Raw genomic sequence first — 57,671 nt, 5'->3', positions numbered from 1 at the left:
AGCTTTCTTGGACGTATGCGCGGTGCATTTCCAGCTCGACGTCGAAGGCAAATGCCTGCCCGTCCGCAGTCTGGATGACTCCTTCTGCGCGGAAACGGGTCGATTCCATTTCGGCCACGCGCTCGTAGGTGGCCAATTCCATATCGACGGAAGAGGATTGCATCGACTGGCGTATCGACACCCGGGCATCCTCGCGGGACGCCGCGTGTGCCTGGAAGACGCGCACGGGCTGGCCCGTGAGGGCTTCGATCATGTTCGCCAGAAGGCGCATCTTCGGTTCCAGGGGCGAAGAATCCGAAGAAGAGACGCCTTTGGCGTTCTCTGAGGCTGAGGATGCCATCGACCGGGCAAGCGCATCCTGGGCAGCCCGCGATAGGGAGAACGTCACCCCCGCAGGGTTCGCTCTAGTTGCGGGCTGTTCGTTGCCTGACGATATCCGCAAGGAGGTTTGCTGGGTGCGATGGGAAGCCTGAGTGTGCTCTCCGTACAAGCTGATGTTGGATTGCATGATCTTCATTGCCGATCCCCTTGTGGATGAAACCCGTCAGCGTGCATGCTGGAAATAGGGTTACATGATTCATCGGCGAAATGGAACGGGACTTCAGGGTTTTTTTCGCTTTATCGGAGTGGGCAATGTGCCGAAAAAGATGCCCCTGCTTGTACGCCGGGGGTATGCGGGGGCCAGCGTCGACAAAGGTACGATCCAAAACTTTTGGACTTACGCTACATCGCCCCAGCGTCGTTCCACCCACTTGCCGTACTGCTTGGTACTGTCTGCGAGGGTATGCATCGCTGGGACGATTTTGCGTACGTCCTGGCTTTGTTGATAGGGGGAGCCATGAAGAATGCGACGCTATGGGCTGCTATCGATTTGGGGTCTAACAGCTTTCGGTTGGAGATCGGCACGGCGGACAACGGCCGCTATGTGCGAACCGAGTACCGCAAGGAGACGATCCGCCTGGGTGGGGGGTTGGATGCAGCGCGGAACCTCCAACCGGAAGCGCTGCAAAAAGCCTGGGATTGCGTCGCAGCCTTTGGCAAGCGAATCCAGGGCTTTCCCAAAGAGAACGTGCGTGCCGTGGCCACGCAAACCGTGCGGGAGGCGAAGAATCGCGATGAATTCTTGGTTCGCGCCACCGAGCTGCTGGGATACCCGATCGACTTGATCTCCGGCAGGGAAGAGGCAAGGCTGATCTACGCCGGAGTGGCGCAGGCCATTCCTCCCACGCCAGAGGAGCGAAGGCTGGTCATCGACATCGGTGGAAGATCGACCGAAGTCATCCTGGGGCAGGGGTTGCGGCCGGGGTTCATGGAGTCGTACCGGCTAGGGAGCATTTCCTGGTCGCAGCGGTTTTTTGGGCAAGGGGTGTGGTCGGCCCAGGCCTTCGATGTCGCGCAGATTGCTGCCAAAGCCGTGATCGACGAAGCGCTGGTGCATTGCGGCAGTGGTTTGTGGGATAAGGCGTATGGTTCGGCGGGGACAGTCAATGCCGTTGGGGATGCGCTGGTTGCAGCGGGCTATGCGCCGGGGGAAGTGTGCATGGAGGGTTTGGCATGGTTGCAGGCGCAGCTTATTGCTGCCGGGAACGCAGAAAACTTGGCCATGGAGGGCATCAAGGAAGACCGCAAGGCCATCATCGGCGGGGGCGTGAGCATCCTGCGGGCGCTTTTCGATCTGCTGGGCATACAGACCCTGCGCCAGGCATCGGGCGGGTTGCGCCATGGCCTTTTGGCGGATCTGATGAACCGGGATAGCCAGCACACCGATGTGCAAGCGCACACCGTCGATCGGCTGGTCGAGAAATTTTGCGCCGACCCTGTTCACGGGGAGCGGGTGGCCCGGGTGGCTGCATTGCTCTACGGCCAACTTTGCGCTCCGGGGGCGCCAGAGCGGGACGATACGCCGGGAGCGCGCGAACTGCGCTGGGCGTGCAGGCTGCACGAGATCGGCTGCCATATCTCGCATACGGATGCCCACAAGCACGGCGCGTACATCTTGGAAAACGCGGACGCCATGGGCTTTACCCAGGCACAGCAGCACCGCCTGGGGTTGCTGGTGTTGGGACACCGGGGCAAGCTGCGCAAGCTGAATATCGACTTCGAGGACGAGCCACTCGTGCGGGAATTGTTAGCCTTGCGGCTTGCCGTGGCCCTGTGCCACGCACGGCACGACCCCGATGTGCAGGGCGTTTGCCTGGTTCGTGACCCCCAACGGCGCAATGGCCACCTGCTGCATGTCCATAGCGACTGGGCACGCCGTTTCCCACAATCCGCACACTTGCTGCGGGAAGAAACCCTGGCGTGGCAAAAAACACCCTGCGCTTTCCAAGTCGTGGAAAGCAAACTGGGGGATTGAACCGGCCGCCGAACCCAGGAACCTGGCGTCTCAGTAACCCGGGGTCAGAACAACCAAGGTTCTTCTTGGGGCGCGGTATCGAGACTGTTACTGGTCCTATACCGCAATAGCTACGCCGCGTTGTTGCACCGGATGTATTGGGTTAGAAGGTTTCCCAATCCTCGCTGGCGGCGGCTTCGGGTTGCGGTTCTGGTTTTGCGGCGGCGGGCACCCTTGCGGCGGCTTGGGGTTTGGTTGCGCCAGAGGTGGGAGCGGCCGAAGCAGGTTCGGCGCGACGCTCGTTGCCAGCGAAAGAGTGGGACTGGCTCGAACGCAGCGGTGGCGTGTTAGCACGCTGACGATGACGGGGAGGGGGCATCCAGTCGTGCATGGCGTTGCGGTCGGAAACCCCAAGCTTGAACATGGCAACGGCCTGTACCAACTCTTGGGCTTGGCTGTTGAGGCTGCTGGCCGCTGCGGCCATTTCCTCGACGAGTGCGGCGTTTTGCTGGGTCACTTCATCCATGTGCGAGATGGCTTGGCTTACTTGGAGAACGCCGTGGCTTTGTTCAGAACTCGCGGAGCTGATTTCGCCCATGATGTCGGTGACGCGCTTGATAGCCGATACCACTTCTTCCATCGTCGCGCCAGCTTGATCGACAAGATCGGAGCCTCGTTCCACCTGCTCGACGCTGGCATTGATGAGCGATTTGATTTCCTTGGCTGCTTCCGCGCTGCGCCCTGCAAGCGAACGCACTTCGGAGGCCACTACGGCGAAACCTCGCCCTTGTTCCCCGGCACGTGCTGCTTCCACAGCAGCGTTGAGCGCGAGGATGTTGGTTTGGAAAGCAATGCCGTCGATGACGCTGATGATGTCGTTGATCTTGCGGGAAGAGTCGTTGATGCCTCGCATCGTGTCGACGACCTGGGAGACGACCATGCCCCCTTGCGCGGCGATTGCGCTGGCGTTCATCGCCAGTTGGTTGGCTTGTCGAGCGTTGTCTGCGTTGTGCTGCACGGCGGAATTCAGCTCGTCCATGCTTGACGCAGTCTCTTGCAGCGCAGAAGCCTGGCTTTCCGTGCGGTTGGAAAGATCCAGGTTCCCTTGTGCGATTTCCGCGCTGGCGGTAGCGACGTTTTCCGCACTGCCACGAACTCCGGTGACCACCTGCACCCAACTGTGGCGCAACCCTTCCAGGCACACCAGGATGCGACCAAGCTCATCATTCGAATTGGTAGTGACGGGAACAGTCAGATTCCCCGCAGCCATGTCGTGCATCGAGACTTCTGCGCGTTGGATGGGAATGAAGATGGCACGCCCAGTCATAAACGCTGCAAAAACCAGCGCAGTCAGGCAGACCAGGCCGCATGCCATGCCAATCAGCAGCCACTTCCGACTTTTGGCATCGGCCTCCAAATATGCTTGTTTGGCCTGTTCCTGTACGAGGGGGATGGCAGTTTCCAAGGGCTGCACCACCCCCTTGTGGAGCGTAGGCCATACCTCTTCCAAGACGACGACCAGCGGCTCTTTGGCATCTGTGCCGTATGCCTGCTCTATTTGCGTGAGCACGGAGCTGACTTTGGACCAATTCGACTGCAATGATTTGATGGGTTCCGCTAGTTCTTCAATGTCGTGCAAGGATTGGAAAGCGGGTTGCAATTCGTCCCACAGAGTATTGATGCGGATACGGGAACTCTTGAGGTGCAAGAGTGACCCATGCATGGGAAGCTGATCAAGCAACACTCCCGCAGTACGAAAACGAATTTCCTGTAACAAACCATCGAGCTGCTGCATGCGCACCAACGTCACGGTGCGAGCCTCATATACGTGGGCGAGGGCCGAATGGGCGATACGGTTGGAAACGACGACTACCCCGAGCAGAAAGATCACCCCGAGAACGCTGAGGGCAGATAGCAGCCCCAGGCGGCTGCGTATGGACATATCGCTGGACATGGCGGAGAACTCCGGGATGGGGAACGAGCATTCACGGGGGATGCACCAACCCCGGCGTCTAGCAAAACCTCCTCACGCAATCCCGCCGTACTGCGAGACTGCGCGAGGCAATGGGCGAAGGTGCGATCGTGGAAAACTTATTGGGTGGGCAACCCGGCTTTGATCCAAGCCGGTAAGCCATCACGGAACCAGTAGACCTTGGTGTGCCCAGCCTTGAGCGCGAGGACGGCAGCCTTGTAGCTCTTCCAGCATTCCGCTCCGTTGCAGAAGAAGACGACTGGCACAGACTTGTCGGCGGGGAGTTTGCCGAGGTCGAAGGAATCGATGCTGGCATCGAAGTTCACGTCCTTGGGGCTTTTCTCGCGGTAAAACACCCCTTTGGCGCCCTTGATGGTTTTTTCGGTGAACTCGACCGTCACGCGGGTATCGATGATCGCGCCACCAGCATCTTGAATCTTCTTCACTTCCGCAGGGCCTACGACCGTCACACCTTTGAGGGTAGGGGGAGTCGTCGCTGCCACGGACGGTGCAACGGCAGCGAACCACAACCCTGCCCCCAGCATTGCGACGGATACCACTTTGATGAAACCACGCTTATCCATGAGTTGCTCCCAAGAAAAGTACAAGAAAAATATACCGAAAATGCAAAGAAAAACCCCCCAAAACGAGGGTATCGAGGGGGGGCGAAAACCAGTATAGCCCACGATTTGGGGTTGGCACTGGGGTGCGATACTTGCCGTGAAAGCAGCATGAAAGTGGGTGATTGGCAGGTTTTACGGGGTGGAGTATTGGCGGTGAATGGGTTTCGATTAGTAGGATTTTGCTAGGTAGTGATTCTGACGACGGCGTTGCATACGATGTTCGAGATCTTTCCCTGGACGGCCCATCTGGAAACGTCGATTGCCGAAATCGACGAGCAGCACAAGAACCTGGTGGGATTGCTCAATCGTCTTGCGCAGCAGCACATGCTGGGGGTGCGTGCCTCGGATTTGCTCACCATCCTCGCTGAGCTTGCCGACTATGCGGCGTACCACTTTCGTACCGAAGAACGCATTTGGAAAACAGTACTCGATGGTGACGAGTGGTTCCGGGAACATGTCGAGATCCATCAGAGCTTCGCTGCCCGCATCGATGACCTTCGGTCGCGCAATCGCCCGCTGCAAGCGGTGCTTGACGAGCTGTTCTCCTATTTGACCCGCTGGCTCGCGTTCCACATCCTCGACAGCGATAAGCGCATGGCGTTGGCCATGCAAGCCGTGCGGGCGGGGTTGAGCGTGCAGCTGGCTCATGCGCTGGCCGACGAGCAAATGCGTGGCGCCACGGGCCTGTTGATCCAGACTGTGCTGCACATGTACCAGACGGTGTGCTCGCAGGCCATCGATCTGATGAATGAAAAGCTCGCCCGCCAGCGTGCGGAATCGGCACTGCAGAACAGCGAAGACCGTTGGCGGTTGTTGGTCGGGAGTGATGGAACGGGAGAGGAACCCTCGGTCGAAGAAGTGCTGCGAACGGTGGTTGACAACATCCCCACCGGGCTGGTGGCAGCGGATGCGGCAACGAACTGTTTTCTGTTTGCCAACCGCTGGTTTTGCCAGATGTTGGGGTACCCGCTGGAAGAGTTGCTGGAGCTTGGCCCGCTGGACATCCACCCCAACGAACTCTGGCCGCAGGTTGTCGGTGAATTCGAGCGCATGCGCACGGTGGAACACCGCACAGCGCTCGACATCCCCGTATTACGCAAGGACGGCAGCACCTTTCTGGCCAGGATTGATCGCGTTCCCGTCACCTTGGGGAACAAGGCCAGCATGTTGGCGATCTTCACCGACGTCACCGAACGCCATCGGGCCGAGGAGGCGCTGCGGCACAGCGAATCACATCTGCGGACCTTGCTCGACACCATCCCGGATCTGATCTGGCTCAAAGATCCTCAAGGGGTTTATCTTTCTTGCAACCGCGCCTACGCATCGTTTTTGCATACAGATGAAGCAGGCGTCATCGGAAAAACGGACGCAGACTTTTACCCCGCGCACCAAGTGGCATGGTTTCGCAACCATGACGAAGCGGCCTTGGGAAGCAGCGAGCCGCTCCGGAATGAGGAATGGGTCGATGGCGTGGAGCCAAAAAGGGTACTGTTTGATACGACCAAGGTGCGCCTGCTGGGTGCAGGGAGCAAACTGGTTGGGGTGCTGGGGATTGGCAGGGACGTGACGGAGCGTCACGAGGCTGCCCAAACTTTGGATGCCGAGCGCCTGCGTCTGCAAAACGCCATCGACGCGGCGCAGGCCGGAACCTGGGAATGGGATTTGGTACAAGGTAGGGTGCGTTTCGATGGCCGATCCGCAGCCATTCTCGGGTACCCGGCAGAGCCACCCGGCGATGTCTCCCACGACGAATACCTGGCGCTGATCCACCCGGAGGATCGCGACAAGGAGCGGGAACAGATGGCCCGGCAACTGCGCGGAGAGACGCAGCGGTTCGAGCTGGAAATGCGCTTGCGCCACTGCCAAGGCCACTGGGTGTGGTGCCGCAGCATAGGCCGCGTGATGCAACGCGACGCAATGGGCGCGCCTGTGCTGGTTGTGGGGATCAGCATCGACATCAGCGAGCGCAAGACCCATGACGAGCGTATTGCGTACCTCACGCACCATGACGCACTCACTGGGCTACCCAACCGCAAAGTGTTCGTTGAACTGCTTGATGAAACCATCGCGCTTTGTCCGCGCCGCTTTCCCATCGCCGTGGCCTATATCGATCTCGATGGCTTTGCTGCGCACAACCGCAACTTTGGCGAGGAAGCGGCCAACCGGCTCATCGTCGAGATTGCCCGCCGTCTGGGCAAGGCAGTGGGGGAGGAAGGCTTCCTGGCACATATCGGCGGCGACGAATTTGCGGTGATGCTCCCGCGTCTGGCGCATGTGGGGGCGTATACCGCGCCGGTGGAACGTGTGCTCGCGGCAGTTGCGCAGCCCTTGGACGTGGAAGGAGTGACCCTGACGATCACTGCGAGCGTCGGCCTGGCGGTGCTTGCGCATACCGAGCGCAACGATGCGGAGCAATTGCTGCGCCGGGCAGACCAGGCTATGTATTTGGCCAAACAGGCAGGAAAAAACCGCCACTATGTCTTCGACACCCTCAAGGACGAAAGCAAGCGCGAACGCCTGTTGCGCATCGACGAGGTTCGTCAGGCATTGGCGGCGAACCAATTCGTTCTGTATTACCAGCCCAAGGTGCATTTCACGAGCGGCAGGCTCGTGGGGTTCGAGGCGCTGATCCGTTGGCAGCACCCGGAACGCGGCTTGCTGGCCCCGGCGGCGTTCATCCCTCTACTGGACAAGCACCCCTTGGCGATCAAGCTGGGGGACTGGGTCATCGAAGCCGCTTTGGAGCAAACAGCCAGATGGAATGCGCAGGGGATGCATACCATCGTCAGCGTCAACATCGACGCGCAGCAGTTGTTGGACCCCGACTTTCCCCAAAGGCTGGAACGCCAGCTTGGAGCGTCCCCGACCGTGCAGTCGCACCAGCTTCAGCTCGAAATCCTGGAAACGGGAGCCCTCGAAAACATTGCCCTGGTCTCGGCGCTGATCACGCGGCTGCACGATATGGGCGTGGAATGCGCGCTGGACGACTTTGGCACGGGGTATTCGTCATTGACCTTCCTCAAACAATTGCAGGCCCGCACGCTGAAGATCGACCAAAGCTTTGTACGCGGGATGCTCGACGATGCCGAGCACGCCACGATCGTCAATATCGTGCTGGGGCTGGCGCGCAACTTTGACCGCCGCGTGCTGGCCGAGGGGGTGGAAACCCTGTTGCATGGGCGTGCGCTCATCGAATTTGGCTGCGAATTCGGGCAGGGGTACGCGATTGCCCGGCCCATGCCGGCTTCCGGTGTGCAGCCATGGATCACGTCATGGAGGGCGCCGGAAATGTGGACGCACAGCCGTGCCGTCGGCCCGCAGGACGTGCCTAGTCTGTTGGCTGAAGTAGAGCACCGCGCATGGTGCAAGCAGTTGCGCACGGCGGTGCAGCAACGTACCCAATCTCCCCCGCAGCTTGACCCCAACGGTTGTCGCTTCGGGCAGTGGCTGAACCGGCCCGCGACGCGGCAGCGCTTCGACCACCACCCCGGGTTTGGTTCTTTGCAGAACCTCCACCAGACTTTGCACCAGCGAGCGCAAAAATTGCTGGAGATTGCTTCGGCGCAGCAGGGCGGCCAGGTGACTGCAGAACTGGCTGCCGTCGAAACCTTGAGCCAACGCTTGCTCGACGAATTGCGCAGCCTGCGCAGCGCAGTGCCTTCGACGGGGGAAATCCCGGCACGGCCTCAGTAGCCGCAGTAGCTCTCAGTAGTTCCCACTATGGGAATCTGCTAGGTTCACTCCAGCACCAGGCTGGCCTGGAACTTCCAGGCGCTGGCGCACATGTCTTGCAGGGTTCGCTGGGCTTTCCATCCCAGTGCTGCTTCGGCACGGGCAGCTTGGGCGTAACACGTGGCTATGTCGCCGGCGCGGCGGGGGGCAATGTGGTAAGGAATCGTCTTGCCACTGGCTTGTTCGAATGCGCGAACGACTTCGAGCACGCTGTAGCCTTGTCCGGTTCCCAGGTTATAGACGTGCAGGGACTGGTTCGTGCGCGCCAATGCTTGCAGCGCGGCCATGTGGCCTTCGGCCAGATCGACGACGTGGATGTAATCGCGCACTCCCGTGCCATCCGGGGTGGGGTAGTCGTTGCCGAAGACGCGCAAACATTCGAGCTTGCCAGCGGCGACGCGCGCGATGTAGGGAACGAGGTTGTTTGGGATGTCGTTGGGGTCTTCGCCGATCAGGCCACTGTCGTGCGCGCCGATCGGATTGAAGTAGCGCAGCAGGGCGATGCGCCAATGCGGGTCTGCGGCAGCCAGGTCAGCCAGCATTTCCTCGACGTGCAGTTTGCTGCGTCCATACGGGTTGGTACACCGCGTGGGGTGATCCTCGTCAATGGGCAGGTATTGCGGGTTGCCGTAGACAGTCGAGCTACTGCTGAAAACTAGCGTAAACACACGCGCATGGCGCATGGCTTTGAGCAGTGACAACGTTCCACCCACGTTGATGTCGTAGTACCGCAATGGCTGTTCGACAGATTCCCCCACTGCCTTGACACCGGCAAAGTGGATGACCGCGTCGATGTGGTGATCCATCAGTACCTTGTGGACTAGCTCTTGGTTGCGTACGTCGCCGTGGACGAACGCGATGTGGCTTCGTGTTAGCGCCTTGACGCGAGCCAAAACGCTGATGTCGCTATTGCTAAGGTTGTCCAGCAGCACGATCTGGTGCCCCGCCTGGGCCAATACCACCGCCGTGTGCGAGCCGATGTAGCCGGTTCCCCCGGTGAGCAGGATATTCATCACACGCTTTCCTCCAATGCATGCAGTGGGCAGGGATTGTGCTCCCCGGTATTACGGAGGAAATGGGCGCAGAGTGCAGCGCTCTGCGCTTGGCTATTGGGGCTATTGCGGGAATAGGGCCAGGTCGATAGACTGCCTAGGCTAAACGCATCATTTTTTTTACGAATACCGATGAGGGAGGTGTGCGATGACAGGCAGCAGAGGCCAATACTGGCAGGGCGCGTGGAGGGGCGTTGTGGTGGCATTCCTATGGATGCTCGCTGGGTGCGGCGGGGGGGATACGACCACCTTGGCCCCGGAGGATGACCCGTCACAGCACGGCGATGTCGTTGCCGCGCAAAACCCCTGGAGTCTGCGCCAAGCCACGGGCGATACCTTTACCACCCAGCTTCGCACGGCGCTGGGGCAGGATTCCGTGCAGTACCAGAACAAATACCTGGCGCTGGATGCCGTGGCCGAGGCCGCTCCCACCACCGCAGGGGCCGCAGCCTTTTCCGAGACGACGGTGCAGGAAATCGGCGTCGACGAGCTAGACGTCGTCAAGTCTGATGGAGTCGATGTCTACAGTCTGGATCCGGATTCCAGCGCGGGTACCACGCGCTCCCTATTGCGGCGCCATCGCTTCGATGCTGCGGCAGCAGATGCATCGTTGTTGAAGATCGACACGCTGACGTTGCCGTTCTCGAAGGATGTACGCGGGCTGGGCATCTACCTCGATACCGAGCGCAAGCAGCTCATTGCGCTTGCTGCGGGCGATGGGGGTGGGTACGACAGGTGGTTCACCCCGGCTGCATGGACGCAGGGCGGGACGGAACTGGCTTTCATCGATGTCAGCGACCCCACCACGATGCGCCTGCTTGGCGTGCAGCACATCTCCGCGCAGTGGGTGGGTTCACGGCGCGTCGGTTCCACGCTCTACCTCGTGCTTCGCAACACGGCGACGGTTCCGGGGCTGGATGCTTCCTGGCAGGAGTCGGTCAAGGCCGAGAACGAGGACGTGCTGCAAGCACTCGACCCCAAAGATGTGCTTCCGACGATCGCCATGGATGGCGGAACCCCCACCGCGCTCGTCGATCCCGAATCCTGCCTGGTACAGCCGGACAACGGCACCCCCAGCGCAGACATCGTCACCATCGCTGCCATCGATGTGGCGAATGCAGGTTCCCGGCACGCTGCACGCTGCTTTCTGGGTGGAACGGAAGCCTTCTATCTCTCCACACAAAGCATCTATTTGGCGACGACGCGAACCCCTTACGCTTTCAGCGGGCGCTTCATTGCGTATGCAGGAAAGACCAGTACGGACATCCACAAATTCGCGCTCGACGGCCTGCAAATCGCGTACCGGGGGTCGGGCAATGTTCCGGGGCACCTCGGTTTTGACCCCAACCGCAAGTCGTTCCGGTTAGGGGAGCATGAGGGTTCGCTGCGCGTCGTAACGCAGACCGAGCAAGTTTTCCGTGGCTGGGTAGGGTTGGCGATGGCGGATGCCACCACTGCTTCCGATGCTTCAACTACTGCCGATGCAGCCGATGCTGCCGAGGAGGAATCCCCTGGGCATCTGTCGATCCTGCAAGAGCGTTCCGGCAGCCTTGTCGTGGTCGGGGAACTACCCAACGCAGCGCGCCCCGCGCCATTGGGCAAGTCGGGCGAGCAGCTTTATGCCTCGCGTTTTCTGGGAATGCGCGGGTACCTCGTCACCTATAGGCTGACCGACCCCCTGTACGTGCTCGACCTCAGCGACCCCACCGATCCGTATATCGCTGGGGAATTGCATGTCGAGGGCTATTCGGACTACCTCTTCCCGCTGACCGACACCCTGCTCTTGGGTGTGGGCAAGGATGCCGTGGTGACGGAAAACCAAGATACCAGCGACGGCCGCTTTGCGTGGTACCAGGGGGTCAAGCTGTCACTCATCGACTTGCGTGACCCGGCCAACCCCAAGGAGGCCGCGCGCCACATCATTGGTCAGCGCGGAACCAATGCGACGGTGCTGCACGACCACCACGGCATTGCCCTGCTGCGCGTGGGGCAAACCGTTCGTGTGGCACTGCCCGTGCAAGTCCACGAGACTCCTTCGACGTGGGCCACAGGTGCGCCCAACGACTACTACGACTTCACCCGCAATGAGCTACATCGCTATGACATTGATCTGGCCAAGCCCGATTTGCAACCCAGGGTGCCCATGCAATCGGTCGTCGAGGGAATGCGGGATACCAGTTCGGATCGCGCCCAGCTCTGGAACGAACAAGTACATTACTACCAGAACGGGGATTGGTCTTCCCAACCCTGGTAGTCGTTCTGCTTCCATTGTTCTTGCCGGGCCCCGGGGGCCTGCGCCGCCTTGGCGACGCACCCGGTTTTGCCCGGCTTTTCTTTTTGCATCGTTATGTCGTCATCAGTGGCCCAAGGATGCGCGTATGCCGAATCGGCGCGTATTCGCGAGATTCCCTACAACTACACCTCGTTCTCTGACCACGAAATCGTCGTGCGTCTACTGGGGGCAAATGCATGGCACTGGCTCAACCGCTTGCGTACGGAGCGCCGCACCGGGCGCTCCGCACGCATGTTGTACGAGGTGCTCGGCGACATTTGGGTCGTCCAGCGCAACCCCTATTTGCAGGATGACCTGCTCGACAGCCCGAAGCGCCTGCAATGGCTGGTGCATGCGATGTACCACCGGCTCGGGGATATCGACAAGCGCCGCACCCCGGAACTTGACCCCGACAAGGATGCCATCGTCGGTCGGCTCCTGGATGCCGCGCACCACGCCGTCTGGGCTTTTGACGCCTTTTTTGACGACATTGCCACGCTGCGCCGCCGTACCTTGCGCGCCCTCTCGCGCATCACTGCGCGGGACAACATCCGGTTCGATGCGCTCTCCCGCGTCAGCCACGTGACCGACGCCACCGACTGGCGCGTCGAATATCCCTTCGTCGTCTTGATGCCGGATAGCGAAGAAGAGCTGGCCCGTCTGGTTGGCGCGTGCATTGAGCTGGGGCTGACGGTCATCCCCCGAGGGGGTGGAACGGGCTACACCGGCGGGGCCATCCCGTTGACGTGGAAGAGCGCCGTCCTCAACACCGAAAAGCTCGATACCGTTACCGAGGTCGAATTCGTTCGCCTTCCGGGGCTGGATCGGGATGTACCGACCGTCTGGACGCAGGCCGGGGTGGTGACGCAGCGCGTGGTGGATGCTGCGGAGCGTGCCGGGTACGTCTTTGCCGTGGACACGACCTCGGTCGAGGCCTCGTGCATCGGCGGCAACATCGCAATGAACGCCGGGGGCAAGAAGGCCGTGCTCTGGGGTACTGCGCTGGACAACCTGGCAAGCTGGCGCATGGTCACTCCCGATGCGCAGTGGCTAGAAGTCATTCGCTGGAACCACAACCTCGGCAAGATCCACGACGTGGATGAGGCGCGTTTCGAGCTGCGCCACTTTGCTGCGGACGGCAAAACCCTGCTGCGCACCGAGTTTCTCGACATCCCCGGCAGTGCATTCCGCAAGGAGGGGTTGGGCAAGGACGTCACCGACAAATTCCTCAGCGGGCTGCCCGGCATCCAGAAAGAAGGTTGCGATGGCCTCATCACCAGCGCACGCTGGGTGGTACACCAGATGCCTGCGCACATCCGCACCGTCTGCCTGGAATTCTTCGGCAACGCGAGAGAGGCCGTCCCCGCCATCGTCGAGATTCGCGATTTCTTCTTTGCCCAGGGCGCGGCGGGGGGGGCAGTTCTGGCGGGGCTGGAGCATCTCGACGACCGTTACTTGCGCGCCGTGGGCTATGCGATGAAGTCGCGCCGAACCGCCGCCAACGGGGTGCCGAAGATGGTGCTCTTTGCCGACGTTGCTGCGGAAGACCCCGACGTGGCTGCGCGTGCTGCGGACAGCGTGGTGCGCATCGCCAATGCACGGCATGGGGAGGGCTTCATCGCCGTTAGCCCCGAAGCGCGCAAAAAGTTCTGGCTCGACCGCAAGCGCACTGCGGCAATCAGCCGCCACACCAACGCCTTCAAGATCAACGAGGATGTGGTGATTCCCTTGCCGCGCATGGCGGAGTACACCGACGGGATCGATCGCATCAATATCGAGTTGAGTCTGCGCAACAAACTGGCCCTCTGCGATGCACTGGAGGCATTTTTTGCCTGCGGAACCTTGCCGATGGATCACGACGCCGAAGAAGTCCCCGCCGCAGAGCTGCTCGAAGACCGGGTTGCGCAAGCGCTGGCATTGATTGCCGAGGTGCGCACGCTGTGGGCAAGCTGGCTGCGCGACGTGGAAGCGCTGTTCGAGCCTTTGCAGGATCACAGCCTGCGCGCGAGCTGGAAGACCCAATTGCGCCAGCCCTTGCAACGCATTTTTGCGGGGGATGCCTTTGCCCCGATCCTGCGTGAATGCGCGCAAATCCACCGCAAGGTGCTCAAGGGCAGGGTGTGGGTGGCGCTGCACATGCACGCGGGGGATGGGAACGTCCATACCAACATTCCCGTCAATAGCGACGACTACGCCATGCTGCGCACCGCGCACGAGGCCGTGCGCCGCATCATGGAACTGGCACGCAGCCTCGGTGGCGTGATTTCCGGCGAGCATGGCATCGGCATCACCAAGCTGGAGTTTTTGCGCGACGAAGACCTGGAGCCTTTTGCCCGCTACAAGGCCCGCATTGACCCCCATGGGCATTTCAACCGGGGCAAGCTGCTGCGCGGCATGCCGGAAGCAGGCGTTCGTGCTGCGGATCTGCAAGACGCCTACACCCCCAGCTTTGGGCTGATGGGGCACGAATCGCTGCTCTTGCAGCAAAGCGACATCGGCCAAATCGCCGCTGCCGTCAAGGACTGCCTACGCTGCGGCAAGTGCAAGCCCGTGTGCTCCACGCACGTGCCCCGGGCCAATCTGCTGTACAGCCCGCGCAACAAAATCCTCGCGACCTCGTTGTTGGTGGAAGCCTTTTTGTACGAGGAACAGACGCGCCGGGGCGTGTCGATCCGCCACTGGCAGGAATTCGAAGACGTTGCCGACCACTGCACTGTCTGCCACAAATGCCTGCCCCCTTGCCCGGTCAAGATCGACTTTGGCGATGTGTCGATGGCCATGCGCAATTTGCTGCGCAAGATGGGCCAGAAAAGCACCCGTCCTGCCGGAAAGGCGGCAATGGCCTTGCTCAACGCCACCCAGCCCCAGACCATCAAGCTGTTGCGTTGGGTGACAGTGCATATGGCGATGCGCGCACAGCGGATGGCCGCGCAGGCGCTGCGGGTCGTCGCCCGCAGGCAAACCCGGCGCCCACCGGCGACGTTGGGGCCAGCGCCCGTCGTCGAGCAGATCATCCACTTCGTCAACAAAAAGATGCCCGCGCACCTGCCTCGCAGGACGATGCGCGCCTTGCTCGACATCGAAGACCGCGAGTACGTCCCCATCGTTCGCGACCCCCGTGCCACGACGACCGAGACCGAGGCGGTGTTTTATTTCCCCGGATGCGGGTCGGAGCGGCTATTCAGCCAGGTTGGGCTGGCGACGCTCGCGATGCTGTGGAAGGCGGGGGTGCAGACCGTGCTGCCGCCGGGGTACCTGTGTTGCGGCTACCCCCAGCGTGGGAACGGGCAGTTCGATTGCGCGGAAAAGCTGATCACGGACAACCGCGTGCTCTTCCACCGGGTGGCCAACACGCTTAACTACATGGACATCCGTACCGTCGTCGTCAGTTGCGGAACCTGCTACGACCAATTGCTGGACTACGCTTTCGGCGAAATTTTTCCCGGCTGCCGCATCGTCGACATCCACGAATACCTGCTCGAAAAAGGTTGGACTGCGCCGCAGCAAGGCGGGGCGTACCTGTTCCACGACCCCTGCCACAGCCCGATGAAATTGCGCCCGGCGATGGAAACGGTCACGGGGCTGCTGGGCAAGGGCGTGCTCGAATCTGACCGCTGCTGCGGCGAATCCGGCACACTGGCCGTGCATCGCCCGGACATTTCCACCCAGGTGCGATTCCGCAAGGAGGAGGAGCTTCGTTGTGGCGCCAACCAATTGCGCGCCGCGCAGGGTGATACCGACACGGTGCGCATCCTCACCAGTTGCCCGGCATGTCTGCAAGGGCTATCGCGCTTTCGCGAAGACCTCGACGACGGGGTGCTCGAAGCGGATTACCTCGTCGTGGAACTCGCACGGCAGCACTGGGGTACAGCGTGGATGGCGGACTTTGTCGCGCTGGTGAATGATGGGGGGGTAGAGCGCGTGTTGGTGTGATGGGGCGGCTGTGCATCATTCGGGCTACTTGCATGATTGCTACGTGGCAAGTACCATTCGCAACCCCCATGCGACGGTAGCCGGTAGCACAATTTCAACCTTTTTTCCCCCTACGCCAGAGTGCCGTTGGGGGTGATTTGCATCCAGGGAGGACGAACGATATGGTCCGGTTCTGTACGAAGATGTTTCGCATCCTGGCATGTATCGCGGGGCTGGCCATGGCCTTCACGCTGGCCCCCAGCGCTGCGATGGCGCAGCAATTCGCGTTCACGATCAGCACCAACAACACCCCGCTCGATAGCGCGGCGCTGGAAGCCCTCTCGAAGGAGGTGCTGCGCCGTATGGGCCGGGAGCTGGAGATCGTTCGCCTGCCTTCGGAGCGTTCGCTGGTCTCCGCCAACCTGGGTGAAGTAGATGGCGAGGGGCTGCGGATCGCGGGCCTCTCGCAGAAGTATCCCAACCTCGTGCAGATTCCGGAGAAGTACATCGCCATCCAGTTCGTGGCTTTTGCCCGGGACAAAACCATCGTGTTGGACAAGGGGTGGGACAGTTTGCGTCCCTACCGCGTGGCTTTCATCCACGGCTGGAAGATGTTTGAGGCCAACGCAATGGGGGCGAGAATCGTCAACAAGGTCGACGAACCCGAACAGATGCTCCGCATGCTCGAAAACGGGCGTATCGACCTAGCCTTGTACACCTTGGCCGATGGGCAGGCGCTGGTGCGCAAGATGGGGTTGACCGGGATCGTGCCCCTTTCCCCGCCATTGAGGGACGTGGATATGTATCTGTATTTGCACAAGAAGCACGAGCCTTTGGTCGCGCAGTGGACGCAGACCCTGCGGCAACTCAAGGCAGACGGCAGCTACGACCGCATCCTCTCGTCCGTGCAACGTCCCTGAGGAAGCAACGTGGCTAGGCGCGCCGACAGGGCGAAAAAGTTGGGGTTCCTCGGCATCCATAGCCGGATTACCCGCAAGCTGCTGCTGTGGTCGCTGTTTTTCGGCGGCCTGTTTGCTGTGCTGATCTCGATTGCCGAAGCCTATTCCGGCTACCGTGATCGGATTGCGGCCCTCGACAGGTACCTTGTTGCCTGCGGTGCGTTCGCTGTGCCACCCCTCGTCAAAAGCCTGTGGCAGTTCGATATCGAACAGGCGCGGCTGCAACTGACGAGCTTGCTCCATCTGCCGGACATCGCTACGGTGCGCCTGCAACCTGTGGAAGGCAAGGTGTTTGTCGTGGGCCGCGCAGTGTCCACAGACGAAGCACTGGTGCATACCTTTCCCTTAATGCATTCGGACGGAGGATGGCTGCATCCGTTGGGAACGCTGAGCCTGACCGTGGACTTGCGCGAGCACCGGCAACAGGCGTTGCGGCACGGGTTGACCCAGCTTGCCGGTAATACGGCGGTGATCCTGCTCGTCGTACTCGTCAGCGGGGCGATCTACCACGCTTATGTTCGTCGGCGCATGTTGGTGCTGGCGGATGAGCTGTGCGACATCACCCCACAAGACCTGCGCAAGGCACCTGCGATGCCCACGCCCACGCGCCCAGCGACGCTGCACGACGAGTTCGACGATTTGGTCGCATCGCTGCATACCTTGAAGGTCACGGGGGGGCAGGCGTTGATCGATGCCGATGTCAGCAGCGCCGCATTGCAGCGCGCCAACAGCGCCTACCGTGCGCTGAGCCTGACGAGCCAAGCCATCGTCCATGCGCAAGGGTTGGCGCAATTGCTCGACGAGGCGTGCCGCATCGTCCACCAAGACGGTAGGTATGCGCTGGTGTGGATTGGCCAGGCGATGGACGACGAACGCAAGACGGTGCTGCCAGTGGCCGCTGCGGGGGACGAGCACAGCTATCTCGACGTGGTAGACATACGCTGGGACGAGAGCGAGCGGGGGCGCGGGCCTACAGGGCGCGCCATTCGGGAACGCCAGCCAGTGTGTATGCAGACCATTGCCGCAGACCCCCACTATGCCCCTTGGATGGAGGTAGCGATACGGCGGGGCTATGTTTCTGCGGCTGCGTTCCCCATTCCCGCCAGTCATGGGGTCGATGGGATATTCGGGGCGATGATGGTGTACGTGTCGCAAGCCCACGGGTTTTTGGACGAGGAGCTATCGTTGCTGGAGCAATTGGCCGCCAACGTCGGGGTAGGGGTGGACAAATTGCGCGCCGAAGAAGACCGGGCGCGCACCTCCCGCCAGTTGCAGGAAGCCAAGCACGCTGCGGAAGAAGCCAACCAGGCCAAGACCCGCTTCCTTGCGACGATGAGCCACGAGATTCGCACCCCGATGAACGGCATCCTGGGGATGGCGCAGATGCTCATGCTCCCCGAAGTGCTTCCCGAAGAACGAGCGGACTACGCACGCATCATCTTGCACTCGGGCAAGGCGCTGCTGAATATCCTCAATGACATCCTGGACCTAGCCAAGGTGGAAGCGGGCCGGTTCCGCCTTGAACACCAGCCTGTCGACCCCTTGGATGTCATGCAGGAAGTGCGGGATTGGTTTGCCGAGGCTGCGAAAGCGAAACATGTGCAGCTTCAGGTGGGTTGGGATGGCACTGCTGTGCAATCCGGGCGGCGCTACGTGGGAGATGCCCACCGCTTGCGTCAGATGCTTTCCAACTTCGTCAGCAACGCGATCAAGTTCACGCAGCACGGTACGGTGCGGGTGCAGGCGCGGGAAGTCTTGCGGGAAGGCGATAAGGCGGTGCTGGAGTTTTCCGTCACCGATACCGGAGTGGGGATTCCCGAGGAGAAGCAGTCGCTGCTGTTCCAGCCTTTTTCTCAGGTGGACAGCTCCCCCACCCGGCAGTACGAAGGCACGGGGCTGGGGTTGTCGATCGTTCGTGGCTTTGCCAAGCTGATGGAGGGCAGCGTCGGCGTGGAAAGCACCGTGGGGCAGGGGTCGCGGTTCTGGTTCCGGGTCTGCCTGCCGTGGGAGCAGGGCGATATTGCTCCCGCCAGGGAAGGGAATGCGGCGCAGCGTGCTGCCGCGCAGGCCGTGCTGTCTGGAACGATTCTTGTTGTCGAAGACAACCCCACCAACCAGAAGGTCATCGCCGTGCTGTTGCAGTCATTGGGGTTGCAGGCAGAGCTTGCGGAAAACGGCGCAGAGGCCGTAGAGCGGATCCGGCGATCCCAAGCTGTGCCCGATGTGACCTTGCCGGATTTGGTGCTGATGGACGTGCAAATGCCGATCATGGACGGCTGCACCGCAACCCAGACCATCCGCGCCTGGGAAGAGGATGCAGGCCGGGGGCATCTCCCCATCGTCGCGCTGACGGCAGGCGCTTTTGACGAAGACCGCCAGCGTTGTATGGATTCCGGGATGGACGATTTCCTCACCAAACCGGTGGGGTTGGAAGCACTGAGCCAAGCCCTGTCACGCTGGTTGCGGCGTGATGATCTGTCTACAGCATCGCACCCATCACAATAGCCGACCCTGCAACTCGTGATATAGCGTAAATTTTCCATCCGCAGAAATCAAGAATGCATCATGTGCCAGGGCAGTGGCGATGATGAGTCGATCCTGTGGGTCACGATGATGTTCGGGCAGTTGCACCGCTATACGGGAAATCTCCGGAGTGATCGCCATCAAACCAATGCCAGAGCCAGACAACGCCTTGTCAAACCAGCGCTCTAAAGGCTCGGAAATTTCGATGCGGTCGTGTTGCACCAGCCAGGCGACCTCAAAACAGGAAATTGCCGAGACACCCACCTCGTTCTCCTGATAAATCCGATCACACCAAATGTTTTTCAGGTTTTGGTGATCCTTCCCGATCCACCATAACCAAATATGGGTATCCAGAATAATCATCGTGACAAATCCCAATCCTGTTCCGGGGCTGAAGTCAAGATATCACTGTGAATCTTGACCTGTCCTGCGATATCGGGGTGAGGCTGGCGCTGTATCGGCTCTGGTTCATTCTCTTCCAGTGTCAGGACGATAACTTCCACCCGATGGTGATGGAAGCTTTCCGGAAGCGGAATGACAAGAGGCCCATTGTCGACACGGCTCAACACGCGCTGCACTTGCATTTCTGCTCTCCTTTCAGGTTTTGTCAATCGAATTAGAGCCTATTCGAGTAGGGGATCGCACCCGGCAGTCAGCCCAGTGTCCCCGCCCACTCAAAAATCTGCGCATCCATCCGTTTGAGCAGCACTTCGCGTTCCGCGCTGGGCAAAAAGGCGTGGACGAAGGCTTGGCGGGTCAGAGCCAGCGCTTCCCATACGGTCAAGCCTTGGGGGGTCATCCGGCTTGCGGCCAGGTATTCCTCGGGTAGGGAAGTGCGGGAAATCGCAGGGTTGTCCGTACACAAGGCCACGGGCAGGCCGGCCTGGATGAATTCCCGCAAGGGGTAGTCGGGTTGGCCGGCGGTGGCAGGGTGATCGGGGTCGCGGTACCCCACCACTTCGCGGTTGGAGCTGGGGCACAGTTCCAGGCAGATGCTGCGGTCGCGGAACCGCGCCATCAGCGCGGGGTTGTGCGTCAACGTCAGCCCGTGGCCGATGCGGTCGGCGTGCAAGTGGTAGGCGGCCTGCCAGATGTTGTCGGCGGGTTCGCCTTCCCCAGCGTGGATCGTCACCGGCAGGCACTCCGCAAAAGCGGGCTGAAAGGCTGGGGCCAGGGCTTCCGGGCAGCGCGTACCTTCGTCCCCCGCCAAATCCAGCCCCAGCAGAAAGTGCCCCAGTTCCCGGTGGGCCTGCACGGCCTGCTGCACCACCTGGGCATGGTCGCTGTGGCGGCGGTTCAGAATCCAAACGAACCCCACCCGGGGCCAGGCCGTCGCGGCAGGGTCGGCAACGGGCCGAACGCGGGCACCGGCCCGTTCCAGGGCCGTACACAAATCGCGCAGAAACCCGGTGGGGTCTTGCGGGCGGTAGCGCTGCGGGGTGCCGCGCAATTCCAGGTACGCCAACCCTTCCCTACGCGCCTGTTCCACGATGGATTGCGCATACGGCGCCAGCGCGGCAGGGTGCGCCAACAGGGCGGAACCGCTGAGTTCCCCCGGCCGCTCATACGCCGCAAAGCCCTGGGAGGATGCGCGCAGGGCAACGCGGGGTTCCGTCACGGCGTACAGGTTGTGCTGCAACTGCGCGGGGCTGGCGTGCAACAACAAGGTGGCGGATAGGGCAGGGCGGTCGCGCCCATGCGCTTCCAGCGACTGGGGCCAATTCCACGGCCACTCTGCTGCGGAAAGCCACGGCGCAACGCGATGGAGGAAGCGGGTGCGGTCTGTTTCGGAATACGTCGCCAGAATGGCCTGCGCCACCACCCGTTGCGCATCCATGCCCAGGCACCCGCCCAAATGCCGGTGCAAATCCGCCTTGGGTAGGGCATGTAGCGCAGGCAAATGCGCTGCGGTCAACACCGTACTGCGGAGCATCTGAATCTGCGCAGGCGGCAGACGGTACAGACTGCGCCAGTTTTCGTGGTGCTCGGATTCCGCCAGATGCGCCAGAAAGTTGCCCATCAACCGGCTGCTTTCGTGCAGGCGGCGCTGCAATTCATCCTGCAACAAGGGGCCGGTTTGCGGCAACGGCCAAGCGCATTCCGCGCCCGAATCCGGCAGGGGAACGGAAAAACTCCGGTCGTCCACCCGCAGCCCGTCGATCTCGATATCGAGCAGCTCATTGCGGGTGCCCGTTCCTGCAACCAGGGGGGTGATCGCCGCAGCCAGCTCCGGCGGCAAAGGGTGTTGGAACAGGTTGATTTGCGCTTGCCGTTCGGCCTCGGTTCTGGCCATCAACGCAGCGGGCATCGGTTCCGGCCCCACCACATGCAGCCATGCGTGCGCGCCGAACAGCGAACCCGCCGTCTGCAAATCCGCGCTCATCGTCTTGCGCCCACCGGCTAGGGAAAGCAGCAATTGCCCCTGCCTGCCGCATTGATGGCTGGCAAGCAGGGTGACGCGGAACGTCAATTCACGAATGTGGTCGCACTCGCGCTGGGTGGCCAATTGGTCGGTGCCCTGCGCACACCAAATCCGCAAAGGGCAAGGCCGCCCCAGCCCTTCCCACCAGGCGCGCAGGCGATCCAAACTGGCCAGGGTTTGCGCGCCCTGCGTGGTGCAGATCCATAGCTCGGATGGCGCAGCCAGCCCGTAGCGCGAACGAATGGCATCCAAAGACTGTTTGGCCGGATGCTGGGCGTACAAATCCAACATCGCAGGGGCCAGCCACCCGAACACTTCGGGAATGACGGCCCAGCTTGCGCAGAGGGCGCAAAGCAGGATGTTCCGATCAGGCATGGGTTCCCTTTCCCTCCCTCCCTTTCGAGAACCATTTCCGCTCCAGCACATTGCGCAGGTCGCGCAGTTCCCTGCCGCGAACAATCAGGATATTGGATTCTTCGGCACGGCTACGGTGCGCGGGGTGGTCGGCCAGATGGCCGCGCAGATCGACGATCATCGTTTGGGTGCGCAAGCCGCCCAGCTCTTGCAGCGTTTCCAGCTTGTAGAGCACCGTTGCGGCTTTGTCGTCTTGGCCGCCTGGGTCTTTGGCGTAGCTGGCCGTTTTGCATTCGATCAAATGCAAGGTGTTGTGGTACAGGCAGGCCACATCGATTTCGTTGCGGGTCAACGGCTTGCCCGTGCGGCGGGAGCGCTGGTCGAATTCCAGCTCGACCCCCGTCACCACATCGCTGATCGAAGCGTATTTGCCTTGCAGGTCTTTCAGTGTCTGGTAGACGTGCTTTTCCAGCCATTCGCCTTGCACAAAGCGGCGGGCTTCCTCGTCGGCAAAGGTCAGCTTGTCTCCATCCAGCCGCAACATTTGCGCGTCTTCCAACAAGAACAGCAACGCCTGCAATGCTTGCAATGCTTTGGGGTCGATCTGGGTGGCAAGCCCGGGCTTGTCTTCGGCAGACTGCGCAAGGTGGTTGAGCGTGCTAAATGCCTCCGCATCGGTGTACGCATGGTCCACCAGCCTGGCTGTGACATCGCGCTGGGCCGCAGTAATTTGGATGTGCCGAATGGGGCTGACGGTATGGCCATGCACTTCGAGCATCTCGCGCACCGTCAGCTTGCTGACCAAAGGCTGCCAGCGTGCGCTTTGGCCGATAACGATCACCTCGTCGGTTTGGACGTTGACATAGAACACCGGCTTGCCTTCGGATCGAAAGGCTTCCTGCGCGGCAACGGCCATCAGCTTGGTACCGCCGGTGACGTTCAGCGCAACGTCCTCGCCCTCGCAACCTGCCAGAAAGTCCAAAAAGTTGTCAGACAACGCCGCGTAGTCGTAGGCATCGGGCAAATCGCGCATGGCAATTTCGATCCCGTGGCACCGGGGGCGGAGTACCTTGGCCAGCGCCTCAGCGCGGTCGACCATCTCTTTGCTACAGGCCAGCACTACTTTGCGGGGCTGCCATGCGGGGTCGAGAACCGGAAGCAGATTCGGGGTGGGTTGGGCCGAAACCAGGCACAGATGGGTGGCGTATTGGGGCATGGGGACATCTCCTTGGAAAAAAGAAAAAACGACGATAGACGGTTCGATTGATCCGTCATTCCCGCGAAAGCGGGAATCCAGTCCAATGCCGCAATTTGGCGCGATCTGGCATTTCTGCCCAGCGTGAAGAATCCATTGCTTACAGCTTCCGCTGGTTCACTGGTATCCCTGCATTCTTAGAGCCTTGTATCTTCTTGAATCATGAATACGAGGCTCTTACTCCGGCCCCGCACGGTGGGTGGTGTGGTAGGCGACGGTTAGCAGCCGTTGCCTACCCGATTAGACGCTGTTGATTCCACAGGGGTCATTCCAGACAGCAGGGTTTCCGGGGCGATGTCCTGTTCGTTTGGCCAAGTTACTGCACCAAACAGAATGCCTACCCGATTGAAATAATGCACGTCCCGAAGCTCTCGAAATACACCATGGTCGAGAAAGGGTTTCAAGTCGAAAATACCCTTACGGCCGTCCTCAATTTCGAAATAAATACGGAAGTCCGGCAGCGGTTTAACGGTTTTAACATCCCAATACATGGCGGGTTCCTCAAAGTGGTTCGATTTTGTAGGGATTCTCTCCACTGACGGCGAGTTCCCAGTTTGCCATTAGTTCGTCACGATGAAGTTCTATCCAAGCCTGTACCAGACGCAACTGCTTGCGGGGCAATTCACCTGCAAGAATTTCACCGTCGCCAAGGCCAATTGATGCCTCGAATTCAGCGTATCTGGCATGAATGTGAGGCAGGTTGTGGTGCTGGTTGTCGATCAAGTACAGGCGGATGATGATGCCGTAGAACATAGAAATGATTGGCACGTTGTATTCCTCGTGATATAGCTAATGTTGTCAGTTTACCTGCTCAAGATGTGTGGCGAGTGGCTGCGGGTGCGATGCAAAGTCATGTGGTACCGCTGGGAGCGAGGGCATCTTGCCCTCGAAATACCCGAGGGCGAGACACCCCTCGCTCCCAGCCCACCCCGTAGCCCGGATGGAGTGAAGCGGAATCCGGGGTGTACGCTCGCCGGTGCAGCCTCGCTGAGTATTCCGGTCCAGCGTAACCGGTGATTCCGGCGAACGTGACCGATACGAGCGGTCATGGCAGTCGGCACGGCGGTATAGGCCGACGGAGCGGTGTTGCGCACAACGAAGCCTACGGGTCAGGTAGCTTCGAGCATTTTTGCAAGGAGCTACCGATGCCTGCTTTACGGATCACTATGCGCAAACTCAAAGATGCCTTGCGTCTCCAATTCGAAGGTGGAAAGTCCCACCAACAAATTGCCCATGCTCTAGGCATTTCCAAAGGGGCAGTCACCAAATACGTGGGGTTGGCAGGGGCCTATGAATGAAGAAATTCCAAACCAGAAAGGGAGATTGAGCCGAAAAAACAGCTCGGCATCAACGCAAAACGCGCAACACTGACTATCCGGTGACGTTCGCCGGAATCGCCGGTCACGTTGCCGGAATACGCATTTCAGTGCTGCTACGCCCCATCGTGCGAAGTAACGCAATGCGGGCTTGGCAAGGGTGGGCTTCATCCATATTTGGGGCATGTCTTGGACACATTGGCCGGATGCTGGGCGTACAAATCCAACATCGCAGGGGCCAGCCACCCGAACACTTCGGGAATGACGGCCCAGCTTGCGCAGAGGGTGCAAAGCAGGATGTTCCGATCAGGCATGGGTTCCCTTTCCCTCCCCCCCTTTCGAGAACCATTTCCGCTCCAGCACATTGCGCAGGTCGTGCAATTCCCTGCCGTGAACAATCAGGATATTGGATTCTTCGGCGCGGTTGCGGTTCGCGTCCTGGTCGGCCAGATGGCCGCGCAGGTCGACGATCATCGTTTTGGTGCGCAAGCCGCCCAGCTTTTGCAGCGATTCCAGCTTGTAGAGCACCGTTGCGGCTTTGTCGTCCTGGTCGCCTGGCTCTTTGGCGTAGTTGGCCGTTTTGCATTCAATCAAATGCAAGGTGTTGTGGTACAGGCAGGCCACATCGATTTCGTTGCGGGTCAATGGCTTGCCCGTGCGGCGGGAGCGCTGGTCGAATTCCAGCTCGACCCCCGTCACCACATCGCTGATCGAAGCGTATTTGCCTTGCAGGCCTTGCAGCGTCTGGTAGACGTGCTTTTCCAGCCATTCGCCTTGCACAAAGCGGCGGGCTTCTTCGTCGGCAAAGGTCAGCTTGTCTCCATCCAGCCGCAACATTTGCGCGTCTTCCAACAAAAACAGCAATGCTTGCAACGCTTTCCATTTTGAATTCTTCTTGTCAATCTGCGTGGTAAGCCCCGGCTTGCCTTCGGCGAGCTGTGCAAGGTAATTGAGCGTTCCAAAAGCCTCCGCAGCACTTTGAAGATGGTCCAGCAGCCTGGCCGTTACATCGCGCTGCGGCGCGGTGACTTGGATTTGCCGAATGGGGCTGACTGTGTGGCCATGCACTTCGAGCATCTCGCGCACCGTCAGCTTGCTGACCAAAGGCTGCCAGCGTGCGCTTTGGCCGATAACGATCACCTCGTCGGTTTGGACGTTGACATAGAACACCGGTTTGCCTTCGGAACGAAAGACTTCCTGCGCGGCAACGGCCATCAGCTTGGTACCGCCGGTGACGTTCAGCGCAACGTCCTCGCCCTCGCAACCTGCCAGAAAGTCCAAAAAGTTGTCAGACAACGCCGCGTAGTCGTAGGCATCGGGCAAATCGCGCATGGCAATTTCTATCCCGTGGCACCGGGGGCGTAGCACCTTGGCCAGCGCCTCAGCGCGGTCGACCATCTGTTTGCTACGGGCCAGCACCACTTTGCGGGGCTGCCATGTAGGGTCGAGAACCGGCAACAGGTTTGGGGTGGCTTGGTCGGAAACCAGGCACAGATGGGTGGCGTATTTCGGCATAAAAAACCTTCAGTATGTGAAAAAGGTTGCTGACGTACGGCGCGTTGGTATTGCAAACGCGAACCGACCTTATGCATTGTCCATCTAATCAATGACTTTTTGTGTGGCCTCCTTGGATTTGATGTATTGGCTATCGTTCTAGGGTTGGGGTAGCGTCGGGCGTTTATACAGCCTGTATTGCAAAAAAATAACGCTACTCAAATTCCGTGTTGAGATACTTCGTGGGGTTCCTTGCCAATTTGTGCAATCTAGGTAAATCGTCCACTTCTTCTTTTGTCAATAATCCATGCTCAATCGCAAAAGTCGCCACTTCCTTAGAGTCTAGCCATAATACATGAATCTCATCGTGCGGTTGAGATTCAGATGCCAGAACAGTCGGAATCTCAGTCAGAGGAATAAAATCAGGAATAATATCTGTTTCAATACCTAATATATCAGCCATCATGACATTGATGCAAACACCGGAAACATTTTGCCATGCATGTTGCGCAATAAATAACGATTTTTTGATCTGGGCGATACCGTCTTTGCCTGTGGTCGTGGTTTCTCTATGTTTGATTTCTATAAATAATCTAGGTGTTTGATCTGGCGCATAAACATAGTCTAATTCACGATAGTGTATCCTGTATCGACCATATTTATTTCTATTATTCCATTGAAGAATGCGATTTGGGCATTCTTCGAGATGGAGTTTGATGATCGATCGAATAATATTCTCCAATTTGTATAATTGAAGATGGTATTCGTGCGCAAAAGGGCAGGGTATTCGTTTTGGGTCAGAAATAAAATTATTATCTTTCAGCCATTTTCTGTAGTGTTTATCATTGGGGCACACCAAACAAATCTCTCTGAACATATCTTTAAGGCGTGATTGCTTGCGTTACAATATGTATTATGTATTTTTTGAGAATTATTTAGGCATAACCAATCCGTATGATTGATCACGCATTATTTGAGGCGGTTGTTCTAATACATGTTCCAGTGAACTTTCTAGAATATCAGTACCCAATCTTGTTAATTGCTCTTGGTTTCTAATAGGTATAGCTTTTTCATGTGTGCCGAGCCAAGTTAAAGATTGGCTTAAAGCCCACTGATTGTTGCCCACGGCATTAGATTCTATGGCAAGACGGCTTTGGATACGGTTTTTCGATGCATTGGATAAAGACAATCTCCTCATCAACTCGTCAAAGGTGCTTCTGTGAAGTAAAGAATTTTGGGATAATTCTATTCTTTCTTCAATATGTTTTTGATTGATAATTCCGACTTGAACGGTTTGGGTAATGAAGTCATGCAAATCAATATCTTTGGTGTGCTTCCAAATAGATTCATTGGATTCAATTGCAGTAAGACCATTTGTGCAAATGAGGATTGTTCTTTCCCAATTTACTTTGTATGATTCGTAGCCATTATTTTTTGCATATACCAATCCATAGCTGTATGAAGTCTGATAATCTGGATTATTGAAGTCAAAGGTTTCTATTACCCTATTGTAACGATCAAATTTCATTCCATTGCTGATAGGGGTCAAATAAGTAGATTTCTTGATTTTGGACAAAAACTGTTCGCGAAAATCAATCTGATTCACATTGACAAAATTTGGAGAGACAATTCCGTATATTTTGTTATTTCCAATTCTGTCTTTTTCGTAACGAATGGTTAGATCGAAACGATCAAAAACCGATTCCAGTTCTTGCTCTAGAGCAATACAGTTGCTAGAAAATTTTTCCGACCAATTTTTGCTTATTTTCTGATAATCCAGGCTATACCCCCATGCTCTGCTGCCAATTTGATGTATCAATTGGCGGCACACAGCACCCAGCAAAACAATGTTGTTGTAAGTAATTTGTATCAATGATCCATTGTTTAATAATTTTATCCTGACTGGTAACTCAACGTGCAGTTGATGCAGTTTCTTTTCGCGTTCAACTAGCAAATGGAGAGGGGCCTCCTCTTTGCCAGAAAAAGACCTGTGTGCATTGATTGAATTTTTCATTACAGTGTTCATTTTTCTTGAAAAAGTTATTTGTGGAGACGATACTTGGTTGAGATGGTAACGCAATAAACTATATGCTTTTCAATCTGCGCAATGTAGGTTAAAAATTTTTCTTAACAGGCATGGACCATTAGCCGCAATGTTATTCCCAACCGGGTTGGATGGTGAGAAATTATGCACGTGCCTACATATAGCGCATTGGTCTGGATACTTTCGATGTTCTCGATTGGCTTTGCATGATGGTGCGCGACTGATGGTGTGCTTGCTGCATCGGAAATTGGGTATTGCGTTGGCATGGGTGCATTGTTGGGCCAATTTCGGAAAAAGTCTTCCATGGCAAGCTTGCGGTGTTGTTACAGGGTGTCATCCGACTTTCCGTTGCCTTCTTCCACCATCGTTGCCTCAACCGCAATCGTGTCAGCACTCAATCCCAATTGATAACGGTAGGGGCAGGTTCCGCCGTCCGCGATCAGATAGGCATTGGCTGCAGGACCCAATTTGTTCTTGAGGATTTTGTGCAGCTTTGAGTTGTGGATGCCGAAGTACTCACCGTCCATGCCTTTGCGCGCTGCGCGCCGGTGGCGGTGGTCAGAGTCGTAGGATTTCATGGGGAGCAGTGTCGGCGCGGTTTTGTGGGTTGGGGGAATTGGCAAGCTTGCCGGTGTGTGTGCCATGCAGTAGTTGGCACGGTAGTAATCAGGGTATTTCTTGTGATTGATTGGTAAGAATGTGGTAAGAATATGTTTGTCTATTCAAAAATTCTTAACCCCTTTGAAGGTAGGGTATGTCTTCAGGTTCAAATAATATATTCGTAATGTGCTGCGAAAGCAGTTTTATAGCCTTAGAACTAAAATGGTACATCTTTATCGTAGGAATAATCTGTTTCTTCGTCTATATCGTCTTCGTCTATATCGTCATCAATTTTTTCGTCCTGCTTGGGTGGCGAAGAATGCTGGGCAACCTGTTCTCCCTTGGGTGCTTCACTTGTTGGTGTGTCTGCATCATGCAAAGCTTTTTCCAAAGCTTTTTCAACAGCGTTGATCCGTTCCTGGCAAATTTTGTATGCTGCAACAGATTCAGTGACGATCTGCAACAAGTCGTCGATATTCGGTTCATGCTGTTTGCGCAAGGTATCTGCATTAGTTTTTAGTGTTTTATATGCTGCTTTGAATGTCGCGTTCATAATATAAAATCCTTATAATTATTGGTCAATATTTGCTGAAACGTTTGCATCAATAAATTGAATTTCGATTGTAGATCCAGTCACAGTCTGTGCCGCCCGGGTTATTGGTTTGCCTTCCTGATTACGAATAATTGCAAATCCACGTTTCAGCGTTTTTTCTGGCCCTTGGCCAACTATTTCCCGCATCAATGCCTTGCTGTCATTTTTTGCAGATTGCACGATTTGTTTTGCCGAAGTACCAATTATTTCCATGGAATCTTTTGTGACGTTTCTGGCAATGGCAGCTTCGATACGTGCGTTGTCCAGCACGGTAGTAGCCATCATAAAAGTCGAAGCCGATGCTGCTTTCAGGCTATGGTTGGCATCATTGACGATTTGATTCCAGAGGGTAGGCACAGATTGTTTTGCTTGCTGTACATGGACTTTTGCTTCTGTTTTTATAAACTGCAGGGCACCAGCAGAAAGATCTGAAGCAATACGGATTTCATTCAATGCATTCAGTTTCATTTCGTTGATCAACGCCAAAGTAGTTTTACGACCTTGGGTAAGTTGCTGCATTGCATTTCTACGGACTTCAGTATCCAAGAGTGTCGTATTTAACTTTGATTCTTGTATGTATCTTATTCCAGTATTGATAAGTTGTTCAAATATGATTTTTGCATCCGAGGTTCTTTGTTTAATAGTCTGTTCGATGCCTGCAATAACTTTAGAAGGAGTATCGTACTTACAGTTTGCTACTTCATCCAGCACTGTACTGTCACGTTCATGGCCAATCCCTGTCAAAGCTGGTACTGGCAAATCGCAAATATATCTAGCCAAGTCATAGTCATTGAGCCATGCGATGTCGTTGACCGGGCCACCGCCACGAATAATTACAACAGCATCGGGCAATGTGTTATTTTGACTAATATAAATCGACATTGCCTTTTGCAATTTATCACAAATTTCTCTGGCAGCACCTTCGCCTTGAAACCGGCTATAAATATAGTCAAAATGGCAAATACCGAATTGTTCGAGTCGTTCTGCTTCTGCTTGGAAGTCGCCCAAACCTGCGCCACCAGCAGGAGCAATAACCAAGACTACATTGAAATCCCATGGATAAGGAAGTTGCTTATTTGCAGTAAAAACACCCTCTGTTTTCAGGCGTTCACGGATTTTCCTCTTTTTGGCTGCTAGTTCACCTAGCGTATATTCTGAGTCAATATTATCAATAGTGATAGTAAAGCCATAGCGTTGATGATATATTGGCCGTCCGCGAACCAGAATCTTCATTCCAGGTGCAAACTGGATTCCCGTGTCGCTCTGAAATTTTGGCAGGATTGTTTGTGCAGTACGTTGCCAGATTACAGCTTGGGACTTGGCTAATACACCACCGTTGTGGTCCCGTTCCGAAACACCAAGATAAATGTGACCACTGACTGTATACAACTCTTCCACTTCCACCATGACCCACACGCCAGTTTGGTAAGCACGTGAAACGATTGTAGAAACTCCTCCCAATAATGCAGAAAGAGATATACCCCGCGTGGCAGGGGCTGCCAGCTCACTATGATCCCGATTCTCTACTGCATTATTTTGTATTGTTGCTTTGGTCGCAACCCCATCTTTGGGTAGCCATTGCGAAAATGGAGCCAGTTCACGGCCTTCAGGTACATACCATGATCTTTGCACACTGTCCCATTTTGCGCCAAGCGCTTTGGCGGCATCTTTTTCTGAATACGTAACAATCAAATAAGTATTTGCCATAATGGATAGCAGAATATTGACTATTGTTTGTTGGTTTGGATGTGATAGGGTATGTTGATCAAATATTTATTGTTGGGGCGCTGTTTCAGAACCCATCTTTCAGTAAATGCTATGAATTTGCGCTTTGACCAAACTTGTAATTTATACAGTGCATATTTTTTCATGGAATGTCATTCGACTTTCCGTTGCCTTCCTACACCACTGTTTCCTCAAATGCAATCGCATCCGCATTCAATGCCAATTGGTAAAGGCGGGGGCGGGTGCCGCCGTCGGCGATCAGATAGGCATTGGCGCTCGGCCCCAATGTGTTCTTGAGTGTTTTGTGCAGCCTCGATTTGTGGATGCTGAAGTACTCACCGTCCATACCTTTGCGCAATGCGCGGTGCGTGGGGTCTTGGTTTTCGGCATCGTTGCCGGTGATGCGGCGGTATTCGCGCAGGTAGATCGTTGCCCAGTCTTTGTCTGGAACACCCTTTGCGGGTGCGGGCAGGGGTTCTTTGCCCATTTCCGCACGGCGCGCAAAAACGGCCAGCAGCGCCAGTTCCGCAGGCGGTAGCGCAATGCGGGTTGTGCCTGCGACGATGTATTGGCCGCGCAAATGCAGCCGCAGCCGGGGTGGGGCCAATGCGGCAATGGCGGCCTCGACGGTGTCATTGAAGCTGGCCGTGCCTGCCAACAACGCGGATGGCAGCCCATGGCGCAGGCTGACGAAAGGGATATTCGCCAGCGTGACCTGGGCGTTTACGCTGTCGGCCAACTGGTTATTGAGCAGCCTCAAAACACGGCTATAGGGCGTGGGGTAGAAAAAGTCGTAACTCGATTCGAACGGCTCGCTGACGAGGACGTGGCTCAGCCGATCCTGCGCACGGCCATAGAGCGACAAGGCGTAGCCCAGATAAAACCCCATCGTCTTGCGCCCGCCTGCGATGGAAGCGTGCAGAGCGCAAGCGTCGTCGGCAGTGAAAGCGCGAACCTGCGCGGTGATGAAGTCGGCAGCGGCCTGGTTGTCCGCCGGAGTGCGGATATCGCCCAATGGCTTGCCCTGGGCATCGCGCATCACATGGATATGGCTGCGGTCGAAAGCGATACCGGGCAGATGGAAGTCGGCCTGCAACTTGTGGAACCAGCCCAGGTCTTCACTGAGCAGCGAAAGCTCTGCACGCTGCGCGCCGGTGGCGGTGGTCAGCAGATGGACTTCAGTAGGAACGAAAGCCTCGTCCTGGTCGGCGGCCAGGGCGTAAATCGTCTCGGTGACGATCTGCGGGGACAAGCCGCTGACGGCGATCAAAACACGGCGCGGATAGCCGGCGGGTTGGTGGGGGTCGTAGGAGTTCATGGGGAGCAGTGTCGGTGCGGTTTTGCGGGATGGGGGGAATGGCAAGCTTGCTGGTGTGGCGGATTTTGTGTCGTATGTGACACCGCTGCATGCTGATTCCGGTGAACGTGACCGTTGCTACCGGGCGGTAGGAAGCACGGTAATAAGGGTATTTATTAAGATTGATGGTAAGCATATATATGCTTATTCAGAAATTCTTAATCCCTTTGAGATCAGGGCATGTCTTTAGACCTTCTACGCGCTGGAGGATGTCGGTCTAGTAGTGTCTTAATCCCTTTGAGATCAGGGCATGTCTTTAGACTCAAGCTCGTCGGCGGACTGTGCCTTTGGCATGGTCTTAATCCCTTTGAGATCAGGGCATGTCTTTAGACTCCGAAGGAGGATCTCATGAGAGATCTTTGGAAGTCTTAATCCCTTTGAGATCAGGGCATGTCTTTAGACGCTCTGATTATCCTACTCAAGTTAAAGAGGAGTCTTAATCCCTTTGAGATCAGGGCATGTCTTTAGACCCAGCCAAAGCTCAATAACGAAATATCGCTACGTCTTAATCCCTTTGAGATCAGGGCATGTCTTTAGACAAAGAGTGGCGAAGGCTAGGTAAGCCAAAAATGTCTTAATCCCTTTGAGATCAGGGCATGTCTTTAGACGTAATGGCCTCATTTTTCTATGCATTGGAAGAGTCTTAATCCCTTTGAGATCAGGGCATGTCTTTAGACCTCAATCTCAGGCCCAATTTGAACGGGCAGATGGGTCTTAATCCCTTTGAGATCAGGGCATGTCTTTAGACGCTGGCGGAGACACCGCTAAGTGGGTAGAGTATGTCTTAATCCCTTTGAGATCAGGGCATGTCTTTAGACGGTATTCCTACTGGTTATCTTACTGGTTTAGATGTCTTAATCCCTTTGAGATCAGGGCATGTCTTTAGACTGAACCAGATTTCGATACACTTCCTGAAAAGGGGGTCTTAATCCCTTTGAGATCAGGGCATGTCTTTAGACTGCGGGAGCGGGTGTGGTAGCTGCTGAAGCTACCGTCTTAATCCCTTTGAGATCAGGGCATGTCTTTAGACTTTTTTATGAATAAGACAGAAGAGTTGGTCTCTGTCTTAATCCCTTTGAGATCAGGGCATGTCTTTAGACAGAAGAGGATATGCCGGATTAGAGCCTATTTCAGTAGGCTAATGATATATAATATTAATCATCACAGTCGCAATAACCCAGATGAGGAAAATTATGGGCCTGATATTTCATGATGATGGGTGGAGATTGCATGATGCACTCTGGGGAATAATAAAATCATCGCTCCCTGAACCCAAAAAACATCCCCTTGGTTGCCATAATCCGCGTGTATCTGATCGCAGCGCAATGAACGCAATTCTTTTCGTATTGCGAACTGGCTGCCAGTGGAACGCCTTAAACATGACGGGAATTTGCTCGTGCAGTTCTGCCTATCGACGCTTTCGCGAATGGACGAAAGCAGGTGTATTTTCAGCCCTTTGGATACAACAATTGGTCGAATACGACAAATCCCAAGGCATCGATTGGGCATGGACATCCATGGATGGAGCGTTAACCAAAGCGCCCCTAGCAGGTCAGCAAACAACTGGGGCCAACCCAACAGATCGAGGCAAGCAAGGTGTCAAGCGCAGTGTGCTTACTGATGGTGCAGGCATACCGCTTGCCGTCGCCATCGACGGTGCGAATCGGCACGACATGAAGTTGGTCAGGAGTACGCTGGAAGACATCAAAGCAAAACGACCAGACCCGACGGATACAAAACCACAAGGCATCTGCTTGGACAAAGGATACGATTTTGATGAAGTAAGAGAGATCGTCAAAGAATTTGGCTTTACGGCTCACATTCGTTCCAGAGGCGAAGAAGCTAAATCTATAAAGCAAGAAGCTGGTTTCAAGGCACGGCGCTGGGTAGTAGAACGTACACATAGCTGGATGAATCGCTTTCGCCGAATTCTGGTGCGTTGGGAAAAACTTCCTGAAACGTATATCGCCATGTTGCACCTCACTTGCGCCCTAATCACTTTAAGGGCATATTGCCTACTGAAATAGGCTCTAATCTATCCGGTGGGTCTTAATCCCTTTGAGATCAGGGCATGTCTTTAGACGAATATAGAAAGAAGACTTGGTGGGAGAGTAAAGTCTTAATCCCTTTGAGATCAGGGCATGTCTTTAGACTAAGAGTATTAAATACCCTGTAATTAAGTTTCTGTCTTAATCCCTTTGAGATCAGGGCATGTCTTTAGACGCAATGCGCTCCATGCACACGTCCTGAATAAGTCTTAATCCCTTTGAGATCAGGGCATGTCTTTAGACTGATTTAGCTAACCATTTTGGTAAAGATAAACTGTCTTAATCCCTTTGAGATCAGGGCATGTCTTTAGACCTACTATGTTTAGGATGCTTGGTCAATTGTGGAAGGTCTTAATCCCTTTGAGATCAGGGCATGTCTTTAGACAAGATTTAAGCATTACAAGTAGACTTTATATTGTCTTAATCCCTTTGAGATCAGGGCATGTCTTTAGACCGTAGCGGCGCAAAGAATGCGCTGATCTACAAAGGTCTTAATCCCTTTGAGATCAGGGCATGTCTTTAGACGTAGCGTACCAGTACGGTCCTTCCCTGATCAGGGTCTTAATCCCTTTGAGATCAGGGCATGTCTTTAGACCCAGGTAGGCGTCAGTCCCTGTAATGTATTGTTTGTCTTAATCCCTTTGAGATCAGGGCATGTCTTTAGACGTACCCCCCAATAAACGTCGCCATGACGTTGTCGTCTTAATCCCTTTGAGATCAGGGCATGTCTTTAGACGGTAATGCGATGCATCAACAGATCCTGAATAAGTCTTAATCCCTTTGAGATCAGGGCATGTCTTTAGACTGAGCAAAAGTGACGATGAGATTGCGGCGTGGGTGTCTTAATCCCTTTGAGATCAGGGCATGTCTTTAGACTGTGCGCGTAAGTAGCGTGGATGAAGGAGGGGACGTCTTAATCCCTTTGAGATCAGGGCATGTCTTTAGACCATCATGGCATTGGTTACACGTAACAACGCGCAAGTCTTAATCCCTTTGAGATCAGGGCATGTCTTTAGACTACGATGTTCCGTATGCTTGGGCAGTTGTGGAAGTCTTAATCCCTTTGAGATCAGGGCATGTCTTTAGACGTTGAGTGCCTCGACTGGTGGAACGCACTAGTGGGTCTTAATCCCTTTGAGATCAGGGCATGTCTTTAGACTCCAACCGTCAAAAAATCTTTTGTTTTCAATAAGTTGCGTTGCGACTTGAAGATTATTCCCAACTGAAAAAAACCAGCTACTCGCTTGCAGCTTAGGTTTTCATGGTTCCTGTATTGGCTTGGTGGCATCATACCACACTCACTTTCCAAATTTTTTTGGATGGAATAGCTAATATCTTTAGATATTATGCATATCGTTTTTATTTATGTTACAGAGCTTGATTTATGTATAAATCTTGTAGAATACAATGTATTGCGCTCCAGCATGATTTTCCTTGTTTATTAATTTTTCTCATTGCTTTTCCTTTTACATTATATTGTTGCACCGGATCAAAATTCTTGGCCAGTTCAGGCGGTACAAAAACATCTCCCAACTCGCAACGAACAAATGCAAAATCTTTATCAGCTTGACGTATGACAGTACCTGAGAATGCTTGACAAAGCCCAGTGATTTCTTGGAGTTCAGAGATTTTCCAGTCAAGTGGGGGGCCATCTGTTTCTCTGCGTCCAATCTCGATAACGGTTCCAGATGGAAGTTTTGCAATTTCTGGGAACTTTTTGTTCCATAACCCAATCCCAGATTCAGTTCCCGTAGCCAGAAAAGTAAGCGCATTTGTGCTATGATTTTGATCGATTACGCCTCGTGTATATGTAAGTCTTTGTCGATGGAGTTCTTGCAATATTTTGCAAGCAACTGAATGCATTGGGGGCAACGGTTGTAGGGTATTGTTGGCCACTGCATCGTGGTACCAATTATTGGCCAAAATATTTTGTAAACCCTGGGGAATGCGGTAGCCATTTATTTTTCTGTATTGTATAGCCAACCATGCTTGGTTCGCCGCCTCATTGTAGCGTTCAACCAATGCTAGGCGTTGTGCTAACTGGATGCGGATTTTTGCTACTTCAATTTCCTTACGTGCTAACTGCGTTGCATAGGCGTAGCAAATCAAAGTGTCTTCTGGTCTCGTAGTTTCAAAAATATCTCCTAACAATCCCCAAGGCCAAGCCGCTGTGGAATGTTGTAACAGAACCGGGATTAAGCGTTGCAAGGCCAAATCTGGTTGGCCCTGGGCGAGGTGTAGCTTGCTTTGGTAATAATTGAACCATAGATCATTAGGTTCTATTTTTAATGATCGCTTCAGAATTTGACTTCCCCATTCTATCCATTGTGGACGTGTTTGTTTATCTGTTGCTTTAGCAGCCGTTTCGCGACAAATAGCACGTATGTAGCGCTTATAGAAGCTTTCCACAATCTTGCCTTCTTGGGTCACAAAAGGTTTCTTATCTTCCCCTGTAAAATTATCAGCTCCGACCCAGCGGGCATAACCTAAAAAATCAGGCCAATACCGTGACGATTTTAGTGCCAGTCGGTTCATGTGCGAAAAGACTGAATCGCTACGCAATGGATTGGCTATATGCAGAAATTCGCGCATGAGTGGCGAAAGTCGGCTGCCTATTGTATACGGTGAAATTTTTTTTGCTTCACAACGGTCAATAATAGATTTAACATGATCATACATTGACCATGCATAGGCGCGCAATAACCATAGATCATTTTCATTGCCGGGATATGCCTCCCGCGCTATTTGCAGTGCTTCAGCAGATCGACCCTGCTTGCGCAATGTAAATATTTCTCGGGAATTCATTGTATCTTCAATGATTTTATGGGTAATAGATATCAAGCTATTTATCGCCTATTTATCGCCTATTTATCGCCTATTTATCGCCTGATGACATTTTTATATTTGTACTATCTGTGCAGCTAGATTTTTGTGAGGCAGTATGGTCTCTATGCTAACTAAATTTATTATTTTGCGATTTATATTAAAAAATTCAACTAAAAACTAACTTTTTTCTGTTACGTGAATAAAGCATACTGGTCATCTTGTTCTGCTGTGGTCTGGTCTTTCCATAAGCCAGGCAGAACGTCATTCGGCACGATACTTGTTCCCATGCTGACTTTCCACGTATTCTGCGGTATATAGTAGCCGCGAATATCGTCTTTCTCAGGGTCTATCAGGGAGCGTAACTCTGTAACTAATTTTTCTATTTCTAATCTTGTTACATCTAGCAAATAAACGGAATACTGTAGCGGAAGTCCATATTTTTTGATAATTTTATGAATTTTGTTATATCTTTTCGGGTCACAAATGTCATAGGCTATAATGTATTTATTTTTTAGCTTGGTGCCCATGGTTTTACTCCTATGACCTGGTAGATATTAGAGATATTAGAATTGTTATCGATGAATTACTATATTCTTGTAATCTATTCCGCCAAGCATAGCGATCCCTTGTTGCGCAAGGTTTTAGCCAAGTTCTGGCATTGCGCACGCAGCCACCGTTGCCAGGGTTTTTGGTTTTCCTCCCATTCCGTGTAATAGATTTGCCTGCCTGCTTTGCCCATCATGCAGCCGGTTTCGTTGGTGCTGAAGTGGTCTTCTCGCAGCACTCTTTTGCGCAGCAGTTCCCATACCCAGGCATCCACTGCGGGGCGCAGGGGTTCGATCAAGTCGCTGGCCAGGCTTTCCCGGCCAAAGGCGGGGCGGTGGTAGAAGCCGAGCATCGGGTCCAGCCCGGTAATCGTGCATTGCTGGATGGCTTGCGCGTGCAGCATCGTGTAGCTCAGCGATAGGCATACGTTCACGGGGTCTTTGGGCGGGCGGCGGTTCCGTCCGGCAAAACCCAATGCGGGCGGGAATACGCTGCCCAGCGCGGCAAAGTAGGCGCGGGCCGCTGCGCCTTCCCATCCACGGATGCTGGCGACAGCCCCCGTCGTCGCGCCGAATTCGCGCAAATGCGCCTGAATGCTGTCGATGGTCTGGATCGCATCGAACAACGGTTTGCGCGCATCGGGGCGTTCTTGCTGCATCAGCGATAGCGTTTTGCGTTGCCGCGCCAGCTTGGCCCGCACGATGCCAGCCGACCATTGCCAGCATTCCTGCTGGTTCATTACCCGCAACGCTTGGGCGATGCGCACGGCTGCGTCGTTGTGCTGGTTGCCCAGAACGATGGCCGCCCTGCGTTGGGCGCGGGGGCTGATCAGCACGGTCGTTACGCCTGCTTCGGCCAGCCGTTGCAGCACGCCGGTATCGAGCTTGGTGCGTGCGCCATGGATCACGCAGCGGTCCATCAGCTTGATCGGCACCGTTCCCCGGCGCGTGCCGGATTCGTACAGCGCCAGCGCGTCGCCATCCACGCGGATATCGAGTTCGGTGCGATCCAGTACCAGCAGTGCCATGGTGTTGCCTCTGTCGTTGGGGTGGTGGATGTCGTCGCTGTAGTGGTTGCCTTGCCGCGTTCGGGGTCAGCCAACGTAAAAGTAATCGGGATCGGCAGGCTGCATGGCCTTGCCCAAGGTGTAGACGTGGCTGCGCGGGTCCAGCCGCAGCAGCAGAAAACGATCCTCTTCCGGGTCCAGCAGCAGGGCCATGTCCGCCAGCAATGCGGCGCGTTCCTCTGCCGTCAGAAAAATTTCATGGACAGACTTTTGCCCGCCCGTGGCATACGCCCGCGTGAGCTTGAGCGCAGCCTTGAGCCGACGGGGCTTGGCTACGTCGTAACACGCCAGATGAAACAGCCGTTGTGCCATGCAGGCATTGTTTGGCCCTTTTTGGCGAGGGGGCGGAATGGCAAGCTTGCGGGGGTGTACCCCCCTCCAAGTCTGCCCTCTCGGAACGGGAGCGCTGGATTGCCGGGTTGCGCAGTGCTCGGGCGAATCACCCTCGATCAGCAAAACCACTGCTGGGCAGGATCAGCCGAGATGTCTGCCCGGGTAGTTCGAGAAAGCCGAAATGTTGGTAAAAGGTGGATGCCGATGGCGACTTTGCGTCGACCACGATACCGGCTACGGCCAGGGTGCGACTGGCGGCATGGACTTTCCGACAGACATCAGCCAGCAGAATCGACCCAAGGCCCTTACCCTGAAATTCGCGGTCTACAGCCAATCGGCCCAACAGAGCCACCGGCACCGGGTAGCGCGGCAGCTTCTTGCGCAAGTTTTCAGGCAGCGTCTCGGCCTGGATGCTGGCGGCGCTCAAAGTGAAGAATCCGGCAATCCGCGTGGAGGATTCGAGAGGACTTGCAATGAAGGCGCGGGTGACGTTGCGGCGGACATCCTGGGTGGCATAGCGGCGCAGATAGTCGTTCAGCGCTGCATCACCACAGTCAAAGCGCGCCGTATCCGCTTCGCTGTCGAGGGGGCGAATGGAATAGCCGGACATTCAGCGCACTTGCTCGTCGTGGCAGGCAAAAGCGCGTTGCAGCGCGGCATTGGGCGTGACCGGTGTATCCAGCGCCTTCAAAAAGAGGGCGAAGTCCTCTTGCGAAAGGGTGATGGTTTCGTGGGCTGCCAACACCGCTTGCGCGTGGTGGACGGCATTCTGTAACACGAATTCGGAAACGCTCATGTGGGAATGGGCAGCGGCTTTGTCGAGCAGGTGGCGCACCTGTTGGTTGCAGCGTATATGCAAACGGGTGTCTTTGACGGTGGCAGTCATGGTGCATCTCCCAGAAAATCATGCGCGATATTGTGCGCCGTTCGTGCGTACATAGCGTTGCCATGGGTTCCCCCCAAAAATGGATGTATGCGGTAGCCCGCTGGGGGGAGGAATGGCGATCAACGGTGGGTGGGGACTGATGTCACCCCGTTGTGGCAGGCCGCAATAGTTCCCAAGTATTGCCATCTTGCTTGACCACAACGGGCACGTTTCTGAATGCGCCATCCTTGGTTAGGCGAGTACGCTGTTTTTCGGGTAAGGCATTGAGGAATGCCTTGGCCAAGTCGCCCTTCAATGGCTTCGTTTTTTTGGGTGGATTCCCCGCAGTGATTTCGCTGGTATTGCGGCTGTACGTCAAGGTAGCCTCCTGCCAAATGATGCCTTCTTCCACAGGGGCAATCGGCTGTTCCGTGGATGTCGTTGCAGCCCGGGGTTCTTTGGCGGGGGCGGGCTGTGGCAGGGGGGCGGGTTTTTGCATGGCCCCGTACCCCACCGATGTTTTGGCACCAAACCCTACCCATTCGCAGGCGTGGTGCATGGCGGCATCGAGCAATGCGCGCCAGCGGTTTTGCAGCCCTTGCGGCAATTTCTGGGCATGGCATACCGCAAAAAAGTGGAATGCAGATCCTGCAGGTACGGCCAGAAAGTTGACAGGGATGGGCGAATGGCTGTCGTGGGGGTTGCTGTCTCCTCGGTAATACGGCCCATGGTGCGGGGTCATGATTTCCACCACCATGCGGTTGCCTTGGGGTTGGGGGTAGACATCCCAGCAGTCCACCGCGCCACGCCATTGCAGTCCACCGCGTAGGGTGGAACCGGCCAGGCAGGCTTGCAGAAAGCCTTGGGCCGCAGCAGTGCGGTCGCTGGAATCGGCATAACGGGCCATCGATTTGTCGATGTTGGCAAGCCGTTGCAACAACTCATGCAAATTGGCGTTGGCTGCCAGCTTGTAGCTATCGCGCTCGAATGCGTGGCCCAAGTCGCTATCGCTGTCCCACTGGCTGCCCTTGTTGACTGCCCCTTCAAAGCCAAACAGCCACCAGATATCGACCCACGTCCAGCCATCGTCGTTTTGGGTGTCGTTGTCCAGCGCCAGTTCTTCCGCAGCACGGCGAAGAATGCCTTTGAACCCGCTGCCTGCCAGATACGGCAAGCCGTAGGGGGTGAGGAAGGCAAAGCCGTTTTCGATGGGGTGCTCGTTACCCAACCCTGTGGCAAATGGCGCGGTGCTGGTGGTGTGCCAGTGCAGGCCGTTTGCGCCATACGTGGCTACCAGCGCGGTTTGGCGTTGGATCAGGGCTTCGACGGTTTTTACGCTGGATGGGGGGAGGGGGCAGCTTTTTTCTAGGAAGTGTTTTTTTTCTTTGGGATTACAAACGTCATTTTGGTAAATCAAAAAAAAGTGTCCAGGCGGGATATTTTTAGCATTTGCATACAAAATTGGTTTGATGCGATCTGGTACCCATACGATGTTTTCAGGCATTGCTATCTCCTCCCAATGCATCGACGAATTGCCGAATCCATTTCAGCAATTCCAAGGCTTCGTCGGTGGCGCGCAAATAGTCTTGTGAAAGTGAATTTTGTAAGTATTTCATGAATGAAGGGAAATCTTTTTCCTGGTGATTTATGGTGGGAATTCGTTCATGCAAACCACAAATTAGGTGACGCAATAGTGCTTTTGCAGGATCGCTTTTTTTCCCCTCGTAAAACGCCATCGTTGGCATCAATCCACTGCCCATGATGAGCGCGGGCGCGCCTTTGGCTAGGTTTTTGTAATCTGAGCCGTATTGCTTGATTCCCTCTTGCGCATAACCCCACGCCAGTTTGGCGCGTTGTTGGTCCAGGGTTTGGGGTGTGCCCTCACCCTGCCCTCCCCCGGTGGGGGAGGGTTCTGTGGAATGCCTTCTCTTGCCGGGGTAGGGTTCCGATGCCGTGCGTGATTCCGTGCGTTGTGGGTTCAACGTGCTGGCCTTGTTTCCATCTTGCGGGTTTTTGTTGGTGGTCAGTTTGGCGCGTGGTTGGTTTGCATGTTGGTTCATCGTGGCCTCCATCAAGCTTTTGGTTGGTTTGGTTCTTGTGGTGCGCATTGCACCAATACCAACCCCCGGCCGGTCGTGGCGTCCCCGCCTATCTGTAGCACCTTGCCATGGATTCCGGGTTGTTCCGTGGTGCCGTTCAGCACGGCTGTCAGGATGTCCAAAGCGCCTAGCCTGGGCAATGCTGCTGCGCCGTCTTCCCCCGCTTTGGGCTTGGCGCGGTGTTCGTCGCTGGCTTGCACCAGCCCGACCAGCAGCGATTCGGGGGGCAGGTTTTCGACGTAGAACAAGCCGCCGCCGTCTGCTGTGCCGGTTTGGTCATTGATGCGAACGTGCGGTTCCACCACCATGCCATGGCGGGCAAAGTGGCTGAAGTCCGTGTCATGCAACAAAACCAGGTCTTCGCAAAACTTTTGCTGAAAGTACTGGTTCCCGGCTCCAGCCAGCGCGTGCTTGGCAATCCACTGGGCGATGTTGGCAAGGAGGGGTTCGACCTTTGCGGGCCGGAATTCAAACGCTTCGAGCACAAGCTGGTCTTTGTCCGCCAATCCTGCTCCGCTCAACAACGCTTGCCCGGCTTGGGGTACGGTGGGTACTTCCCAGCCGCATTCCACCCCCGCTTGCAGCGCCAACCTGCGCAATCGGGCCAGCGCCAGGGGGCTGGTGACGTAGGCAAAGCCGTTGCGCAGCGATCGAACCGGCAGCGCAACAAGTTGCGCGTCGGTCAGCGACAGTGCTCCGGCGTAGTCTGAAGCATTGGTGTCCGGCCCGAAGATGCGGGCGATCAGCCCGTTGGGCTTGTCCCCTTCGCGTGGCCATTGGTTGGCAAAGTGGTGGCGCAGCGCGCCTTTCAGCCCGGACCCGGCAAAGCTGGGGTGCTGGGTATGCACTTCGCGCTGGATGGGGCTGTCAATCGCGCCAATGGCGCTGCCCGCGCCCATGTGGACGGGGCTGACTGCGGCGTAAAAAGCAAGACGGGTTGCAGTGAACATGGTTTTTTTCTCCGGTGAATGGGGGGGAGGGGACGATCAATCTTGTGGCCATGCCGCAAGCCACGCACGGTTGTAGCCTTCGGCGCGGCGCTGGGCTTGTTCGGTCGAAAGATTCTGGGGCCATAGTCCTGCTTCGACCCATTCGGCAAGCTTGTCCCAGTCTCCGTCGAAGTCGTCAAACCAGTAGACCGACCCTGCGCCAACGACCATGTGCGCGGACTTGGGCTTCCACTCGTACAAATCCCATCCGCTGATGCATTCGCGCCGCCCTGCCGCCGCGCAAACCAGCCTTGCGGAAAACCCTTTCCCTTGCAGGATGTAGTCGCCTGCTGCATTGCGTTGCACCCCTTCGGGCAGCCAGCCGCCGCTGAACCAGCCGGGGGTATGCAGTACGAGCCGGAACCGTTTTGCGGGCGGTGGCGTGGGCACGCGCCATGCGGCAACGTCCAGACGTTGCCACCGTGCGCTGCGGCCATCGCCCCCCAGCCGCAACAGCCCTTGTGCTGGCAACAGGGAACCGATGCCTTCCACTGCCGCAAGGTAGCCTGTTGCGCCTGCAGGGGGTGGTTCTGTTTCGCCATTGCTCTCTTTGCCGCTCCCGCCTACGCCACTCCCGCTTGCCAGGCCAAGTTCCGCAGGGCGAAAGGCAAAGCCCTCGGTGGTGTAGATCAACCCTTGTTGCGTGGTGCGGGTGGTGGAGTCCATGCCGATGCCAAGCCTGGGGTCCGGTTTGGCCAGGTGCGACGTTTTCACGGTTTGATCGATCGTGGGCAACTGGCCTTGCAGGTATGCCAACCAGCCCGCCCAGTTCAGCCACACGCCGCCTTCGGGCTTGGCCTGGCTTGCGCTGCGCAGCATGGCTTGCATGGGCAATGGCCCGCTGCGGCAGATTCCTTCCGGGCACGGCTGGGGGTGCAGGGGTACGAGCTGCCCATCGACTTCCACCAAATCGGCAGGCAAGGGCAGGTACGCCATGGGCGTTGCCGCGTTGCCGTGGTACTGGGCCAGCGCCACGGCGCACAGGGAAAAAGCGCCGGGTTGTTGGGGCGTTCCCAGGCAGGCTTGCAGGGCCGGGTCTTCATTGCAGCCCTTTGCGCCAAAGCGCGCAAGCTCTGTGGGGTGTTGCGCAAGCAGTGCGCTGCGCAAGGCCCCGGCCAGTACGGAAGGCTGCGGCAACAGGCTGCCTACGCCATGTTCGCCAGCCCCACCGAATGCGGAGTTGCCACGCAGAAACAGGGTGTCGGTGGGTTGGATGAAAACGGGAATGGCGTTCATGAACGGGACTCCTGGGTGGCGCTGGAACGGATGCCCTGCTTGATGGCGCGGGCTTCGCGGGCAAAGAATTCGCTGGTGGCAAGAAAGTTTTCGATGGCGGTGCGGGGGTGCCGGGGGCGCATTGCGTCGCAAACAAAGTCCACCACGTTCCGCGCCACTTCCGGCGTGCCCTTTTGTCGCTGGAATTGGGCAGACAGGGAGCACGCAATGCGTTCGCGCCACAGTTCGTTATCGCGGTCGCCTTCGTCGTCGGTCAATCCGGCAAACCACAGTTGCGCACGGTAAATCGCCCCACGGGAAAAATCGGTCAGCGCCAGCTCTTGGGCCAATTGCTTCATCAACGCCAACGCGCTGCGGGCCAAGTCCGGTTCCCCCGGCTTGCCTGCCCACCAGGGGCTGGTTACTGTGACGGCACCGCCCCCGCGTTTGAGCACTTTCAGGCAAAAGGCGTCGCGGTCGTATTCCTTGGGTTTGCCATTGCGTTGGTTCCCTTCACCTCCAGCGTTCAGGTCGGCGGGAACCGGCCTGCGCGTGTTCTTCGCCTGCTTTTCCGCCGCCCGCAGTTCCCGCAGCACCATGCCCATCGGCGCGGTGTGGTGCGCGACGACGGCACCCATCGACGCAGTGGCTTTGGCGCCCATCAACGTCATCAGCCTGCCATCGAGATAGCCCCAGCCTTTGCTCAGCAGGAATGGCTTGGAGGGCTTGGAAGGCTTGGTTCCCTTCAACCCATCCAATCCGCCGACAAAAGCATCAAGCTGCATCGCTGGATCGGGAGCCAGCCCGCTGTACGCCAGACGCAGCAATTGCATCGCATCAAACAGATCATCGACCGCCACCAGTGCGAGCACGTCGTCGCCCCCTGCGTAGAGCAGTTTGCCCTTGCAACATTCTTCGACGACGTGCCGCGCAATCCGCGAGGAAAAGTCGTTCAACGCTTGCGAAATCGCCCCATGGCGGCCCGGCGAAACGGGGCGGTGTGTATCGAGGTATTCGCGCAATGCCGGGTGCTGCTGTTCCAACAAATCCATCTTGCCGAGGATCTGGCTGTGCCAGGTTTTGCGGTATTGCAGCCGGGTTTCTTTGTCCGCGCCGGAAAGCCACCCGCCCATGCGGTCTCCATCCATCAGGATCAGCGCGTAGTAGGTTTCGGGCCGCACATCGCCCCACAGGGTGCGCAGCGTCGAATCGCTGTCTGCTTTGTTTGCCTTGTCTTCCTGCTCCTCCAGCGCAGCGGGCAGGCGTTTGAAGTCGTCCAGGTGCTTCGATAGGCCAGCCTTGTGTACGGCCTGCACCAGGCGGTGCGGCAATACCGTTGGTTCGAATCGGGCCAGTTCCTTTGGCAGGTGGGCCAAGGCGTTTTCGATGGCTGCTTTGCGCTGGGGTTTGGCGGGGTCTTGCAGTTCTTCGAGCACGTTTTCCAGTGAGGTCGAAATCGCCAGCGCATGGGTGCTGACGACGAACCGGCGTACTGTTTCGGCCCCGGTTCCGGTCAGCGCGGCAACGCGCTCGGCAAACAGCGTGGGCCACATTCTTTTGAGGGTGGCCAGCGCGCCCAGGTGTTCGCCTTCTTTCACCCAACTTGGTTTGCGCCGCGCCAGTTCGCCCCATACGCTGCGGGCATTGCGTTCGGTGCGGTTCAGCCCCAGGTGCTCGCGGTCGTCGGTCAGCCATTCGGCTTCGGCGGTCAGGGTGCAGCGGTGCCCTTCGTACCGCGCAGCAGCAAAGGGCCGCAGCGCCTTGGTGGCGGCAAGGTGGCGCTCTGCCAGCGCGTGGACTGCGGGGTAGAGGATTCCCGCGTTGGGCCGTAGAAAGTGCAGTCCTTCCAATTCCAGTTCCTTGCTCAGCAATTGCCAGATTGCGGGTTCGAATATGCCCTGTTCAGCCAGGTTGGGGTGAATTTGGCGCAGCACTTCCTGCAACTTGCCAGCCACCTCGTGCAGGTCGGACCGGTCTTCTTTCAACAGCGGCCATGTGGCCGCCGCCCAATACCCTTCGGGAAAGTCCGCCAGTTGGGCGCGGATTTGTTCGCGGGTCACGTCGTTGATGGTGCGGCCTGCTGCTTCAAAGACTTTTTCCGCCGCTTGCTCGGCCCATTCCAATGCCTTGGCTTTGATCGCCTGCAAAGCGGATTCGGCCAAGGCTTGCGCTTGGCGGGACGGAACGATCGCCAGAAACTTGTTGGGCAGGCTGGCGGCAAAGAGCGGGTTGCGGTCGTCTTCGCGACCCAGCAACGGGCTGCCGTACCGCTCGAACAAATCACGCAGGGCTGGCCCGCCATCTTGGTCTTGCATCAGCCAGGCATCGACCAACGGCACGCCGCGCAGGTTGGGGAACACCACTACATCCGGCCCCAGCTCGGCAACGATGGGGCGCAGGGCTTCCCACACCAGGGTCGAAAGCAGATGCGAACCCGCCCACAAGTCGGACGTGCTGCGCGCTTGCCCGATGAACCCTTGCACCGGGCCGAAGCTCATCACCAGCAGCGCGGGTTGGTCGGGGCCGTTCTCATCGCCGGCCAGCGCGGTATGGATTGCGCTGACGGTATCGAGGTGCGACCAAATGCTGTGGTCGGGCGTGCGCGAGTCAGCAGGGAGCAAGGGCCACAGCGCGCCGACTTGTACATCGTCCCCTTGCGGTATTTCGGGGCCAAAGCGCCAGAAAGCCAGAAAGGTGCGCCGGTCGTCTTCCCGAATCAGGCTTTGGAAATGCGCTTGGCTTTGTTTTTTGATGTCGTCCAGCTCTACGTCGAGTTCCAACCCCGGCAATGCCAACCGTTCGCCGGACAAGGGGTGAATCAGCTCCGCGCAGTGGCCAAAACGCACGGCCTCAAAAGCGGGGTAGCGGCCAGCGTGGGCATCACGCGGCCAATTGGGCCGGTCTGCGGCGGCGGCCATGTGGTCCGCGCGCTTGTCGAATTTGCGTCGATTCAGCTCCAACAGTTTGGAGAGCGCGGCAACCGTCCCCCCTTCATGCCCTGCGGGGTCTCGCAGCAGCACAAGCTGTTTTTCTGCGGGGTCATGCAGCCAGGCGGTGAGTTTTTGGGTGTAGTTCGTCATGGTTAGGCTCCCTTTTTGATGCGTGTCAGGCGTGTGGGATGTTTCTGATCGAGGTGGGCATACACGTTTTCCCATACCTGCTTTTGCATCGCGATGTTGGGTGGCGATTGCGTGAAGTCGGTGGAAATGCCGCAAGGCATATGCACGAGTACGGCGAAATACCTGCCCTGGTGGCAATGCACCTTGCAGCGCAAGCTGCTTGCTAGGCGTTTGTCGTTGCCGATTCCTCGAACCCCATGGTTGGTTACGGGGTAGGCAAGGACATGGCGGTCTCGCAATTGCGGGTGGGGGGGCATTTCGCCCTGTGGAAAGGCTAGGCTGGTGCGCAGCTCGATCTTGACCTTGGCCCATTCGGTCAACAGTTCCTCCCACGACGCAAAGCCGCCTACCGCTATCTTGTTGTCGGCTTTGGTGATCTGGCCCAGTCGCCATGCGGCGATCCGGCCATTCGCTGTCTGCGTCAGAGCATGGGGCCAGTCGCGTTGGAGCGCTTCGTCGAGCGTGCATGTTTTGGCGATCTGCTGCAACGCGCTATCGCTCAAATCCGTGTACGGCTTGATGCCGTCTCCCGTGACGGACAAGGAACCCCAGCCGTTACGGGAACGGGAACCCAAGGTACCGAACCACGCGATCAACTGCAGTGCCTGCATCAACTCTTCCTTGTACTTGACAGGGAATCGAAGCTGCCAGGACAGCGGGTTGTTGGGGTTGGGGGCGATGGCTGGGCGGTTGCCCTGCGTAGTTACAGGGCCAAAGCCCAAATACACCGATGGGGGAATGGGTATTGCTTGTTTGGTATTGCGATCCTTGACTTCGGGATGTTGAACCGGGGTCATCTTCGGCAATGCACGCTGTTTTCCTTCCTCCCACCCCGACAACCGCATCCGCACCAGCGACTTTCCGCCGCTTTCATCCCCGGCATAGCCAAAAAGCCGGTTTTCGTCTTCCCGCAACCTGTCTACGTCATAGCCCACTTTGGGCGCATGGACGATTCGCCACCACTGTCGCAATAGGGCTTTGAACGGGGGTGTTCGCCATTGGGCCTCCTGCTTGGAGTTGCCCAAAAAGGCCGGGGTGGTGAAAGACACCCCCAAATCGACGGTACACATGGTCATCGCTACTCCTCCTTGCAAATGGGGGTTATGGGTTGAACACAGTTGGAATTTCCTCAAACGCAATCGCATCCGCGCCCAAAGCCAATTGGTAACGGTGGGGGCGGGTGCCGCCGTCGGCGATCAGATAGGCTTTGGCCGCCGGACCCAGCGCGTTTTTGATTCGGCGTTCCAGCTTGGATTTGCGGGCGCTGAAGTATTCGCCGTCCATGCCGTTGCGCAATGCGCGGTGCGTGGGGTCTTGGTCTTCGGCATCGTTGCCGGTGATGCGGCGGTATTCGCGCAGGTAGATCGTTGCCCAGTCTGGGTCTGGAACACCCTTTGCAGGCGCGGGCAGGGGTTCCTTGCCCATTTCCGCACGGCGCGCAAAAACGGCTAGCAGTGCCAGTTCCGCAGGCGGTAGCGCGATGCGGATTTGGCCCGCAACGATGTATTGGCCGCGCAAGTTCAGCCGCAGCCGGGGTGGGGCCAATGCGGCAATGGCGGCTTCGACGGTGTCATTGAAGCTGGCGGTGCCTGCCAGCAGCGCGGCGGGCAGCCCATGGCGCAGGCTGACGAAAGGGATGTTGGCCAGCGTGACCTGGGCAAGAGCGGTATCGACCAATTGCCCATCACGCACCTGCAAAACACGGCTATAGGGCGTGGGGTAGAAAAATTCGTAGCTCGATTCGAACGGCTCGCTGACGAGGACGTGGCTCAGCCGATCCTGCGCACGGCCATAGAGCGACAAGGCGTAGCCCAGATAAAACCCCATCGTCTTGCGCCCGCCTGCGATGGAAGCGTGCAGAGCGCAAGCATCGTCGGCAGTGAAAGCGCGAACCTGTGCGGTGATGAAGTCGGCAGCGGCCTGGTTGTCCGCCGGAGTGCGGATATCGCCCAACGGCTTGCCCTGGGCATCGCGCATCACATGGATATGGCTGCGGTCGAAAGCGATACCGGGCAGATGGAAGTCGTCCTGTAATTTATGGAACCAGCCAAGGTCTTCACTGAGCAGCGAAAGCTCGGCCCGCTGCGCGCCGGTGGCGGTGGTCAGCAGATGGACTTCGGTAGGAACGAAAGCCTCGTCTTGGTCGGCGGCCAGGGCGTAAATCGTCTCGGTGACGATCTGCGGGGACAAGCCGCTGACAGCGATCAAAACACGGCGCGGATAGCCGGCGGGGTGGTGGGGGTCGTAGGAGTTCATGGGGAGCAGTGTCGGCACGGTTTGGCGGGATGGGGCAATTGGCAAGCTTGCCGCGATCGAGTGGGGGCGTGATCGTGTTGCTGCACTGGATGGTTCTGCGCACGATCGATCCGGGCTACGGATTGCGCGAATTTCTGATCGTGCAAGGCATGACAGTGGCCAGTTGGCTGGAATTGCCCAACTCGGCGCTGGGATCGGCTACATACAGACGTTGTCGGAGTTTGTCGCGTATGGCAGCCCGATTCATGTTGACGGATGGCCACAAACGGTGCGGTTGGAGCGGATGTTCCCAATGCACGGCACAACGTAGGTGCAGTTTTTTCAGTGCCATGCGGGCAAAGCGCTGTGTAGCCGAGTCATCGGTATTGCGTGCGCAAACCAGGGCCGCCAAAGTTGACTTGAACTTCTCGGCAATCTCGTCGCAAAGATCGGTGGTCTTGGTTCGACCATTGGGGCGGAAGTCTTTGCACTCGATCAGCCATAACTGTTTCCCAGTCTCATCGAAAGCTACCAGATCCGCAGCCTTGGATTCCTTGCCAAACGATTGAAATCGTTTTTTATGAAAATGGGTGGCATCCCATTTCAAGACTTGCCAGCTATTTGGAAACGAGTAAACAAAGTCTCCCTCGCGCAATTCAGGCATGGGCCACCCCCTCTGCAAGATAACGATCAGATTGATGCAGTTCCTCGTCCAGCAAAACCAGGGTTTGGATTCCTGCAATATCTTGGCTTTGTTCGACCGTAACTGCGTCACCTGCCATGGTCAACCCCAGGAAACACGTGGGAACACGTGCCTTGCGCTTTCTCTGCACCAACTCGATCTCTCGTAACATGAACAGGCTGTGTGTAGCCAGCACAACCTGGAACCCTTGTTCGGCCAACTCGACCAATGCAGAAGCCAGGCGAACCATCAGCTTGGGGTTGAGGTTGGTTTCCGGTTCATCCCAAAACAGGGTTCCACGGCCTTTCAACGAGCCATTGATCAGCAAATAGGCCAGCATGGCAAGTTTGCGCAAGCCTTCGGCAACGAGTGGAATTTCCAACTTTCCCGCACCGGCTTTGTTTGGAAAAATATAAAAACGACCGGTATCCTGCCGAATATGGCCTTCCATAAGACTTTCTAGTGCTTCGATCAATTGTTGTACTTTGGCTTCATGTTTTTTGTGCGCATTTCCGCTGAGCGCTTTGGCAAGATCGTAATAGGTTTCGTCGAACTCCAGATGCTGGTTTTCATATACGGATGCAAAGCCGGGATAGATGGACAACATTTCCCGCGTCGGAATGAATATTGGTGATGTAGGCAAATATGCCTTGGGCATTTTCTCGATCTTGACTTCGGTTTTTGCATTGGTTGCGAAAGAAAATGCAAAATCCGCCTCTGCAAGATTGGCAAATTCGACCTTGGATTCGACCTCGAATGCAACCTCGACATCGCATCGATTGCGCCCTTGTTGCCGCGATACCAGGCGCCCCAGATACTCAGGGCGGCAGGTGGCGCAGAGCTTGTCGGCCAGACGTTTTTGTAGTTCCTCCTTCGATTGCCGGGCAGCCTTTTCCTGTGCCGCGCTGACCCAACCCACCGAATAGGCCAATTTCAACAATTGGCTTTTGCCAGTACCGTTTTCACCAACAATGACGTTCAGCCCCGGTGACCATTCGATGGTCGCATCGGTAAACACTGCAAAGTTGCGAACCTTCAATCGTTTCAGCATATTGCTTCCTTTTTCATTGGCTTTTGCTTTATTTCCGGGTTTGGGAAGGCCGTTGATGGCCATATTGGCTTATGGGTTGTTGTGCCCTATCCATTACACAATTTGGCCCATTGCAGCTTTTTGCGCTCGTCCTTGCCCAACTCCTTGCCCCGTAGTGCAACGACTTTGGGGAGCCATTCTTCGAGCATCTTGGCCAAGGTGGCTTTGTCTTCGGTGCTCCACCCTTCGGTGACAGCCTGGTTGATTAGGCGGTGTGCATCTTGGAACAAGCCTGCCTGGGCATGGTTCGCCGCCTGGTGCTTGTAATTGCCATGCGGTGGCATCCTTGCATGCCATTCCTCGCACCGTTGGCGCAGTTGCTCGATTCGGCGGCCTTGCTCGGTCATTTGGGCTATAGCCTGTTCTCGTTCTTTCTGGGCGCGTTCCTGCTCCTGCTTGGTGCGGGCTTGTTCTTCGGCGAGTCTTCGTTGTTCTTCCCGCTTTTGCATGGCTGCGGCACGCAAGGTGTGCAATTCCTCTCGCAACGCTGACAGCTTGGTTTTGTTGGCAGACTGCGCTGCGCACCATGTTTGCAGCGCCGTGCATGGTTCGCCAGGGTTGATTTCCACCACCGCCCAGCCAAAGGGGAGGGCGTGATCTCGGTCGTCTTCCTGCTCGGCGGCAAGCCAGATGGTTTTGGTTTGCTCGTGAAAGGAAGACTGTTGCCTTCCTTCTGGCGACCGTCCTTCCAGAATCTTGATCCGCGCCACCCCTTTGCCGGAAAGGGTTTTGCTTTCTGCGCCACCAAAGCGCCCCAGCCGCACCAGGAACATTTCCCCCTTCTGCAAAGGCGCTTCCAGCTCTTTCAGCAAGGCAGCCAGGCGGGCACGCCACCGTTCGCAGCCCATGTTCCGCCGTTCCAGCATCGCCAATTCGCCAAGCAGGCGGGGCAGGTGGTAGGCGTTGCTGTATTTGGCTAGCGTGCGCCAATCCTGGGGTTCCAGATGGGGTAATTCCTTGGGGTCGGCCTTGCCTTGCACTGCCTCCAGCGTGCCCAATACGCCTTCCGCCACCAGGGCGCGGAACTGTCCGTGCAGGATGCATTCCTTGCGGGTGGTTGGCCCCCGTCCTGTGCGTTCTTGCCCCGCACGATCAAGCACTTGGGCCTTTTTGTGGTTGATGGCGAACAGTACGCGCCGTTCCAATTCTTGGCCTGGGGCAGGCATGAAATCGGCAACTTTGAGCAGCCGCAATGGGCTGTTTTGGAAGTCGCCGCGGAACAACTCTTTCTCGAAATTCGCGGTCGATTTGTTTTCGCGTACTGTGTCGGGGGGGACATGCCCTGCATTGATGTGGTCCAACCATGCAGTGCGCAGGCAGCCTTTGAAGCTGCTGCCGGGGATGTACGCCGCTTGATCCGCGCCGGTGTAGCTGTGCCGTTCGATGGCAAGCCGGTTGATGACCTTGGTGCCATCGCCCTCGTTTTGTGCGACTTGGCCGATTCGTTGCTGGTACTGCGACACCACCCCGCTGCTGACGGGAACCAGAACCTGCGCCCAGGGCTGGATGTCCGCCGCGTTTTTGTAGAACAGCTTTTGGATTGCAAGCAAATTCGGCGACCGTGCATCGACCAATTTCTGCAACTCGTCGACCATCTTGCCTGCAATGGCTTGGCTGGGGTCGAAGCCATACAAGGCATCCTTGACGATGACGTAGTTGGTGGGCAGAAAGTCTTCCCCACAGCCGATGTGGATGGGGGAAAGCGGGGTCAGGGCTAGGCGGTGCGTTTGCAGAAAGGGTTTCATGCTTTCTCCTTGGGGCAGGAAATCGGAATGACGGGCGCGTAGCCTTGGTGTACGGTCTCCGGCATCACTGCGGATAAGGGTTGTTGCAACCCGCCGATGCCTTGGCCGATGCAGGGCAGCGTGGGATCGACCGCCTCGGGCCAAAGCACCGCGCCGGCCTTGGCCAACAGCACTGGGCGCTTGAAGGGTTGGCCACGAAGCACGGCGATGTCGCCATGCCTGCCAAAGTGCGTCCAAACCTGGTAGCTGCTGCGGCGTGGGCAAAACCCCAGGCCTTGGGGGGCGCAAGGTGCCAGCGTCAGGTAGGCGTTGCTTTTGTCGGGGGTGGGCCATTGCACTGGCTGCGGTTTCGCCGTCAGTGCGAATTTGCCCAACCCGATGCTTGCGTCGCGCCCAAAGCCAGCCTGCCCCAGGTGTTCCAGGGCATCGGTACACGCTTGCAGGCTCAGCCGCCCGGTATCGAGGACGATGTACAGGTCGCATTGCACGTTCTGGTCGAACCAAGTCTGCGGCATGACGTAAGGGGCAAAAGCGCCTTTGCCCGTGGTGCCGGTTCCCCGGTTGATGGTGTTGTGCGGCTGTGGGGAATCCCGAAAGGGGAACACGTCCTTGTCGGATCGGGCGCGTTGTTGCCAGGTGGGTGTGGGGGCGCGCAGCGCATCGACAGGAAGCCAGCGCCGTTTTTTCCATTGCTTGCGATCCCCGTCACGGGGTTGCTCCCACCAGTGCGAAGGAACGTGGGGCAAGGGAACGTGCCCGCTGGGAAAGGCATCGGAAAGGACGGCGAAAGGTTTGCCGTCGGTGTAACCCTGGAGCAGTGCATCCAGCGCAGCATGGCCCATGCGGTGGCGCAGCACCCAACACAACTGGCCGAACAGGGTGCCTGCGGCCAGTGGGGTGCCTACTGCGCTCGATAGGCGCAAGGTGTAACGGTAGGTTTGCATGGCTGTGGCGATCGATGGGATCAGCGGTCGCCGAAGGGCTTCACCTGGGCAAAGCGCTCCTTGGCGCAGGCACCGTCGATGCACAGGTTGACGAACCGCACCTTGCCGTAGCCACGGGAACCGGAACCGCCGAGGCTGTCCAGCTCCAGCAGCTTCAACCCTTGCAGCACGGTGTCAAGCAACTGGTCTTGATCGCCTTCCAGCTTTTTGATCGACAGACGAAAGTCGAATTGCGCCCCTGCGGGAACCCGTTCCGTTTGGCGCGGATCTTTCGCCATGCCGGAAATGCGGTGGATGCGGTTTTCGCTTTTGACTTCGGTCAGGGGCAGGTTGTCCTCCCGCACGCGCTGTACCCACTCTGGCCGCAGCGGGCAGTCCCAAAAGGAAAGGCGGCTGGGGCCAACGAGGGCGGCTTCTGCTGCCTCCAGCTTGTCACCGCCGCTGGTGCCAAAGAGTTGCAGGATGCGCAGCACTTCCTGTTTGATCGGAGTGCTTGCGTCCGCATTGCAGTAGTTCTTCCATCCGAGTGGCTCGTTTTGTACCGCGCCGCTGCGCCATTCGAGCAGGCTGCGCACCTTGCCTTTGAGGCTGGAACCGGGCAGATAGGGTTCCTGCGTATAGGGGTGTTTGATGACTTTGTTATCGACCCCGCCGATGTGCATTTCGCCGTCCCCCGCGCCGATGCGCAGGCCGGAGAGCACTTCGAGGGTGGCGGTGATGGTGGTGATGGTGTGGAGTTGGGACATGGTTTTTGCTCCGGCAAATTATTTGGAATGCACACGGTAGAAGCCCATAAAGGCTTCCATGAACAGCTTGGCGTTTTGGAGGGTGTCTGGGTCCTGAATGCTTCGAATGACGTGGGTGAGTAGTTTTTCGAAATTGCCTTCGACATGTTTACGCGCTCTGGCGTAGGCCACTTTGGCGACCATCATTCGGATAAATGGGACGGCTTGTTCGTAGCGGGCCTGGCGCTGGGCTTTGCTGCCTGGGTTTTCTGTAAAGCCCTCGGGCGCGTGGACTTTGTCATGCCACATTCCTAGCTCGTGGCTGACAGAAAAGTCGGATTTTTGATGCGTGTACCCGGTACTTTCAGGAAGTGATCCGGAACCTAGACCGGATTACAAATTTTTTTGCGGTCGAATTTTGACAAAAACCATGTATCCTGCTCCAAAAATTGAATTATTGGTGAATGAAGGAAAAGCTATCCTCTGCAACCACTCATGCATCCCTTGAAAAAGACCGTCGAGCGGCATCAAGCCGCTCGACGAATGGATGGTGGTGTCGTTCGCTCGGCATCAATCGATTGCTGACGAACCACCATGCCAATACGGTAAAAATTTCGTGCCAAGACTGACAATGAAACATAGCGTTTGAATCCTTTTATTCCCTCATCGGGGCACATATCCAAACCAAAGTGTTCCAATCCATTGATCGCCGACTCTACAGCAGAATGTGCTTTCCGTAGTTTCACAAATGTCTCGCTCGATTCTCGTTCTTGTTCCGCTTGAGAACAGCGCCCTTTCTTTGGTAAAGCAGCACAGTCTAATAATTTTGCCAATTTTTTCTGATTCTCTTGACTGTGGAATCCTTTGTCAAAACTCACGGCATTCAAAGTCGAGAATCGTTCTTTGGCAGCTTCAACCATTGGTACAGCAACTTCGTTATCTTCTTGCTTCTCCATAACGTGATGATGCAGAATGAAACGATGTTGATCTTCCAGAATACAAACCTTTACCCCCAATTCCACAGGCACACCAGCCTTGCCTTTGCTTATCCACTCCGTATGCGGTTCAAACAGCGAGAATATCTTTTCCGAATGCGGAATGCGTTCCCCGTTGATCACCCTACGGCGAATCTGATCTGATAACTTTTCTGCATGCCCTATGAAGACCTGCAGCTTCGATAGCAACCCTTGCTCCTGTGCGCTGATCTGCGATGCAGCCAAGACGACTTCCTGCCTTGTTTGGGTGGCGCGCTCGAACAGCTCTTTGGCTTGCTTGAGATATTCCTCGCATGCTTCGTGGATGGCAGCTTCCTTTGCTGCACGTTTGGCTTCATTTTTTGAATGAGAGCGCCGAAGCCGCTGGATATGGCGATACTGCTTTTTGAATTGGCGATAAGAGTGTTCATGCTGACGCCAGCCAGACAATTTATGTTTCTCCGCTAACTTTGCACTCCATGCAATGATCTTTTTTATAGCATCAAAAAGAAGATTCAAATCGGTTGGAAAATGTACATCTGTTTCAACGACAAAGGAATCACAACGACCGTGTAGAACGTCGTCCGGGCTTTTTTTTACTAGCGTATGGCCGGTTTTGACCACAACTTGATTGATTCGATCAAGAATCTCTGGGGTAAATAACCTCAAATTATCTTTCAGGGTTTGCACGTTGTATTTTGTCTCATCATACCAGTCAGTATGCCCGAGCATTTGTCGCAATGTCCGATGTTGATTCACCAGCTCTTCCAATCGGTCGTAATCGATATTCAGACCCAATCGAACCACACCGATGACAAGAATTTGCCACTGCGACATACCTGGGCGACCCATATGTGCTTTTACTTTTTCACCAGAAGGGAGTACCGGGAGAATTTCTGAGAGGATAGAGAAAACTTCTTTGCGTACGTCTGGTATTGTGTAGATGTACTGAAGTCCTAGCAGCAATTTTGGGATATCATCGCGAGAACGCAGATCAAGTTGAATGTTGGCGATAGGATCTTCGCCTAATTTCATCTGAGGATTTATGACAGAGCGCATGTAGTTCCCAATTATTTTAATGAAGATTGAAGTAGGATGAAAATATTATATCAAAATTAAAAATTTTGTGTGTAATGCGACATCTTATGCATAATCTCATGAAAATCGCAGGAAAGCGGCTCAATCTTCACCCACCCAAACGTAGCGTACCCTGTTGATTTTGCATGGTTTTCTATTTTTCTGTCAGATACTAGCTCGTCATAAAACTTGCGCAGTTGCGTGTACTGGTTTTTGTGTTTATTGCCATATTCCCCGGCATGATGTACCTTTTTGGCTTTTTCTTTTGCAATCTGGAAAAAAAGCTCATCGGGTAATGGTTTTTGGAACCTAATGTCATCGACCTGTATATCAATGGGAGGCTCTTCCGGAGGCTCTTCCTCTTCCGTTGCGCGTTGGGGTGATTTGACGTAATTGGCCATGGGTATTTCCTCCTATCGTTGGCTGTAAAAGTGGTTGAAAAGCGGAATCCGAAACTGTCCGCGCAATTGGTCAATGCCTGTGTCACCCAGTTGTTCTGCCAATGCGCGTTGGGCGAGGGCGCGTTGCGTTGGGGGCAGCTTGTCCGTGACGTA

Annotated in this window: 49 protein-coding genes and 2 CRISPR repeat arrays (2 of these 51 only partly in view); of the genes, 9 read left to right on the top strand and 40 right to left on the bottom strand. The window is 56.3% G+C overall.

Annotated features, from left to right (window positions below; genetic code table 11):
- On the bottom strand, nucleotides 1-253 hold the 5' portion of the coding sequence (locus tag CENROD_RS03795) for a hypothetical protein (RefSeq protein WP_151194578.1). It extends 524 nt beyond the left edge of the window; only the first 253 of its 777 coding nucleotides appear in the window; it begins with the start codon at nucleotides 251-253; its stop codon lies beyond the left edge, outside the window.
- On the opposite strand from CENROD_RS03795, the gene CENROD_RS13495 reads away from it, so the two are divergent.
- Together CENROD_RS13495 and CENROD_RS03790 are read left to right on the top strand one after the other, a co-directional pair.
- Nucleotides 252-473 (top strand): hypothetical protein, encoded by a 222-nt coding sequence (locus CENROD_RS13495; RefSeq protein ID WP_151194577.1) that lies wholly within the window; start codon nucleotides 252-254, stop codon nucleotides 471-473. The genes CENROD_RS03795 and CENROD_RS13495 overlap by 2 nt on opposite strands.
- Nucleotides 474-838: 365 nt before the next feature.
- Nucleotides 839-2,356 (top strand): Ppx/GppA phosphatase family protein, encoded by a 1,518-nt coding sequence (locus CENROD_RS03790; RefSeq protein ID WP_022771778.1) that lies wholly within the window; start codon nucleotides 839-841, stop codon nucleotides 2,354-2,356.
- A 142-nt stretch (nucleotides 2,357-2,498) separates the two neighbouring features.
- Here the strand turns inward: CENROD_RS03790 and CENROD_RS14475 are convergent, their stop codons facing one another.
- Nucleotides 2,499-4,289: a methyl-accepting chemotaxis protein gene (locus tag CENROD_RS14475; RefSeq protein WP_022771777.1), complete on the bottom strand. Its 1,791-nt coding sequence runs from the start codon at nucleotides 4,287-4,289 to the stop codon at nucleotides 2,499-2,501.
- Between the two features lie 137 nt (nucleotides 4,290-4,426).
- Nucleotides 4,427-4,891: a rhodanese-like domain-containing protein gene (locus tag CENROD_RS03780; RefSeq protein WP_022771776.1), complete on the bottom strand. Its 465-nt coding sequence runs from the start codon at nucleotides 4,889-4,891 to the stop codon at nucleotides 4,427-4,429.
- Between the two features lie 228 nt (nucleotides 4,892-5,119).
- Between CENROD_RS03780 and CENROD_RS12385 the strand changes: the two genes are divergently transcribed.
- Entirely contained in the window at nucleotides 5,120-8,623 is a 3,504-nt protein-coding gene (locus CENROD_RS12385) for an EAL domain-containing protein (protein ID WP_022771775.1), read from the top strand.
- 44 nt (nucleotides 8,624-8,667) lie between these two features.
- Here the strand turns inward: CENROD_RS12385 and galE are convergent, their stop codons facing one another.
- Nucleotides 8,668-9,675 (bottom strand): UDP-glucose 4-epimerase GalE, encoded by a 1,008-nt coding sequence (gene galE, locus CENROD_RS03770; RefSeq protein WP_022771774.1) that lies wholly within the window; start codon nucleotides 9,673-9,675, stop codon nucleotides 8,668-8,670.
- A 187-nt stretch (nucleotides 9,676-9,862) separates the two neighbouring features.
- Between galE and CENROD_RS03765 the strand changes: the two genes are divergently transcribed.
- The 4 genes from CENROD_RS03765 (at nucleotide 9,863) to CENROD_RS12380 (ending at nucleotide 19,362) form a co-directional block, all read left to right on the top strand.
- Complete coding sequence (locus CENROD_RS03765; protein WP_022771772.1) at nucleotides 9,863-11,968, top strand: beta-propeller domain-containing protein; 2,106 nt, start codon at nucleotides 9,863-9,865, stop codon at nucleotides 11,966-11,968.
- A gap of 93 nt (nucleotides 11,969-12,061) precedes the next feature.
- Nucleotides 12,062-15,919 carry a DUF3683 domain-containing protein gene (locus CENROD_RS03760; protein ID WP_022771770.1) on the top strand — a complete coding sequence of 1,286 codons (3,858 nt, stop codon included), beginning with the start codon at nucleotides 12,062-12,064 and terminating at the stop codon, nucleotides 15,917-15,919.
- Nucleotides 15,920-16,101: 182 nt separating this feature from the next.
- Nucleotides 16,102-16,818: a substrate-binding periplasmic protein gene (locus tag CENROD_RS03755; protein ID WP_187292330.1), complete on the top strand. Its 717-nt coding sequence runs from the start codon at nucleotides 16,102-16,104 to the stop codon at nucleotides 16,816-16,818.
- Nucleotides 16,819-16,827: 9 nt separating this feature from the next.
- Nucleotides 16,828-19,362 carry a GAF domain-containing hybrid sensor histidine kinase/response regulator gene (locus tag CENROD_RS12380; RefSeq protein WP_022771768.1) on the top strand — a complete coding sequence of 845 codons (2,535 nt, stop codon included), beginning with the start codon at nucleotides 16,828-16,830 and terminating at the stop codon, nucleotides 19,360-19,362.
- Here CENROD_RS12380 and CENROD_RS03745 read toward each other — a convergent pair.
- The 6 genes from CENROD_RS03745 to dhiT form a co-directional block, all read right to left on the bottom strand.
- A complete protein-coding gene (locus CENROD_RS03745) occupies nucleotides 19,354-19,743 on the bottom strand; it encodes a type II toxin-antitoxin system VapC family toxin (RefSeq protein WP_022771767.1) in 390 nt (129 codons plus the stop codon). The two genes, CENROD_RS12380 and CENROD_RS03745, sit on opposite strands and share 9 nt — an antisense overlap.
- On the bottom strand, nucleotides 19,740-19,964 hold the full coding sequence (locus tag CENROD_RS13490; protein ID WP_022771766.1) for a hypothetical protein: 225 nt from the start codon (nucleotides 19,962-19,964) through the stop codon (nucleotides 19,740-19,742). The genes CENROD_RS03745 and CENROD_RS13490 overlap by 4 nt, the downstream gene beginning before the upstream one ends.
- Before the next feature lie 68 nt (nucleotides 19,965-20,032).
- Nucleotides 20,033-22,177, bottom strand: a complete 2,145-nt coding sequence (locus tag CENROD_RS03735) for a CRISPR-associated ring nuclease (RefSeq protein ID WP_041193240.1) — start codon at nucleotides 22,175-22,177, stop codon at nucleotides 20,033-20,035.
- Nucleotides 22,170-23,372: a Card1-like endonuclease domain-containing protein gene (locus tag CENROD_RS03730; RefSeq protein WP_022771764.1), complete on the bottom strand. Its 1,203-nt coding sequence runs from the start codon at nucleotides 23,370-23,372 to the stop codon at nucleotides 22,170-22,172. The genes CENROD_RS03735 and CENROD_RS03730 overlap by 8 nt, the downstream gene beginning before the upstream one ends.
- 257 nt (nucleotides 23,373-23,629) lie before the next feature.
- Nucleotides 23,630-23,902 carry a DUF2442 domain-containing protein gene (locus CENROD_RS03725; protein ID WP_022771763.1) on the bottom strand — a complete coding sequence of 91 codons (273 nt, stop codon included), beginning with the start codon at nucleotides 23,900-23,902 and terminating at the stop codon, nucleotides 23,630-23,632.
- A 10-nt stretch (nucleotides 23,903-23,912) separates the two neighbouring features.
- Complete coding sequence (gene dhiT, locus CENROD_RS03720; protein ID WP_041193238.1) at nucleotides 23,913-24,179, bottom strand: type II toxin-antitoxin system toxin DhiT; 267 nt, start codon at nucleotides 24,177-24,179, stop codon at nucleotides 23,913-23,915.
- 377 nt (nucleotides 24,180-24,556) lie between these two features.
- Between dhiT and CENROD_RS13485 the strand changes: the two genes are divergently transcribed.
- Nucleotides 24,557-24,709: a sigma-70 family RNA polymerase sigma factor gene (locus tag CENROD_RS13485; RefSeq protein WP_022771760.1), complete on the top strand. Its 153-nt coding sequence runs from the start codon at nucleotides 24,557-24,559 to the stop codon at nucleotides 24,707-24,709.
- A 185-nt stretch (nucleotides 24,710-24,894) separates the two neighbouring features.
- On the opposite strand, the gene CENROD_RS13840 is transcribed toward CENROD_RS13485, so the two are convergent.
- The 8 genes from CENROD_RS13840 to csm6 (CENROD_RS03680) all read right to left on the bottom strand — a co-directional run bounded on the left by CENROD_RS13840 (nucleotide 24,895) and on the right by csm6 (CENROD_RS03680) (nucleotide 32,500).
- Nucleotides 24,895-25,041: a hypothetical protein gene (locus tag CENROD_RS13840; protein WP_187292329.1), complete on the bottom strand. Its 147-nt coding sequence runs from the start codon at nucleotides 25,039-25,041 to the stop codon at nucleotides 24,895-24,897.
- Complete coding sequence (locus CENROD_RS03710) at nucleotides 25,034-26,242, bottom strand: Card1-like endonuclease domain-containing protein (protein ID WP_022771759.1); 1,209 nt, start codon at nucleotides 26,240-26,242, stop codon at nucleotides 25,034-25,036. Before CENROD_RS03710 ends, CENROD_RS13840 begins: the two co-directional genes overlap by 8 nt.
- A gap of 193 nt (nucleotides 26,243-26,435) precedes the next feature.
- Nucleotides 26,436-27,098 carry a hypothetical protein gene (locus CENROD_RS13480; protein WP_022771758.1) on the bottom strand — a complete coding sequence of 221 codons (663 nt, stop codon included), beginning with the start codon at nucleotides 27,096-27,098 and terminating at the stop codon, nucleotides 26,436-26,438.
- 54 nt (nucleotides 27,099-27,152) lie between these two features.
- On the bottom strand, nucleotides 27,153-28,235 hold the full coding sequence (locus CENROD_RS03700; RefSeq protein ID WP_041193235.1) for a hypothetical protein: 1,083 nt from the start codon (nucleotides 28,233-28,235) through the stop codon (nucleotides 27,153-27,155).
- A 353-nt stretch (nucleotides 28,236-28,588) separates the two neighbouring features.
- The gene (locus tag CENROD_RS03695) at nucleotides 28,589-28,843 is read right to left on the bottom strand and encodes a hypothetical protein (protein WP_041193233.1); all 255 of its coding nucleotides are present in this window, start codon (nucleotides 28,841-28,843) and stop codon (nucleotides 28,589-28,591) included.
- A gap of 239 nt (nucleotides 28,844-29,082) precedes the next feature.
- Complete coding sequence (gene xseB, locus CENROD_RS13005; protein ID WP_022771754.1) at nucleotides 29,083-29,418, bottom strand: exodeoxyribonuclease VII small subunit; 336 nt, start codon at nucleotides 29,416-29,418, stop codon at nucleotides 29,083-29,085.
- A gap of 18 nt (nucleotides 29,419-29,436) precedes the next feature.
- Nucleotides 29,437-31,164, bottom strand: a complete 1,728-nt coding sequence (gene xseA / locus CENROD_RS03685; RefSeq protein ID WP_022771753.1) for an exodeoxyribonuclease VII large subunit — start codon at nucleotides 31,162-31,164, stop codon at nucleotides 29,437-29,439.
- 193 nt (nucleotides 31,165-31,357) lie between these two features.
- Complete coding sequence (csm6, locus tag CENROD_RS03680) at nucleotides 31,358-32,500, bottom strand: CRISPR-associated ring nuclease Csm6 (RefSeq protein ID WP_022771752.1); 1,143 nt, start codon at nucleotides 32,498-32,500, stop codon at nucleotides 31,358-31,360.
- A 194-nt stretch (nucleotides 32,501-32,694) separates the two neighbouring features.
- A CRISPR array of direct repeats spans nucleotides 32,695-33,639; the repeat unit is 37 nt; unit sequence GTCTTAATCCCTTTGAGATCAGGGCATGTCTTTAGAC.
- 93 nt (nucleotides 33,640-33,732) lie between these two features.
- Between csm6 (CENROD_RS03680) and CENROD_RS13000 the strand changes: the two genes are divergently transcribed.
- Nucleotides 33,733-34,566 (top strand): IS5 family transposase, encoded by an 834-nt coding sequence (locus tag CENROD_RS13000; RefSeq protein ID WP_081699919.1) that lies wholly within the window; start codon nucleotides 33,733-33,735, stop codon nucleotides 34,564-34,566.
- An 18-nt stretch (nucleotides 34,567-34,584) separates the two neighbouring features.
- Nucleotides 34,585-35,746: direct repeats of the CRISPR family, unit length 37 nt; unit sequence GTCTTAATCCCTTTGAGATCAGGGCATGTCTTTAGAC.
- Nucleotides 35,747-35,955: 209 nt separating this feature from the next.
- Here the strand turns inward: CENROD_RS13000 and CENROD_RS13475 are convergent.
- The 22 genes from CENROD_RS13475 to cas10 (CENROD_RS03565) all read right to left on the bottom strand — a co-directional run.
- A complete protein-coding gene (locus CENROD_RS13475; RefSeq protein ID WP_022771750.1) occupies nucleotides 35,956-37,428 on the bottom strand; it encodes a DUF7017 domain-containing protein in 1,473 nt (490 codons plus the stop codon).
- A 176-nt stretch (nucleotides 37,429-37,604) separates the two neighbouring features.
- Complete coding sequence (cas2, locus tag CENROD_RS03665) at nucleotides 37,605-37,940, bottom strand: CRISPR-associated endonuclease Cas2 (protein WP_022771749.1); 336 nt, start codon at nucleotides 37,938-37,940, stop codon at nucleotides 37,605-37,607.
- A 74-nt stretch (nucleotides 37,941-38,014) separates the two neighbouring features.
- On the bottom strand, nucleotides 38,015-38,986 hold the full coding sequence (gene cas1 / locus CENROD_RS03660; protein WP_022771748.1) for a CRISPR-associated endonuclease Cas1: 972 nt from the start codon (nucleotides 38,984-38,986) through the stop codon (nucleotides 38,015-38,017).
- A 66-nt stretch (nucleotides 38,987-39,052) separates the two neighbouring features.
- Nucleotides 39,053-39,337 (bottom strand): CRISPR-associated endonuclease Cas2, encoded by a 285-nt coding sequence (locus CENROD_RS03655; protein WP_022771747.1) that lies wholly within the window; start codon nucleotides 39,335-39,337, stop codon nucleotides 39,053-39,055.
- A 127-nt stretch (nucleotides 39,338-39,464) separates the two neighbouring features.
- The gene (locus CENROD_RS03650; RefSeq protein WP_022771746.1) at nucleotides 39,465-39,968 is read right to left on the bottom strand and encodes a GNAT family N-acetyltransferase; all 504 of its coding nucleotides are present in this window, start codon (nucleotides 39,966-39,968) and stop codon (nucleotides 39,465-39,467) included.
- Nucleotides 39,969-40,244, bottom strand: coding sequence for a type II toxin-antitoxin system TacA family antitoxin (locus tag CENROD_RS03645; protein ID WP_022771745.1), 276 nt, complete (start codon nucleotides 40,242-40,244; stop codon nucleotides 39,969-39,971).
- 142 nt (nucleotides 40,245-40,386) lie between these two features.
- A complete protein-coding gene (cmr6, locus tag CENROD_RS03640) occupies nucleotides 40,387-41,640 on the bottom strand; it encodes a type III-B CRISPR module RAMP protein Cmr6 (protein WP_187292328.1) in 1,254 nt (417 codons plus the stop codon).
- Nucleotides 41,641-41,719: 79 nt separating this feature from the next.
- The gene (gene cmr5, locus CENROD_RS12375) at nucleotides 41,720-42,283 is read right to left on the bottom strand and encodes a type III-B CRISPR module-associated protein Cmr5 (RefSeq protein ID WP_022771743.1); all 564 of its coding nucleotides are present in this window, start codon (nucleotides 42,281-42,283) and stop codon (nucleotides 41,720-41,722) included.
- Between the two features lie 11 nt (nucleotides 42,284-42,294).
- Entirely contained in the window at nucleotides 42,295-43,272 is a 978-nt protein-coding gene (gene cmr4 / locus CENROD_RS03630) for a type III-B CRISPR module RAMP protein Cmr4 (RefSeq protein ID WP_022771742.1), read from the bottom strand.
- Between the two features lie 36 nt (nucleotides 43,273-43,308).
- On the bottom strand, nucleotides 43,309-44,547 hold the full coding sequence (locus CENROD_RS03625) for a type III-B CRISPR module-associated Cmr3 family protein (protein ID WP_022771741.1): 1,239 nt from the start codon (nucleotides 44,545-44,547) through the stop codon (nucleotides 43,309-43,311).
- On the bottom strand, nucleotides 44,544-47,606 hold the full coding sequence (gene cas10, locus CENROD_RS03620) for a type III-B CRISPR-associated protein Cas10/Cmr2 (RefSeq protein WP_022771740.1): 3,063 nt from the start codon (nucleotides 47,604-47,606) through the stop codon (nucleotides 44,544-44,546). The genes CENROD_RS03625 and cas10 (CENROD_RS03620) overlap by 4 nt, the downstream gene beginning before the upstream one ends.
- 2 nt (nucleotides 47,607-47,608) lie before the next feature.
- Nucleotides 47,609-48,721, bottom strand: a complete 1,113-nt coding sequence (locus CENROD_RS13835) for an RAMP superfamily CRISPR-associated protein (protein WP_022771739.1) — start codon at nucleotides 48,719-48,721, stop codon at nucleotides 47,609-47,611.
- Nucleotides 48,722-48,746: 25 nt separating this feature from the next.
- Nucleotides 48,747-49,901, bottom strand: a complete 1,155-nt coding sequence (csm6, locus tag CENROD_RS03610) for a CRISPR-associated ring nuclease Csm6 (protein WP_022771738.1) — start codon at nucleotides 49,899-49,901, stop codon at nucleotides 48,747-48,749.
- Between the two features lie 115 nt (nucleotides 49,902-50,016).
- Nucleotides 50,017-50,487, bottom strand: coding sequence for a hypothetical protein (locus CENROD_RS12370; protein WP_151194575.1), 471 nt, complete (start codon nucleotides 50,485-50,487; stop codon nucleotides 50,017-50,019).
- Between the two features lie 49 nt (nucleotides 50,488-50,536).
- Nucleotides 50,537-51,676, bottom strand: coding sequence for an AAA family ATPase (locus CENROD_RS03600; protein WP_022771736.1), 1,140 nt, complete (start codon nucleotides 51,674-51,676; stop codon nucleotides 50,537-50,539).
- Between the two features lie 23 nt (nucleotides 51,677-51,699).
- Nucleotides 51,700-53,397, bottom strand: coding sequence for an RAMP superfamily CRISPR-associated protein (locus tag CENROD_RS03595; protein ID WP_022771735.1), 1,698 nt, complete (start codon nucleotides 53,395-53,397; stop codon nucleotides 51,700-51,702).
- Nucleotides 53,394-54,341, bottom strand: coding sequence for a type III-A CRISPR-associated RAMP protein Csm4 (gene csm4 / locus CENROD_RS03590; protein WP_022771734.1), 948 nt, complete (start codon nucleotides 54,339-54,341; stop codon nucleotides 53,394-53,396). The genes CENROD_RS03595 and csm4 overlap by 4 nt, the downstream gene beginning before the upstream one ends.
- 20 nt (nucleotides 54,342-54,361) lie before the next feature.
- Nucleotides 54,362-55,087, bottom strand: a complete 726-nt coding sequence (csm3, locus tag CENROD_RS03585) for a type III-A CRISPR-associated RAMP protein Csm3 (RefSeq protein WP_022771733.1) — start codon at nucleotides 55,085-55,087, stop codon at nucleotides 54,362-54,364.
- Between the two features lie 18 nt (nucleotides 55,088-55,105).
- Nucleotides 55,106-55,375, bottom strand: a complete 270-nt coding sequence (gene csm2, locus CENROD_RS03580) for a type III-A CRISPR-associated protein Csm2 (RefSeq protein ID WP_022771732.1) — start codon at nucleotides 55,373-55,375, stop codon at nucleotides 55,106-55,108.
- Nucleotides 55,376-55,593: 218 nt separating this feature from the next.
- Entirely contained in the window at nucleotides 55,594-57,099 is a 1,506-nt protein-coding gene (locus tag CENROD_RS03575; protein ID WP_022771644.1) for an ISNCY-like element ISSymo1 family transposase, read from the bottom strand.
- A 56-nt stretch (nucleotides 57,100-57,155) separates the two neighbouring features.
- Nucleotides 57,156-57,518, bottom strand: coding sequence for a hypothetical protein (locus tag CENROD_RS03570; protein WP_022771731.1), 363 nt, complete (start codon nucleotides 57,516-57,518; stop codon nucleotides 57,156-57,158).
- A 12-nt stretch (nucleotides 57,519-57,530) separates the two neighbouring features.
- Nucleotides 57,531-57,671, bottom strand: the end of a protein-coding gene (gene cas10 / locus CENROD_RS03565) for a type III-A CRISPR-associated protein Cas10/Csm1 (protein ID WP_022771730.1). It continues 2,565 nt past the right edge of the window; only the last 141 of its 2,706 coding nucleotides appear in the window; its start codon lies off the right edge, out of view — the gene reads right to left on this strand; the stop codon is at nucleotides 57,531-57,533.

Origin of the sequence: Candidatus Symbiobacter mobilis CR (assembly GCF_000477435.1) — a bacterium.
Classification (GTDB): Bacteria; Pseudomonadota; Gammaproteobacteria; order Burkholderiales; family Burkholderiaceae_C; genus Rhodoferax; species Rhodoferax mobilis.
Note: the sequence above shows the minus strand (reverse complement) of the source record. Positions and strands in the feature narration are given on the sequence as shown.

Bases quoted from the DNA above. Each gene is read 5' to 3' on its own strand.
- CENROD_RS03745 (WP_022771767.1), bottom strand. From the start codon at position 19,743: ATGATTATTCTGGATACCCATATTTGGTTATGGTGGATCGGGAAGGAT.
- cmr4 (WP_022771742.1), bottom strand. From the start codon at position 43,272: ATGTTCACTGCAACCCGTCTTGCTTTTTACGCCGCAGTCAGCCCCGTC.
- CENROD_RS13490 (WP_022771766.1), bottom strand. From the start codon at position 19,964: ATGCAAGTGCAGCGCGTGTTGAGCCGTGTCGACAATGGGCCTCTTGTC.
- CENROD_RS03655 (WP_022771747.1), bottom strand. From the start codon at position 39,337: ATGGCACAACGGCTGTTTCATCTGGCGTGTTACGACGTAGCCAAGCCC.
- CENROD_RS03735 (WP_041193240.1), bottom strand. From the start codon at position 22,177: ATGCCTGATCGGAACATCCTGCTTTGCGCCCTCTGCGCAAGCTGGGCC.
- CENROD_RS03710 (WP_022771759.1), bottom strand. From the start codon at position 26,242: ATGCCGAAATACGCCACCCATCTGTGCCTGGTTTCCGACCAAGCCACC.
- CENROD_RS03570 (WP_022771731.1), bottom strand. From the start codon at position 57,518: ATGGCCAATTACGTCAAATCACCCCAACGCGCAACGGAAGAGGAAGAG.
- CENROD_RS03780 (WP_022771776.1), bottom strand. From the start codon at position 4,891: ATGGATAAGCGTGGTTTCATCAAAGTGGTATCCGTCGCAATGCTGGGG.
- CENROD_RS13840 (WP_187292329.1), bottom strand. From the start codon at position 25,041: ATGCCTGATCGGAACATCCTGCTTTGCACCCTCTGCGCAAGCTGGGCC.
- xseB (WP_022771754.1), bottom strand. From the start codon at position 29,418: ATGAACGCGACATTCAAAGCAGCATATAAAACACTAAAAACTAATGCA.
- CENROD_RS03625 (WP_022771741.1), bottom strand. From the start codon at position 44,547: ATGAACGCCATTCCCGTTTTCATCCAACCCACCGACACCCTGTTTCTG.
- CENROD_RS03755 (WP_187292330.1), top strand. From the start codon at position 16,102: ATGTTTCGCATCCTGGCATGTATCGCGGGGCTGGCCATGGCCTTCACG.
- csm2 (WP_022771732.1), bottom strand. From the start codon at position 55,375: ATGTGGCATGACAAAGTCCACGCGCCCGAGGGCTTTACAGAAAACCCA.
- cmr5 (WP_022771743.1), bottom strand. From the start codon at position 42,283: ATGAACCAACATGCAAACCAACCACGCGCCAAACTGACCACCAACAAA.
- CENROD_RS03695 (WP_041193233.1), bottom strand. From the start codon at position 28,843: ATGAAATCCTACGACTCTGACCACCGCCACCGGCGCGCAGCGCGCAAA.
- CENROD_RS03645 (WP_022771745.1), bottom strand. From the start codon at position 40,244: ATGACTGCCACCGTCAAAGACACCCGTTTGCATATACGCTGCAACCAA.
- CENROD_RS13000 (WP_081699919.1), top strand. From the start codon at position 33,733: ATGGGCCTGATATTTCATGATGATGGGTGGAGATTGCATGATGCACTC.
- csm4 (WP_022771734.1), bottom strand. From the start codon at position 54,341: ATGCAAACCTACCGTTACACCTTGCGCCTATCGAGCGCAGTAGGCACC.
- cas10 (WP_022771740.1), bottom strand. From the start codon at position 47,606: ATGACGAACTACACCCAAAAACTCACCGCCTGGCTGCATGACCCCGCA.
- CENROD_RS03595 (WP_022771735.1), bottom strand. From the start codon at position 53,397: ATGAAACCCTTTCTGCAAACGCACCGCCTAGCCCTGACCCCGCTTTCC.
- CENROD_RS13495 (WP_151194577.1), top strand. From the start codon at position 252: ATGTTCGCCAGAAGGCGCATCTTCGGTTCCAGGGGCGAAGAATCCGAA.
- CENROD_RS13480 (WP_022771758.1), bottom strand. From the start codon at position 27,098: ATGTTCAGAGAGATTTGTTTGGTGTGCCCCAATGATAAACACTACAGA.
- CENROD_RS03760 (WP_022771770.1), top strand. From the start codon at position 12,062: ATGTCGTCATCAGTGGCCCAAGGATGCGCGTATGCCGAATCGGCGCGT.
- CENROD_RS03600 (WP_022771736.1), bottom strand. From the start codon at position 51,676: ATGGCCATCAACGGCCTTCCCAAACCCGGAAATAAAGCAAAAGCCAAT.
- CENROD_RS03700 (WP_041193235.1), bottom strand. From the start codon at position 28,235: ATGAAAAATTCAATCAATGCACACAGGTCTTTTTCTGGCAAAGAGGAG.
- csm3 (WP_022771733.1), bottom strand. From the start codon at position 55,087: ATGTCCCAACTCCACACCATCACCACCATCACCGCCACCCTCGAAGTG.
- CENROD_RS03575 (WP_022771644.1), bottom strand. From the start codon at position 57,099: ATGCGCTCTGTCATAAATCCTCAGATGAAATTAGGCGAAGATCCTATC.
- CENROD_RS13485 (WP_022771760.1), top strand. From the start codon at position 24,557: ATGCCTGCTTTACGGATCACTATGCGCAAACTCAAAGATGCCTTGCGT.
- xseA (WP_022771753.1), bottom strand. From the start codon at position 31,164: ATGGCAAATACTTATTTGATTGTTACGTATTCAGAAAAAGATGCCGCC.
- CENROD_RS03650 (WP_022771746.1), bottom strand. From the start codon at position 39,968: ATGTCCGGCTATTCCATTCGCCCCCTCGACAGCGAAGCGGATACGGCG.
- CENROD_RS13835 (WP_022771739.1), bottom strand. From the start codon at position 48,721: ATGACCATGTGTACCGTCGATTTGGGGGTGTCTTTCACCACCCCGGCC.
- csm6 (WP_022771752.1), bottom strand. From the start codon at position 32,500: ATGAACTCCTACGACCCCCACCAACCCGCCGGCTATCCGCGCCGTGTT.
- csm6 (WP_022771738.1), bottom strand. From the start codon at position 49,901: ATGAACTCCTACGACCCCCACCACCCCGCCGGCTATCCGCGCCGTGTT.
- CENROD_RS14475 (WP_022771777.1), bottom strand. From the start codon at position 4,289: ATGTCCAGCGATATGTCCATACGCAGCCGCCTGGGGCTGCTATCTGCC.
- CENROD_RS03790 (WP_022771778.1), top strand. From the start codon at position 839: ATGAAGAATGCGACGCTATGGGCTGCTATCGATTTGGGGTCTAACAGC.
- CENROD_RS03725 (WP_022771763.1), bottom strand. From the start codon at position 23,902: ATGTATTGGGATGTTAAAACCGTTAAACCGCTGCCGGACTTCCGTATT.
- CENROD_RS03730 (WP_022771764.1), bottom strand. From the start codon at position 23,372: ATGCCCCAATACGCCACCCATCTGTGCCTGGTTTCGGCCCAACCCACC.
- cas1 (WP_022771748.1), bottom strand. From the start codon at position 38,986: ATGGCACTGCTGGTACTGGATCGCACCGAACTCGATATCCGCGTGGAT.
- CENROD_RS03765 (WP_022771772.1), top strand. From the start codon at position 9,863: ATGACAGGCAGCAGAGGCCAATACTGGCAGGGCGCGTGGAGGGGCGTT.
- galE (WP_022771774.1), bottom strand. From the start codon at position 9,675: ATGAATATCCTGCTCACCGGGGGAACCGGCTACATCGGCTCGCACACG.
- cas2 (WP_022771749.1), bottom strand. From the start codon at position 37,940: ATGGGCACCAAGCTAAAAAATAAATACATTATAGCCTATGACATTTGT.